The following is a 57,671-nucleotide window of genomic DNA, read 5'->3' as shown; positions in this document are numbered from 1 at the left end:
CGTTTGATCGCTAGGCTGCGGCGGCTCAAACCACAGCAAATACACTCTGAGCAGGCGGCGGGATTCGGCGTCGGCCGCATCGGGCCACAGCATCACGCTGCGGCGCTTGCCGGCCACCTTGAGGTTCAACACCGTCAGGGCCGGCGTGACGAAGCAGTCGTCCAACACCTCCGCCTCATGCCGCAAACCGCACTGGCACAGAAACAGCCGGCCGCGCGGATCGATTTCCAGCCGCTGCGGCGCGGCGCCCCGCCACCAGCCGTTGGCGCGCGCCGCGCGCCAGGCCAGCCAGGCCGCGAGCGGCACGCTGAACAGATAACGCGCCGGCAGATACAAAGCCAGCAGCAAGACGTAGCCGGCCAAGGCGCCCAGCACCAGGCTCAGCCACAACCGGGACGGCCGCAGCGCCACAGCGAATGGCTGCAACAACGGCCGGTCCCGGCGCATCGAAATTACAGCTCGCTGGCCGGGCTGTTGGTGATGTCGGCGTCGACGCTGTCCAGCACCATGGAATGGATCTCAACATCGAACCACTCCCAGAACGCCTTCAGCGACAGATCCTGCGGCCAGTGGCTCTCGTCCTCGTCCCAGGACGCCAGCTCCATCTTGAACAGCTGCTCGCAGATCTCGTCGATGTGGGCGACGCCCTCTTCCGGCTCGATGAACTCCGGCAGCAGCACGGCGGTGCAGTCGCTGCGCAGGCTGTCCAGCGACAGATCCACCATATCGGTATCCGGCAGCTGGTTCAGCCAATCCAGAAACGGTTGCTTCGGTTTGATGACGGCAACGGCGCGGTCGACGAAATACATGATGCGGCCTTTCTGGCAATGATGATTCGGCGCGCATTGTATCAGTCCGGCCGCGGCTAGGCGACCCATCCGCCAATAGGGGCTACGTGGTAAACTCCCCGGTATTTTCCTCATTCCGCAAGACACACAGAATATGGCCCTGATTACCGTCGAGAAAGCCTGCCTGGCTTTCGGACACCACGCGCTGCTGGACAACGTAGACTTCGCTCTGGAGCCGGGCGAGGCGGTCGGCCTGATCGGCCGCAACGGCGCGGGCAAATCCTCCCTGCTCAAGGGCATCGCCGGCGCGGTGGCGCTGGACGATGGCCGCGTCAACATCAAGGGCGACGTCAAGGTGGCCTATGTGCCGCAAGAACCGGAATTCAACCCCGAGCACAGCGTGTTCGAGGCCGTGGCCGAAGGCCTGGGCGATCTGAAAGCGCTGCTGACTGAATACCACCAGCTTACCCAGCATCTGACGCAAGCCAATGCCGGCCACGAAGAAGCGCTGGCCCGGATGGAAACCATCCAGCACGAACTGGAGGCCCGCGGCGGCTGGCAGTTCGACGCGCTGATCTCGTCCACGCTGAGCCACCTGGGGCTGAACCCGGATGTGCGCATCGGCGAGCTGTCCGGCGGCTGGAAAAAGCGCGTGGCCCTGGCCCGCGCGCTGGCCTCCAAGCCCGACGTGCTGTTGCTGGACGAGCCGACCAACCACCTGGACGTCTCCGCCATCGAATGGCTGGAAGGCCTGATCAAGAACTTCCCCGGCAGCGTGCTGCTGATCACCCACGACCGCCGCTTCTTGGACAACGTCGCCAGCCGCATCGTGGAGCTGGACCGCGGCATCCTGCGCAGCTATCCGGGCAGCTTCTCCGCCTACCAGACGCGCAAAGCGGAAGAGCTGGCCATAGAAGAAGAGCAAAACCGCATTTTCGACAAATTCCACGCCCAGGAAGAAGTGTGGATACGCAAAGGCATCGAGGCGCGCCGCACCCGAAACGAAGGCCGGGTGCGCCGGCTGGAAGCCATCCGCCGCGAGCGCAACTCGCGCCGCGAACGCGTCGGCCAGGTGAACTTCCAGCTGGACGCCGGCGAGCGCTCCGGCAAGCTGGTGGCGGAGCTGGAGCATGTCAGCAAGGGCTTTGAAGGCCGCACGCTGATCCGCGACTTCACCACCCGCATCCTGCGCGGCGACAAGATCGGCCTCATCGGGCCGAACGGCGCCGGCAAAACCACCCTGCTGAAGCTGATCCTGGGAGAGCTGCAGCCGGACGCCGGCACGGTGAAGCAAGGCACCAAGCTGGAAATCGCCTACTTCGACCAGTTCCGCGAGCAGCTGGACGAGGAAACCAGCGTGGCCGACATCATCAGCCAGGGCAACGACTTCGTCGAAATCGGCGGCGTGAAGAAACACGTGATGAGCTATCTGGAAGACTTCCTGTTCTCGCCGCAGCGCGCGCGCAGCCCGGTGAAGTCCTTGTCCGGCGGCGAACGCAACCGCTTGCTGCTGGCCCGGCTGTTCACCCGCCCGGCCAATGTGCTGGTGCTGGACGAGCCGACCAACGATCTGGACATCGACACGCTGGAGTTGCTGGAGGATGTGATCGCCCAGTATTCCGGCACCGTGTTCCTGGTCAGCCACGACCGAGCCTTCCTCGACAATGTGGTGACCCAGGTCATCGCTTTCGAAGGAGACGGCCGGCTGGAAGAATATCCGGGCGGCTATCAGGACTGGCTGGACGCCAGGCGGCGCATGGCGGAACTGGCGCCGACCGAAAAAGCCAAGGATGCCCCCCCGGCCGCGGCGACAGCGCGCCAGGACAAGCCCAAAGCCGCGCGCAGCAAGCTGTCCTACAACGAAACCCGCGAGCTGGCCGCCCTGCCGGACCAGATCAGCGCGCTGGAGGCGGAACAGGCCGATCTGAACCAGCGGCTGTTGGACCCCAACTGCTACCGCGATACGCCGAAGGAAGCGGTGGCCTGGCAGCAACGCATCGAGGAAATCGACGAACTGCTGCTGGAAAAGCTGGCGCGCTGGGAAGAGCTGGAAGCCGCTCAGCAACGCGCCCGCTAGGCCGGCCCGCCACCAAGCAGAAACGCCCTGCCGGCTCATGCCGTCAGGGCGTTTTTTTATTCGATTGATGCGTCAATCGTCTCTGGCTGGGCTCCAAGCAGGCTCGGTAGTGAAGTGGTTTTCGCCTTAGCGCCTGTTCACGATCTTTGTTTTTGGGGCCTAGCTTGTGGAGAACACGTTTTCAATGCGCTCCCGTCCCTTCAAGCCTGCCGTCGGGTGGCAGGCCCGTGGTTTTAAGCGGCTGCATGTTTGAGCGATTTGACGTTAGCAAATCGCGAGTTCAGCCGCGTCTCGGGCCTGGCGGAACCCGGCGGGAAGCCGCAGGCCAGGCTTGCAGGGTGGCCTTGTGGAGGGGATATTTGGCCAAGCAAATATCCCCTCCCTGCGCGCCGGGCAGACCCGGCAAGGAAAACGGTTATCCGCGAAGCGGATGCAAAGCCCCAAAGATCGTGAACACGTTCTCAGATGTCTTTATTCTTGCGGGCGGCCGCTTTGTCTTCCGGCGGCAGCTCAAAGCCAAACAGGCTGGCGGTGCGGCCCATCTGCGACTGGCAGGCGATCAGCAACGCGCGGTTGATCGCTTCCTTCTTGCTGACGCCCCACCACTCTATCATCTTGTCCAAGGACTTCTGGGCCTCGCGGCTCAGCTCCACCGTCACCGACAGCTCCTGCAGCCGGTTGCGCCTAAGCTCCCGGCTGCGCCGCTTGCGTTCCGCAACCGTCATCGCGCGCTCGCCCAGAGGCTTGCGGCCAGGTTTCTTCTGGACGCCGCCAATCAGGTCGAAAGTGTAATGATCGCAAGGGTCTTTCATTGATGGGTGACGGGTCACGGCTGAGCAAGGCGCGCAAGAATACCATAAAGACGGCGTTTGCGCAGGCGCGCGGCCCAGCGCGCAATCCGCCGTAATTTTTACGCCAAGGTCGTAGCGGCCATGCAACAGTGCATGTACACAACATCTTGTGCCGCCCGAATCTGTAGCACCCTCAGCTAGCCAACCGCCATCTTTCTGCAATTTCCTGACACCCTCATCAGACGCCGATTTTTTGCAGAAAAATTTCGATGGCCCGCAAAGCCAATAACGGCGCGGTTTTCCGTCTTTCGGCACAAAGTCAAGACTTGAACTACGTCAGTCCCACCACTAGAATTTGGGCAGTCCTAGCGCTGCTGACGGTATATATTGTGTTTACCCACAGCTCGCACACAGCTTTTCAACAGATTTGTCCACAAGCCGACCTGCCCGCCAAGAAGCAGCGCGGCCGGACTTAAACTTCTCTTTATCGAGGGATACATGCAACTGACCACCTTTGAAGGGCAAACCGCCGCAGAACTCGGCCGCGCCGCCGCGCCGCAAGCCGATTTCAGCCTTTACAAGACCATCCGTCGCAATGGCGCGGTGGTGCCGTTCGAACCCGTCAAAATCTCCATCGCCATGACCAAGGCCTTCCTGGCCGTCATGGGCCAACAGGGCGCCACGTCGGCCAGCATCCGCGACAAAGTGGCGCAATTGACGGAACAGGTGGTCAACGCCCTGATGCGCCGCAAGCCGGAAGGCGGCGCCATCCATATCGAAGACATCCAGGACCAGGTTGAACTGTCCCTGATGCGCTTTGGCGAGCACGACGTGGCCCGCGCCTACGTGCTGTACCGCGAACAGCGCACGCAAGAGCGCGCCGCCCGCGGCGAGGCGCTGACCAGCGTGCAGATCAACGTGCTGCGCAAGGACGGCCGCAAGCTGCCGCTGGACGTGGCCCGCCTGCGCGCCAATATCGAAGCCGCCAGCAAGAACCTGGTCGGCATCGACGTGGACGCCATCCTGGCCGAAACCCTGAAGAACATTTACGACGGCGTGCCGGAAGAAGAAGTGGGCAAGTCCGCCATCCTGGCCGCCCGCTCCATGATCGAGCAAGACCCGGCCTACGACTACGTCACCGCCCGCCTGCTGATGGGCAACATCCGCCTGGAAATTCTGGGCGAAGCCGTCAGCCAGGACGAAATGGGCGCGCAATACCCGGCCTACTTCGCCGACTTCATCAAGAAGGGCATCGCCGCCGAACTGCTGGACGAAAAGCTGGCCGAGTTCGACCTGAAAAAACTGGGCGCCGCGCTGGACGCCGAGCGCGACCTGCAATTCGGCTACCTGGGCCTGCAAACCCTGTACGACCGCTACTTCCTGCACGTGGACGGCACCCGCATCGAAATGCCGCAGGCCTTCTACATGCGCGTGGCCATGGGCCTGGCGCTGAACGAAGTGCACCGCGAAGACCGCGCCATCGAGTTCTACAACGTGCTGTCCAGCTTCGACTTCATGTCGTCCACGCCCACGCTCTTCAACTCGGGCACCCGCCGCAGCCAGCTGTCCAGCTGCTACCTGACCACCATCGCCGATGACCTGGACGGCATCTACGAAGGCATCAAGGAAAACGCCCTGCTGTCCAAGTTCGCCGGCGGCCTGGGCAACGACTGGACCCCGGTGCGCGCCATGGGCAGCCACATCAAGGGCACCAACGGCAAATCGCAAGGCGTGGTGCCGTTCCTGAAAGTGGTCAACGACACCGCCGTGGCGGTGAACCAGGGGGGCAAGCGCAAGGGCGCCGTCTGCGCCTACCTGGAAACCTGGCACGCCGACATCGAAGAATTCCTCGAGCTGCGCAAGAACACCGGCGACGACCGCCGCCGCACCCACGACATGAACACCGCCAACTGGATTCCGGACCTGTTCATGAAGCGCGTGATGGAAGGCGGCGAGTGGAGCCTGTTCTCCCCGTCGGAAACCCCGGACCTGCACGACCTGTACGGCCAAGCCTTTGAAAAGGCCTACACCGCTTACGAAGCCAAGGGCGAGCGCGGCGAACTCAAGGTCTACAAGCGCATCCCGGCCCTGAGCCTGTGGCGCAAGATGCTGACCATGCTGTTTGAAACCGGCCACCCGTGGATCACCTTCAAAGACCCGTGCAACATCCGCAGCCCGCAGCAGCACCTGGGCGTGGTGCACAGCTCCAACCTGTGCACTGAGATCACGCTGAACACCAACGACGACGAAATCGCCGTCTGCAACCTGGGTTCGGTCAACCTGGCCGCGCACCTGCAAGCCGATGGCAGCCTGGACAGCGAAAAGCTGCAGCGCACCATCCGCATCGCCCTGCGCATGCTGGACAACGTGATCGACATCAACTTCTACCCGGTGAAGAAGGCGCGCAACTCCAACCTGAAGCACCGCCCGGTAGGCATGGGCGTGATGGGCTTCCAGGACTGCCTGCACATCAAGCGCGTTCCGTACGCCTCCAACGCCGCGGTGGAATTTGCCGACGAATCCATGGAAATGGTGGCCTACTACGCTTACCTGGCCTCCACCGAGCTGGCGGAAGAACGCGGCCGCTACCCGTCGTACAGCGGCAGCCTGTGGGACCGCGGCGTGCTGCCGCACGACAGCATCAACCTGCTGGCGGCGGAGCGCGGCGGCTACCTGGAAGTGGACCGCACCGAGCGCATGGACTGGAACAAGCTGCGCGAGCGCATCAAGCAGTTTGGCATGCGCAACAGCAACTGCCTGGCCATCGCCCCGACCGCGACCATCGCCAACATCATCGGCGTGTCTGCCTCCATCGAGCCGACGTACCAGAACCTGTTCGTCAAGTCCAACCTGTCCGGCGAATTCACCGTCACCAACGAATACCTGGTGCGCGACCTGAAAGCCGCCGGCCTGTGGGACGAAGTGATGGTGGCCGACCTGAAGTACTTCGACGGCAGCCTGGGCCAGATCGACCGCGTGCCGGCCGAGCTGAAAGCCATCTACGCCACCGCCTTTGAGCTGGACCCGCGCTGGCTGGTGGAAGCGGCCTCCCGCCGCCAGAAGTGGATCGACCAGGCCCAGTCGCTGAACCTGTACCTGGCCGGTGCTTCCGGCAAGAAACTGGACGAGCTGTACAAGCACGCCTGGTTGCGTGGCCTGAAGACCACCTACTACCTGCGTACCCTGGCCGCCACCAGCGCCGAGAAATCCACCGGCCGCGGCGGCGAGCTGAACGCCGTATCCAGCCAGATGCAGGCCGCGCCGGCCGCCGCGGTGGACACCACCCCGGCCACCGACGCCAAGTTCTGCAGCATCGACAACCCTGATTGCGAATCCTGCCAATAAGGCAGATTTCGTAGGGCGGAAGCCCCCTTGGGGGCGTTCCGCCTAGTCGGAGCATCAGGCGGAAGCCTCCCAAAGAGGCGTTCCGCCAACCGGCGGACCCATCCTCAAGCCGCTTGCCAGCAGGCGGTTTCTGGATGTGAAAGCAAGACGGTAACCCGCAGCAAAAGCAGCAGACCCATACACGCGACGAGAACGCCTATGAGCCTGGAAGCCTTTTTCAAGCACTACCGCAACAGCTATTCCCGCCTGGACGCGGCCGGCATCGCCAGCCACTTCACGGTGCCGTTCACCGCCATCCACCAGGGCGAGCTGACCGGCTGGCAGGACATGCCGTCCTTGCTCGACACCACCGCCGCCCTGCTGGAGTGGTATCGCAGCCAGGGGTTTGAAAGCGCCAGCCATCGGCTGGTCAATGTGATGGCCATGGGCCCCGGCGTGGCCACCGCGCTGGTGGCCTGGACCGTGCAGCGCACGCAGGGCCGCCCGCCCTGGCGCTACCACACCGGCTACCACCTGAAGCAGGTGAACGGCGTCTGGAAGATATACGGCCTGGTGCAGTACGACACCGAGCCGGAGCAGCAAACCTTAGCGACGAAGGCTCCGTCGCCCGCGCACAGCGCCGGATAGCGCTGGCAGTCACAAGCCGTGGCAGCGGCACAGCAACAGGCAGCGCCTGAGGAGAGACAGATGCAGACATTTGAAAACATCGGCATTACCGGACTTTGCGAAGACAAATCGCACAACCCGGACAAGCAGTTCCTGTTGTTCAACATGTATCTGCAGCTGAGCCACACGCCGCCGCACGAATGGAAAGACTACTTTGCCGAATCCCGCCGCCTGCCGCGCGCCGCCGTCTGGCGCAAGGTATGGGTGGAAGGCGATTGCCTGGTGGTGTATTGCCAGCCGGAAGAATTGCAGCAGGAAATCGAAACGCTGAAGGAAGACATCGCCTTCGCCAACCGGCAATACCGCCAGCTGCAGCAGCTGCGCGACCTGCGCCGGCAGCAGGAACAGATGGAACAGGAAGAAGCCAGCGACCGCCGCATCATCCGCCAGCTGGCGGAACAACTGCGCTTCTAAACCGGGAGACCCCATGAGTGCCACTGCCTACTGCCTGCTGCGCCAAAGCGCCGGCGGCCGCCGCATCGCCGTCCAAGACGTCGGCTCCGCCGCCTGTTTCGTCCAGGCCCAGCCCGCGCCGGACACCCCGCTGCAGCCGGGCCAGGCCAGCGTCGTCGCCGTCAGCCAGCTGCGCCAGCCGCAGGCTGCCCCGCAACGCCCCCAATACGCAGTGAAAACCGCATAAAACCAAGCGCCGCGCACCGCGCGGCAAGAAACCAGAAATCAGGAGCACCCATGTTGAATTTCGAAGACACCCTCCCCACCCCGGCCGCCGCCCCCTCCTCCATGGACGCCCATGGCACCGGCCGCGTCAACGTGGTGGACAAGAAGGTGATCAACGGCACGACCGACGTCAACCAGCTGGTACCGTTCAAGCACAAATGGGCTTGGGAAAAGTACCTGGCGCAGTGCGCCAACCACTGGATGCCGCAGGAAGTGAACATGCAGCGCGACATCGAACAGTGGAAAACCGGCCAGCTGACCGAAGACGAAATGCGCATCGTCAAGCGCAACCTGGGTTTCTTCGTCACCGCCGACTCCCTGGCCGCCAACAACATCGTGCTGGGCACCTATCGCCAGATCACCAGCCCGGAATGCCGCCAGTTCCTGCTGCGCCAGGCCTTTGACGAAGCCATCCACACCCACGCCTACCAGTACATCGTGGAAAGCCTGGGCCTGGACGAAGGCGAAGTGTTCAACGCCTACCACGAGATCAAATCCATCCGCGACAAGGACGAATTCCTGATCCCGTTCATCGACGTGCTGTGCAACCCGGAATTCAAGACCGGCACCGTGGAAAACGACCAGAAGCTGCTCAAGTCCCTGATCGTGTTCGCCTGCATCATGGAAGGCCTGTTCTTCTACGTCGGCTTCGTGCAAATCCTGGCGTTGGGCCGCCAGAACAAGATGACCGGCGCCGCCGAGCAGTACCAGTACATCCTGCGCGACGAGTCCATGCACTGCAATTTCGGCATTGACCTGATCAACACCATCAAGCTGGAAAACCCGCTGCTGTGGACCGACAGCTTCAAGGCGGAAGTGACCGAGCTGTTCAAGCAAGCCGTGGAGCTGGAATACGCCTACGCCGAAGACACCATGCCGCGCGGCGTGCTGGGCCTGAACGCCAGCATGTTCAAGGAATACCTGCGCTTCATCGCCAACCGCCGCATGCAGCAGATTGGTCTGGATCAGCTGTTCCCGGGGGTGAACAACCCCTTCCCGTGGATGAGCGAGATGATCGACTTGAAGAAGGAGAAGAACTTCTTTGAGACTCGCGTCACCGAGTATCAGACTGGCGGGGCGTTGAGCTGGGATTAAACAAAAAGCCCACATAAGTGGGCTTTTTTTGAACATTGCAAAATGCCAATTGATTATTTTAAGGATGAGAATGAAGAAAAATCACTTCCAAATCATGCTGATTCTATGTTTTATTGCCTATATTGCATTTCCAAGAATTTTCAATTCTTTAATGAATGAATTTCCAATCAAATTCATTTCAACCACCATTGAAGTAAAAAAGCAATTGCATGATCAAAATCAAGTAACCATTGATAACATGGGGCAACTTGGCAGTTCGTTTGGCGGACTCAATACTTTTCTCACTGCAATTTCCCTATTCATTCTTGGCGTATCCTTAATATATCAAACATGGCAATATAGCGAACAACAAAAAGCCAATAACATAAGGGATGTGGAGAATAATTTCTTCAAATTGGTCGATCACATAAGAAATACAGTCCACTCTATTGACATAACCCAGCCGAATGGGAATAAATTCTACGGAAGTGAAGCCTTTTCTAAAATGGTCGATGCAATGCGACTAGTAGATAGAGAGATACGAAAGAAATCACCTTCTGGCTACAAAAGCAGCATTGAAAAAAAAATTACCGAATACCGGAAAAAAAATCAGCCATGCCAAGGCACCTATCGTTTACTAACAAGCCTGGACAAGGCATTAAAGAAATTAAAACTGGAGGATAGTCAAAGACAAAGCTTATTCATAAATTGCCATAAAATATCTTTTCTTACCGTATATTTTAAATATGAGCACGACCTCGCCCATTATTTCAGATTAATATATCGAACGATCTACTATATCGATTCAAAAGAAATTAATTACGAAATAAAACTAGAACTAATATCACTACTTCGAGCATCTCTTTCTGCCAGCGAATTGATATTATTCTTCTACAATGTGCTATCCCCTTCTGGGTTAAAGTTTGTAAAATTTGCAGAGAAGTATGCTTTTTTTGATAATTTGGATCCTGACGACCTAATGGCAAGTGATCACAAAAAACTCCTTCCAGAAGAAGCATTTTCAACTGATTTAGCCATGAAGAAATTTAATGAATTAAATAGCATTAAAAATAAAATATTAAACTACAGACACGATATGGGAGGTTAAAATTTTTAATTCATCGCATTGTCGAAATTTATCTGTAGAATTTCTACCGCGTACACCGGATATCGTTCATTGCGCATCTGCACCTGTCGCGTAGGGCGGAAGCCCCGGCCCTTTCGGGGCGTTCCGCCAAACATGCTAAGTGCTACCAAGCCCACGCAGCAAGCACGCAGATTCAGCTAGTGCCATTGAAAAGCGAAACTTCGCGGGTCTCGCCCCGCCGGCGAGGTTCTTTCTTTTGCTTCGCCAAAAGAAAGAACCCAAAGAAAAGGCGACCCGGGGCGCTTCGAAACCCCGTTCAAAATGACGCGCCCCAGGCGCTGCCGAACTCGCGCCGCGCTAACGTCGCGTCGCTCGAACAGGCGGCAGCTTAAAACCTGAGGCGCATCATTTTGAACGGCTCGCGCCACGGTATATCGGCGCATCACATTTAATCTAATCATTTTAGAAGTTCTACTATCGGAAAGGTGGCAACACCAAACCCTGACCATTCGATCAGCTCGTCCACCAGACGCCTATATCCGAGAAATAAAATCAAAAGCTGGTGCTCAACACACCTCCGTTAGCGGTGGCCCACGCCCGAAAGCCGTGGTTGTTCAACACGCCCTTGCATTGCATCCCACACGCGCGCTTGCGCTCGCAATGCTTGGTCGGGCAAAGCCGTTTGGAGACATCGCTATGGAGGCTCGTCTTGTCGTTTCTCTCTCCCCTCCCCTTATTCCCCCTCCCCGTCACTTGCCGCACGCCTGCTTACGACTACGCGCCGCGTATCGCTTTGCATTTTTGGCAACGCAGTTTACGCGTTTGCTTGGGGAGGTTCGGCCATGAATGCGGCTATCGATCAGCAGGTGAACACGCCGCTGCGACTGGATTTCGCCAAGGGTTTGGCCATGCGGGTGGTGCGGCGGCCGGAGGGGTTTTGGCTGGTGGCGGCGGAGGTGGCCGCGTGCATGAAGCTGGAGGTGAAGGATTTGCTGAAGGCGCTGGGCGAACCGCTGGGCCGGCCCTTGCGGCTGGGGGACGAGGCGGAGCCTGTGCTGGGCCTGTCCGAGGGCGAGCTGGACGAGGTGTTCCGCCGCATCAAGAAACCCGGCTCGCGGCGGCTGCGGCGCTGGTGGCTGGAGGAAACCCGCCCGGCCTTGCTGCATGAGGCCGGCGCGGCCAGCACGGCGGAAACCCTGCACATGGCGCTCGCCCTCGCCGCGGAGGCGGCGCAGCAGGTCAGCCGCGCGGTGATGGAGGCGGTGCTGCGCGAACCCGGCACCTGGCAGCATTCGCGCTGGGTGGTGGCGCTGGATTACGCGCCCAACAACAAGCAGCGCTGGCCGCACGGCAGGCTGATCGGCCTCAATAGCAACGTCTCCACGCTCAGCGCCATGGCGGAGCTGATCGCCCCGCCCGGCAAGATGCCCGCCACCAGCGCGGAGCTGCTCAAGCTGGCCACGGCTTGCCAGCTGCGCTTGGCGGAGCGGATTGACAAATTCGTCAGCTGACTGCGCATCGCAAAAAACACCGCTTCAGCATTGCGAAGCGGTGTTTTTGTTTCTTGCCGGAAGCCTGCGCAGCCGGCGGCGCAGCGATGGACGACACCGCTTTATTTTCATGGGTGTCGTTTACTGCTTGGGACGGCAAACACGCTCACTGCGCCCATTCGAGCACCGACATATCACACGAATAGCGGTTCTCAACATAGACCTAAATACCAGTAAAACAACGTCATTAACAGGCTAAGCTGTAAGCGCTGGAATCACTCCAGTTTATTCACTCTTAACAAGGAGTTACGCTCATGTCTTACGTAGTGAATATCTCGGCAGCAGCTCGCAACGACGACAACTGGCGCGCCTCGCTCCCTCCTGGCGCAGGCTGGAATGTGGTGGCTAACAAAAATGGCAGCGCCCAGGATTTCAACCAAGGTTCCGGTGGCAAGTTCATCTACATTTACTACCAAACCGCCGAAAGCGGAAAAGGCGTTTCCGCCATTCGCTTCATTACCGGCAAAGAAGCAGTCCCCCCGGCTGGTTGGCAAAAAATCAATGTTGATCTGAACGATGGCGCAGGCGGCCTTTATATTTATCTCTGCTTCCAAAACAGCGCAGAATCCGACTACATCGGCACCTTGCAATCCGGATACGGTGATTCAAAAGAAAGCGCGTTTAGCGACTTTGGCGAGTTTGCCGTAGTGATGGCTCAAGACATCAATCAGGGCGCAGGCGGCAAGTTCATCTATCTCGGCTACTACTACAACGGCTAAACCAGCCTTGGCCGGGAGCGCCCACTCCCGGCCGATTGATATGCAGGGTGGCCAAAGCAGGCAAACATCCCCGCCGGGTATTGGCTCAATAAAATGCCAATAGATTATTGACGCCATTTTTCAATCGCTAAACCTATCCAGAACCATCCGTTGGTACAGCAGGCTGCGGGAAACCAAATCCTAGAGTAAACATGGCCGCCTGTGCCTGAAATTTTCATACCAAAGGAAACTCAATGAGAACATCCTCTCGGTATCGCCACTGTTGGCCGATCCTCGCCTTGTCCCTGGCCGCGCCTGCCATTCAAGCCGCTACGCCCGCCCCAGGCGGCAGCTATACCCAGTCCTGTAGGGCGATTCAGGTGGTCGGCGATACGCTGCACGCCAGTTGCCAAACGCTGAAAGACACTTGGCAGAACACCTCCATGCCGGCGCTCAACGTCTGCCTGAACTCCATCACCCGCAATGGCGATATCGCCAATATCGACGGTAATCTGTTATGCATGCCGGACTTGCCCAAGGTGCATGGCGCGGCCAGTTTCCCGATGCCGGAAACTCAGTTGAACGAGTGGATTTACAGCAGCCGCAACAGCGAGCTGTATCGTCATAGCTGGGATATCTGGGCTGGGCTCAACCATGTGGTGGGCACGGTCAACAAGGTGCCGGTCCGAGCGTTTGAAACCTGGTCCACGCCCACGCTGATGCTCTACCAGATCAACAGCGGCAAGATGCTGCAAGCCAACGCCAGCACAGCCAAACATTCAACGGTGGGAGCCTTGCCGGCGCTGGAGCTGCAGCAGCCCCACCAATTCCTGAATATCACCCCTCGCTTGAAGGCAGCCGCGCCGGACCAAGCCAATGTAGGCGATACCAAGATCTTTGTTTCTGTTGCCTATAACCCACCGGCCGCCCAGCATGCCGTCAACAACAAGCTGTTCTTGCAAAAAACGCTGGATCAGTATGTGAAGAACGGCTACACCGAGGTACCTAACTTCCCCAGCAATGCCATCACCATCAAGCCTGTTTACAAGCATATTTCCGCGCAGAAGTACGCCAACAAGCTCTATGTGATGCCCGGCTGGCCAGGCACCCCAAGCCCGGCCAAAGCATTTCTGGAGCAGGACTGGGGGAGCTGCGTGTACATCAACATTAAAGGTTCGGGCCAGGGTGGCAACAGCATAGACCAAGGCTGCAAAGGGCCTAATACAAGCAATACCTTCTATCTGAACAATTTTATCCACCACCAGTTGACTGCCGAAGAAGCCAAGGTGGTGCAGAAACAGATCACTGGCAGAGAAGTAGTTTCCGGCGACTACATCATTTTGGTGGGCATGCATGTGACCACGCGCGAGATCAAGCGCTGGGCCTGGCAAACCTACTGGTGGTCGGCCAATTCCGACCAGCCCTACTTGCCCAGCAACGCGGAAATCGCGGCCTTCCGTAAACAAAGCCCGTTGGATCCAGCGGCCAATCACTATGCCATGGCCGTAGCCTATCAAATGGTGCAGCCTGCGCAGCCGATCACCGGTGGACAAAACACCGGTAGCTCGCTCATTGCCTACAACCCGCATCTGGAAGCAGGCTTCGATCCCGGTGTTTTTCAATCCTGCGCATCCGTGGGCGGGGCCTATGCCGCGCCATCCGACACCAACTGCAACAAGCCGGACCCCAGCATCAACCGCTATGGCGTGCAGAGCAATTGCATGACTTGCCATAATATGGCGATGTACAACCCTAAAACCAATTACAAAGACAAGGCAAATCGTCAAAAACCTTACGCTACGGACTTCTACATGAGCCTGCAGGACAAGGCTTTTGATGGCTCGCTCAAGCTGGATTTCGCCTGGTCCCTGCTGGGCTACATGCAGGATGACAGCAAATAGCCAGAACAAGGCGACACCAAAACAAAACGGGCGCAATTTGCGCCCGTTTTTTCATGCCGGCCAGGAAGCAAGGAAACACCCCAGATCTTGGTTCACCGACTTTCTTGTGATGCTTTTTGGCGAATCGATCAATCTTCCGGACATATATATAGGGCAGAACGGCCTCTCAGCACTGATAATTTTCATCAATACTTTCGCATTCCGAATAATCAAATAATGCACTTACCGCGCTAGGCTATATTGCAAAAGAAAAACATCAAAAACAATCTATCAACAAAAAACCATCGTCATGAATAAAAATGCTAGTCATCCATGGCATTTTCACAAAATAAAGCCATATTTATTTCGCAAATTTTCTTTAATCATTTCGTAAAGCAAGCTGCCGTTTTATTTGCAAAGAAGGCCTGGCTCGTGCAAATACATATAAATAGATCAGGACTCACCTGTACGACATGACAGGTTCTTATTCAATCGTCACGACGGTATCATTTTTCAAGCAGATGCTACTAACGAATGATAACTTTACTGCAACAATCCAATTAAAACCAAACCAGCAAGAAATAGCGATTTACTTTGCGCAAGGGGGAAATAAGTTGCAAAGCCATTCAACAATGACGGAAGCTATTTTGTCTGTTCTGAACGATTCGGACGCAAATAGTGATCAATGCATTTCCATAATGGAAGAAAGCGGCGAAGAGAAGCGAATCTCCCATTTCGAGCTGGCGCAACGCGCATTAGCCATGGCGGCAGGCTTGCGCGATATGGGCGCCGCTCGCGGCGATCTCGTCATACTGGCTCTGCCGGCATCCATCGATCATCTGCTGCTGCAAACCGGCTGCACCTTATTGGGCGCCCTTCCTTGCACCGTTCCACTGCCGGGACGGACGCAGGCTGACGCCTCGCGCTCTCAAATCCACATCGCCAGCCGCTTGTTTTCCCCCCGGCTGCTGATCGCCAAGCCAGCCCATGCCGAGGGCTTGCGGATTCAGTTAGCAGGCCAGCCCGTGCGGGTGATCACCACCGAAGAAGTGGAACAAGCGGCCGCTGCCGCCAACCCGCTTCAGCTATTTTATCCCTCGCCCGACGATGCCCATCATGTGCAGCTGACTTCTGGCTCGACCGGCCATCCGAAAGCGGCGGTATTGAGTCACCGCAACGTCGTCGATAACGTGCGCGGCATAGGCGGCGCAGTGGGCTATGACCCGGCACGCGGCGACGCCACCGCCTCCTGGCTCCCCTTGTATCATGACATGGGCCTGGTCACCTTACTCTCCAATCTGTACTACCAAGCTCCGCTCTTGCTGATGCAACCGGCTGGATTCATCCGCAACCCTCTGGGCTGGCTCAAGCGCATCGCCGCTTTCGGCGCCACCACCACAGCTACCCCAACCTTCGGCCTGCAATACTGCGTGCGCCGCTATCGCGCAGCCTCCATGGAAGGGGTCGATCTGAGCGGACTGCGCAATATTTTCATCGGCGCGGAGCGCGTCGATCAGGCTTGCCTCCTAGAATTCGCCCGCGTCTTCGAGCCGCATGGCTTGTCGCGCTCGGCCCTGCAGCCCTGTTACGGCATGGCGGAAACCACGCTGGCCGCGACCATGCACGATGCAACCATCCATTACGACCGCGAGGCTTTCTCGTATCTGATCGCGGACCGAATCGATTCCAATATGCTCACCCATTTCTCCACGGCCCATCCCGCCAACGAGCATACCCATGCCGCGGACACGATCCTGGCCATGGGCCAACCGATACCGGGCATGGAGCTGCGCGTGATCGCCTCATCGGGCAACGAAGCCATCGAGCGGCAGGTTGGCGAAATCCAGCTTCGCGGCAGCTCGCTGATGTCGCGCTATTTGCCGGCGGAGGGCCAAGAGGTGCCTTACCAGCCTGGCGAGTGGTTCGCCACCGGCGACCTCGGCTACCTGGCAGGCGGCCAACTATTCGTGCTGGGCCGGCAGAAGGAAATCATCATCATCCGCGGCAGCAACTATTTCCCGCACGAAATAGAAGACGCGCTGGCTTGTCATCCGCTGCTGGCCGCTGGCGGCGCGATTGCGGCCACCGGTATTTACGACGAGACCCAGGCTACTGAAAACCTGGTCGTGCTGATCGAGTTCGAACGCGAGGAGGCCAAGGACAAGTTGCGCGCCGAGCTACAGATCATGCTGCGAGAACGCTTTGGCTTTGGCGCGCATGCCATCGTCTTCGTCGCCAATGGCAGCTTGCCGCGCACCACTAGCGGCAAGCTGCAAAGGCTGAAGTGCCGGAACATTTACATCGAGCATGCCCTGCGCGACAGAGACGAAGAACCGGCAATAGCCTGACCGCGCGCCTCCTGCGCGCCCCTATTCCTCCTACACAACCGGACGGAAGCTCCATGCACACTCATTCCACTATCGTGGACGGCGCGCCCATGCCCGCCGCCCAAGCCCTCGGCTTGCCTGAACTGGCCGCCCAACCGGTGCTGCACCGGCTGCAATGCTACGGCGAGCTGCCTTCCGGCCTGGCCGCCATGCTGGCCCGCGCGTCGGCGCGGCTGCTGGATTCGGACATGTTGATTCGCCAGACCGCGCAGCCTTTCGCCGCGCCGGAGGCCAGCGCGCACGCGCCGATGCCGCTGGAACATCATGAACACGCGCTCAGCGAAAGCATACTCGGGCAGATCCGCCTTGAAGGACTGGCGCCGCACTACAAGCCCTTCATGCGCACCTTCGCCCGCATCCTGTTCTCGCTGTTCCTGACGCCGGATCAATACGACCGCGCCTGTGCCTGCATAGACAGCGGCAACAATCTGCGCTTCCTGATGAGCGACGCCGGAGGGCCGACGCTGGGCAGCTGGCGCACGGTGGCGGAGCCTAAAGACGACGGATTCAAGCTGCGCATCGACAAGGTATGGGGCATGTACGCCAATCTGGACGGCATGGCCATCATCGCGGCGCGCACGCCCGGCAGCTTCTTTCCCTCCGCCTTTTTGGTGTGGCCGGAGCAGTACGCCACGCTGCAGCGGAGCCTGTGCGGAGACAGCTTTCTGGACGGCGTGGTGCAGCTAGGCAATGTGCGCGGCGAAGTCAGCGTGGCCCCGGCAGACCGGCTGAAGGCAGGCGGCCCCGCCGCCCTGAACAAATACCTGACCACCGTGCGCCCTTTTCTGGTTCGCGCGCTGATGGCGCATGTGGAATGGCTGCACGACCAGGGCCGCTTGCGACTGGGGCCAGACGAGCGCGCAGCGCGCGATTTCATCGCCGACGCCGCCCGCGCCAAGACCCAGACCGGCACCTACGCCAACGAGGACGTGCATAAGGTGCTGGCGCTGAAGTTCGCGTCCAACGAGCTGCTGCTGCACCTGGTGGCCAGCGGCGCCGTTGAGCGCTACGCAGACCAGCGCGACCTGTTGGCCTTCACCAAGATGGAAGGCAGCTCATATCGCTGCTACCACGAGCTGCGCGCCGCCGCGCGGTTCGTCCAAAACTGATTCCCACCACTCTCTAAAAGGAGAAAACACCATGTCCGAAACCCTCAACACCCTGGAAACCCTGCGCAAGGAAACCGCGAAGATCCTGAACGTAGAGACCGTGGACACCAATGTCGGCCTGGGCGAACTGGGCATCGATTCGCTCAACGTCGTCGAGCTGATCGTGTTCTGCGAACAGCTGTACGGCTCCATCGACCCGGAGCAGCTGAACATCACCCAATACACCACGCTGGAACAGCTGGACACCCAGCTGCAAGAGCAGCAACAGACCGCCTGATCCGATGACGCCGACTCCGGGGAACGCCATGACCGAACCGCGCACGCAGCCGGCCTTTCAGGTCGCCGTCATCGCCTACCGCCAGACGGAAACGCCTTTCGTCGCGGCCGGGGCGTCCCTGGCCGAGGCCGCAGCGGAACTTGGACGCAGGGCCGGCGCGGAGGCCGCCCGCCACGCGGCCGACGGCGGCGTCGACGACTATGTCCTCACTTCCACCGTTCTCTCGCCATTCCTGACCGACGACACCGTCGAAGCGGAAGCATTCCGTCACGGCATGCGCAAGGGCTTTGGCCGCGAGCCTGACTGGATCACCAATGCTTACGAATGCACAGGCTGGGGCTACATCCTGCGCCACGCGTTGCGAAAGGCCAGGCTGAGCGGCCCGCGCCGGCTGCTGCTGCAGATCGTGGATGTGGACATCCATAACTTCGCTTTCTGGCGGCTCACCAGCCGCTGGGGACACTCCGGCTTCGGCATCGCCACGCTGCTGCTGGACATTTTCCCGGACGGCGACGATGAAGCCCTGCTGCTAGGCACCGCGCCGCAAACCCACGCGCTGACCATGATGGGACGGGCGCTGCGCCAGTTTACCGAGCCTCGCCCCGGCATGGCCGTGGCGCTGCCGTTTTTCCCGGAAGCCACGCGCCGCGCGCTGTTCAAGAGCTTCGACGCCGCTGCCGCTCACCCCGACCGCTATTCGCGTTTCGGCCATGCCTTCGGCAGCGACCCATGGCTGTCGATGCTGGCCGAGATCGAAGCCGGCGCCGACTACGCAGGCGGACGCTGCGTGCTGGCCTCGCTGGCGCTGAACGGCTATTTCGCCATCGCGGAGCTGGCTTTCGCGCCGGATCTGCGCCACGCGCTGGAGGCCGCATGACGCCGAGACAAACGCTGGCGCTGCGCCTGACCCGCAATCCAGACCATAGCCGCGTCCAGCCTTGCGCCAGCATCAACCTGCCGCTGTTGGAGGAGCAGGACTACGCCCGCCGCCAGGCCCATAGCCACGACAATGCCGCGCCAGTCCTCGTCAACCATCGCCAGTACTACGCGCTGCTGGAACGGCTGGTCCGCCAGTCCTGGTCGGCGCTGGGCGAGGACTGCCGCGTCTTCGTTCAGCTGCGCCAGCCGGCCAAGGACTTGGCGCTGCCGGCCGCGCTGTTCGACCCCCGCGTCCTGCTGGGAGCTGGCCTCCGGCGCGAAGCCGAATGTTGCGCCGGACTGAGTCCGGCGCCCGTGGCCTGGATCGCCGCCGAGCGCATACGCCGCGATTTGCTGGACAGCGGCGACAACATCCTGCGTCTCGCTTTCTGGAATACCCCCCAATCGGCCCCGGCCGCCCTACTGCTGCCCGCGCTGGATGCGATGGCGCCGCAAGTTACCGATACGGCCGAGCACGGCCAGACCGCAACGCGATAGAGGAATCGATATGCAAGCCACGCTAGAACCGCCCAAGGACCCGACTCAGCCATACAAGTGGAACTTCGCGCTGGATGCCTTCATGTCGGAAAGCTACGACTTCGGCGATGACAGCCTGAACGCCATCTACCAAAAGGCCAAGGCCAACCAGTGGGACGTCAATACCGACCTGGACTGGAGCTGCGAGCTGAACGCGGACAATCCGCTGGGCATGCCGGACGGCACGCTGCTGATCTACGGCACGGATGTCTGGAACAAGCTGGACGCCAAGGGCCGCGCCGAAGTGCGCCACCACTCGCAAGGCTGGACCATGTCGCAGGTACTGCACGGCGAGCAGGCCGCGCTGATCTGCGCCTCCAAACTGGCCGTGGCCGAGGAAAGCCTGTCGGCCCGCTTATGCGCGGCCGGCCAGATCATGGACGAAGCCCGCCACATCGAGGCTTTCGGCCGACTGGTCAACGACAAGCTGCCCATCCGCTACCCGATGAGCCAATCGCTGAAGAGCCTGCTGGGCGACACCATCACCAGCAAGGAGCTGGACATCACCAACCTGGGGATGCAGGTGCTGGTGGAAGGCATCGCGCTGTCGCTGTTCCAGAGCATCGTCGCCTATACCCAAGACCCGTTCATCCGCGACATGGTCACCCGCATCCAGCGCGACGAGGCCCGCCACTTCGCCATCGGCCGCATCACGCTGTGCCGCGTCTATCAGGACATGACCGCCACCGAGCGCAAGGAGCGCGAAGAGTTTGTCGCAGAAGGCGCCCACACGCTGCACGAACACCTGTGCGCGGACGATATTTGGGAGCCCATGGGCCTGTCGAAGAAAGAATGCGGACACCTGGTGCGCAACTCGCCGGTCACCAGCTCCATGCGTCGCTCCATCTTCCGCCGCCTGGTGCCCACCATACGCGAAATGGGCCTGCTCAGCCCGCGGGTGCAACGCGTGTTCGAACAGTTGCAGGTGATGGATTACGCCGCCATGCCGCTACCGGCCTGACCCGCCAGACGAGGAAATCCAGCATGATCAGCAATGCTAGCAAACCTGCCGCGCATGCCCCCGCCTGGATAGGCATCGAGGCCGCCGCCTACCACTTTCCAGGCGAGCTGCAGGACATCGAGGCCTGGGCTCTGCGGCACAACCTGCCGGAAGCCCGCGTGCAGGCCATCATCCGCTCCGGCTGCCGCCACTTCCACGCCGCGCCGGACATGGACGAGGTGGAACTGGCCTGCCGGGCGGCGGCGCGGCTGTTCGACGAGCATGGCCTGCACCCATCCGACATCGGCGCGGTGATCCATGTGCACACCCAATTATTCAGCGTGCCGGCGGCTCCGCGCAGCCTGCCGCTGGAACTGGTGTCCCGCTTTGGCATCCGCCCTTTCTGGGCGGGCTCAGTCAATCAGCTTAACTGCTCGTCCAACGCCGCCGCCATCGGCCTGGCTGAAACCTTGATGGCCAGTCACGCCGGGCTGCACCATGTCCTCATCGTATCGGCTGACCGCGTCTATGGCGAACGCTTCCGCCTGCGCCAGATGTCGGGCATCCAGAGCGACGGCGCCGCCTGCCTGCTGGTCAGCCGCAACTGCAGCCGCAACCGCATCGGCGCGCTGGCCCTACGCAACTATGGCAAGTGGCACCAGGGTTCGGACACCAACGCGGCGGTGGAGCGCGAGATGATCAATCTGGAGTGGCACTATACCCGCAAGGTCATGCAACAGGCGGTTGCCGACAGCGGCGTGCCGCTGCAGGACTACGGCTGCCTGCTGCCGCACAACTCCGACCACAAGGGCTGGAAGTCCATCTGCAACGCGATGGGGATTCCGCAAGACATCCTGCGCGCGGACAACATCCTGCAAAAAGGGCATGCCTGCTGTTCCGACCTGGCGGTGAATCTGGCGGACATCGGCTTGGCCGAGGTGGATGCCGGCCGCCATCTGATCAGCGTAACCCAGTCCAACAGCGGCGCCTTCTCCGCCCTCACCCTGCACCCGGTGGATCGCCATGACGCGCATTGACCCCCTTTCTATTCCGCTGCCGGAAGACGACTCCGCCCTGCAATGGCTGTGGGAAGTGAAGACGCCCGGCTATGTATTCGATCCCGCCATCGTCCTGGCGCGCTTCCAACGGCTGCGCGCATGGCTGGATAGCCGGCTGATCGTCTCGCTGAAAGCCAATTCCAACCTGGAGCTGCTGATCCGCTGCGGCCACGGCTTTGTCGATGGCGTGGAGCTGGCCAGCCTGGGCGAGCTCGATCTCGCCGTCGGCCGCATATCCGCCGTCAAGTACGTCAACAACCCGTCCATGGACGAGACCTTCATGCGCGCCGCGCTGGCTTCGCGTTGCGTCTTCATCATTGACAGCCTGTGCCAGGCCGAGCGGCTGACCGCCGTGCTGGGCAAGCAGCATGCGCCGCAGACCATCTTGCGGCTGAACGCGGCCGAACTGACGCCGGGCAAACGCCGGGAAGCGGCCGACCACTTCGGCATGGCCCCGCGCGAAGCCATGCTGGCCGCTGCGGCGCTTACGCGCGCAGACGTGCCGGTGATCGGCCTGCACAGTTTTGCGGGTTCGCACCAGTTCCGCGTGGATGAAAGCGGCGGAGATTCGGCCGACCTCGCTCACGCGCTGGCCGCCTTCGCCGCCGACATCGCCCGCGCTACCGGCGCACCGATGGAAATGCTCAACTGCGGCGGCGGCTTTGGCGAGCGTTTTCATGAAAACGAAGACCTGTTCGCCGCCTACCGGCAACGGCTGGCGCCGCTGCGCCAGACCTTCCAGCTGGCGCACGAGTCCGGCCGCGGCATCTTTGCCGGCGCCGGACTGTTCGCCACCCGGATACGGGCGGTAAAAACGCTGGACGGCCACTGCGTGGCCGTATGCGACGGCGGACTCAGCCACAACTTCCTGCTGGCGCGCACCGAGTCGGCAATCAAGAAATACGCCCGCCCGCGCCTGCTGCGCCGCCAACCCGCCACCGATGGCGCGCCCATGCTGCCGGTGAAATACGTCGGCAGCACCTGCAGCCGAGCGGACGTCATCGGCTGGCAGCCGGCCCCCGTCGCCGCGCCGTCTGTCGGCGACATGGTGATTTTTGAACAATGCGGCGCCTACCACCCTAGCTACAGCGTCAGCGGCTTTCTGTCGCTGGGCGCGGCCGGCGCCTTCATCCATCAGTCGGGAGAGTCCTCATGAATCGCGCCCGCATCAGCCTCTACCACCTGCTGCAACTGAGCGCGCTGCGCCACGGCGAACGCCCCGCTTTCGCCCAGAACGCCATCCGCGCCACTTACACCCAGCTGCTGAGCGACACAAGCCTCCACGCCGCTCGGCTCGCCGCCGCCGACATCCAGCCGGGCGACCGGGTCGCCATATATGCCGGCAAGCAATATGACAGCGTAGCCATGATGCTGGCGGTCAACGCCCGCGGCGCCATTCTGGTGCCGGTCAACCCGCAACTGAAGCCTGCCCAGCTGCGCCACATTCTTACTGACAGCGGCGCCCGGCTTCTGATCAGCACCGGCGCCAGGCTGAAACGGCTGGGCGAAGCGCTGGATGGGCTGCCGCTGGATGCCTGGCAGCTGGAAGCGTTGCCCGACACCATCCTGGATGCCCCCGCGCCGGAGGTGACGGATAACGACCCGGCCGCCATCCTCTATACCTCCGGTTCTACCGGCCGGCCCAAGGGCGTGGTGCTGTCGCAGCGCAATCTGGTGTCCGGCGCCGACAGCGTATCGGCCTACCTGGGCCTGGATGAGCGCGATGTGATCCTCGGCATTCTGCCGCTGAGCTTCGATGCCGGCCTCAGCCAGCTGACCACCGCGCTGGCGAGCGCCGCCTGCTACGCCCCGCTGGACTTCCTGCAGGCAAGCGAAGTGCCGGCCTTCTGCGAAAGCCATGGCGTCACCACCATCACTGGGGTGCCGCCGCTGTGGATGCAGCTGATGGCCGCCAGCTGGCCGCCGGCCACCGGCGCGCGCGTACGCCGCTTCGCCAACACCGGCGGCCACATGCCCGGTCCGCTGCTGGACAAGCTGCGGCTGGCCTTTCCGCAGGCCAGGCCTTATTTGATGTACGGCCTGACCGAGGCCTTCCGCTCCACCTATCTGCAACCGGAAGACGCCGCCGCCCGCCCCGGCTCCATCGGCAAGGCGGTGCCCAATGCCGACATCCGCGTGCTGCGGCCTGATGGCAGCGAATGCGCGCCGGGCGAGCCGGGCGAGCTGGTGCACCGCGGCGCCTTCGTCACGCTGGGCTACTGGAACGACCCGGAACTGACCGCCCACCGTTTTCGGCCTTGGCCGGGCGTGCATGGCCAGATTCCGCGGCAGGAAACCGCCGTGTGGTCCGGCGACATCGTCTACCGCGACGACGAGGGCTATCTGTACTTCGTGGCGCGCGGCGACGACATGATCAAGACCTCCGGCTATCGCGTCAGTCCCACTGAGGTAGAGGAAATCCTGTTCGCCTTGGACGGCGTCCATGAAGCCGCCGCCTACGGCGTGCCGCACCCCATGCTGGGCGAGGCGGTGGTGGTCAGCCTGCACGGCGCGGCCGGCGTAGCCGAGGGCGAGTTGATCCGGCTATGCCGAGAGCGCTTGCCCGGCTATATGGTGCCGCATCATCTGTCCTTCCATTCAGAGCCGCTGCCGCGCAACCCCAACGGCAAGATAGACCGCAAGCAACTGAAGCAGCAGTTCTCCGGCCTGTTCGCCTCTCCTTCCACCATAAAAGGGTGACGCCATGCTCAGAATCCGCGCCATCGCCTCCTCTGTGCCGGATCGCGCCGCCTTTCACGGCGTGCAGGCCGCAGAGCGCAATCTTGGCTACGGCCACCTGCTGTTCCCGTCCGCCGCCTACGCCCTGCCGCGCGGCAAGGGCAAGCTGGACGAAGCGGAAACCCTGCGGCTGATGCCGGACTCGCCGGCTTCGCTGCCGGTAGCCAGCGCCCAGCTTAGCCACGCCGACCTGGCGCTGCAGGCGGTAGCCAGCCTGCGCGAGCAGGTCCCCGCCGAAGATCTGGCCGCCGTCACCCACATCGTCGTCGCCAATGCCTCGCTGAACCAACGCATCAACGAATCGGTGGCGGGACGCATCCAGCACGCGCTGGGGCTGGACGAGGCGCTCCCCTTCGCCGTCGGCCAGTCCGGCACCGCTGGCGTCTACAACGCGCTGACGCTGGTGGAAGCGCTTTGCCATCAGGACGCCAGCGTGTTGCTGGTGGCCACCGACAAATGGCTCTATCCGTTCTTCCGCGCCTGGGGCGACCTGGTGGCCTACGGCGACGGCGCCGCGGCCATGCTGCTGGATAGTCGCGACGGCGAGGGCTGGGGACGCATCTACGCCCATGCCGTCGACTATGGCGAGGCCATTGCCAACCCATGGGCGCTCACGCCCAACGACTTGGCCGACCGGCTGCTGCCGCAAGCCATCCTGGCGGCGCGCGCGGCGCTGGACAAGGCGCGCATGCGGCCGGCCGACATCGAGTGGATGCTGCCCGCCGGTTTCGGCGAAGGCTTCGCCAACCGCGTCGGCGACGAATTGGGCATCTCCCCGGCGCGCCGCATGGCGCGGGAAGGCTGCCATTTTTCCAGCGCCGATCCACTGCTGGCGATGCAACGGCTGCGCGCCTCGCTGCAACCCGGTCAACAGGCCACCGCCTTGCTATGGGATGCCGCGCTGTGCGGCATGTCAGGCGCCATGGTGGCGCAGATTTCCGCCGCGGCCTGAAGCTGCGGCGCCATTTTCAATAACGGGAACCGATATGTCCGCTTACAAAGTCAGCCTGCGCGAGCTGCGCTTCTTCCTGTGGGAACAAAACCGGACGGAACGCCAATTCCTGTCGCGGCCGCCATTCAACGATAAGGACCGCCCCCATTACGACCGCCTGCTGGACCAGGCCCGCGAATTCGCGCTGGAGCTGGGACGCGCCTACCAAGCCTCCGACCGGCAGGAATGCCGTCTGCTGGCCAATGGCGAGGTTGTGATTCCCAAGGAATTCCATGCGCTGTGGCAGCGTTACAAACAGGAATGGGTGCCGGTGCTGGGCAATTCAGGCGACATCCACCGCCCGGCGCTGCCGCCCATCATCCGCCAGGCCATCCAGGAAATGTTCATGGGCGCCAATCCTGCCTTCATGACCTACGGCGGCTTCAACCTGCCCGCGATCAAGCTGTTCCGTCTGCATGGCACGCCGGAGCAGAAAGCCACCTATCTGGATAAGCTGCAGCACCATGAGTGGGACGCCTGCTTCTGCGCCACCGAAGCGCAGGCCGGCAGCGATCTGACCGCCGTCAAAACCCAGGCCGAACCGCTGGAGCAGGAAGGCGTGTACGCGGTGACCGGCGAGAAGGTATTCATTTCCGCCGGCATGCACAGCCTCACCGACAACACCGTGTACTTCGTGCTCGGCCGCCTGGGCAATAGCAGCAGCGGCTCCTACTCCTTGTCCTGCCTGCTGGTGCCGCGCTATTGGCCCAACCCGGAAACCGGCGAGCTGGAGGAGAATTTCGTCGAGTGCGCCGAACTGCCGGTCAAAATGGGTCTGAAAGGCTGCGCCAACACCCGTTTGGTCTTCGGCCGCAAAGGCGTCACGCGCGCCGTGCTGCTGGGCAACCGCAAGAACGCCGGCCTGCTGCAGCTGATTCCGTTGATGAACCAGGCCCGCATCAGCACAGCAGTCATCGGCCTGGGCCTCGCCTCCTCAGCCTACCTGCACTCGGTCGAATTTGCCGGCAAACGCCGCCAGGGCCGCGCCATTGAGCGCACCTCGGACCATACCGCGCCCAGCCTGCCTATCGCCGAGCATGGCGACATCCAGCGCATGCTGCTGGAAATGAAAGCCAGGGTGGAGGGCTGCCGCGGCCTCCTCGGCAAGCTCACCGCCGCCTCCACCGAAGCCTTCGCGCTGGAGGCCGAAGCCGCGCCGGACGACATGCGGGTGGAGAAGCAACGCAAACTGGTCCAGCTGCTCACGCCGGTATGCAAAGCCTTCGTCTCCGACCAGGCGTGGAAGATATGCGAGCTGGCCATCCAGGTGCATGGCGGCATCGGCTATACCGACGCCTATCCGGTGGAGCAGAACGCGCGCGACGTGAAAATCCTGTCGATCTGGGAGGGCACCAACTACATCCAGGCGCAGGATCTGGTGCGCGACAAGCTGGGCTTCGGACGCAATTCCAGGCTGATCAAATACCTGCGCGAGGAGCTGGACGCCTTCCTTGCCAGCGGCAACGCCGATCCCTCGCTCGCCTTGCTGCTGTTGCAGCTGGACGCGGCCATGTCTGCGGTCGAGCAATCGCTGTCCCGTTTGGGCGAGGCCGTCAGCGAGGGCCGCATGCAGGAAAGCAGCCAGTTTTACACCCGCTTTCTTGAGATGCTCGGCTACACCGTCTGCGGCTGGACCTTGCTGGAAAGCGCCGCGCTGGCCTCCCAGGCGCTTGCGCGCGGCCAGGATGAGCGCGAGGCTGCCTTCTACCACGGCAAGCTCAAGACTGCGCGCTACTTCTTCGCCAACATCCTGCCCACGGTGCATCAGCACAAGCAGGTGATCGCCAACCTGCCGGAAGCTGCTGTCGCCGTCTCCCTAGCCGAACTCGCCCAGGAGGAAAGCCATGACGCAAACCGTCTCGCCGCCGTCTGAGGCAACGCCGCAATCGCTGTTCGGCGGCCCGCGCACGCTGTACCGCGGGACGGATATCGATGGCGCCACCATAGAACCGAACGAAGGCTTGTGGGTGCGCGGCAGCAATCTGAACGAACTGATAGGCAGCATCGATTTCTCCCGCGCGCTGTGGCGGGTGTGGTTCGGCGACATGCCCAAGCCAGAGGCGGCCCTCGCGGTGGACGCGACTTTAGCCGCCGCCACCGCCGCGCTCCCAGGCCACGCGGTATTGAACGGCATTCGCGCCGTGGCGGACTGCGGCGCCGGCATGGTGCAGGCCGCCGCCTGCGGATTCCTTGCCGACCTTTCCGCGCTGGAGCGGGTCGTCCGCGCCGAGGCAGCCTCACATGGCCTGCCGGATGCGGATGACTTCATCCAAGGGCTGGTGTGCATCGCTTGCGCGCCGGTTTTCCTGGAGACCGCGCTCGGCGGCGGCGCCGGCCCCGCCTGCGGCGAGAGCCACGCCGAACGGGTGTTGTCGGCAATGGGCACCGCCCACCGCGATCCGGCCGCGCTGCGCGCCATCGATGCGCTGCTGGTGGCCTGGCACGCCGGCTTCGGCTACATCACGCCGACCGTGCTGGTGCCGCGGACCGCCATCGGCACTGGCGTCACCCTGCCGCAGGCGGTGGCGGCCGGCTTCATGGCCAGCGGCCCCAAACATGTGGGCGCGGCCGAGGAGGCGCTGGCCTGGCTGAAGGACATAGGCCCGGACGCTAGCGACGACGCCGTGTTCGCGGCGGTAGACCGCGCGCTGGATTCGCCCGGCCAGCTGTTGTTCGGCTTTGGCCACCCGCTGTTCGTCGAAGATCCGCGCCCGCCGCACATCCGGGCCCTGTACACGCAATGGGGATTCGGCGGCGCCTACATCCGGCTGTTCGATCTCGCATGCCGCCGCGCGCTGGAGCGCAAAGGGTTGCGGCCCAACATCGACTTCATCACCGCCGCCAGCCTGCTTGACCTTGGAGTGACGGAGCCGCGCTGGGGCGTGGGCCTGGGCTTGTGCGCCCGCGTGGCCGCGATGGTAGCGCACGCGATAGAGCGCCGCGACCGCCCGGCTTTTGGCGTCAACAGCAAGGCCGCACGAAAGCTGCTGGCTACCGTTCCGGTGGGTTGGCTGTAAAAAATCGTGACCAGGGAAAGGCCTGATGCCGCGTGGCGCAATCGGACTGTCCGCGACGGCGCGCCTTGCCTCAGTCCTTGCTCCAGCCTCTCGCCATCCTGCTTTTACTTTTATGGAGAAACGCAATGCTACTGAAAAACCTTCGCCCAGCGGACGAATACGACCGTTTCGCCTCCCAGGCGCTGGAACCGTGGGATGTGCTGTTCGTCACCCGCATCCGCCAGTTGGCCCGGGACATGGCGCCCGGCGCGCTGGTGGACATCGGCACCGCCACCGCCGTGGTGCCGGTGCGCCTGGCGGCCGACCCGGTATTCAAGAACTGGCGCTTCATCGGCCTGGACCTGGATGAAACCATGCTGGAGGGCGGCCGGCCGCGCATCGCCGATCTGGGCCTGGACCGCGTCATCGAACTGAAAGTGGGCGACGCGCAAAACCTGCCTTTCGCCGACGCCAGCCTGGCGATGGCGGTCAGCCGCGCCACGCTGCACCACCTGCCCGACAAGATCAAGAGCCTGACCGAAATGTACCGCGTGCTGCAGCCAGGCGGCGTCGGCTTGGTCCACGACATGCGCCGCGATGTCTCCCCGGCATTGCTGGAGAAGTTCACACAGATGCGCGCCGCGGTCGGCTACCCGCCCACCCACGTCGAGGAAAAGGTCACGCTGGACGAGGCGCGCGCCTTGGTGGCGGCGGCCGGCTTGGCCGACTGCTGCGCCGTGACCAGTCCAAGCGCCGGCATGGGCGCGCTCGGCTTCGAAATCCTGATCCGCAAACCGCTGGCGGTCTAAAAACCGAGGAGATGACGATGGAACACGCCGCCGATCAGGCGCTGCGCTTTCAACACGCGCTGGGCAACGCCAGGGTGGCCTGCCGTCCGCTGTCGCCGTGGCGCATGCCGCTGTTGATCACGCCGCTGGACGAGACCTTGCGTTCCAACGCGGCGGCATTCGCCGACTGGTACCGCAACCGGCTGCCCGTGCTGGACCAGGCGCTGCTCGCTTTCGGCAGCGTGCTGCTGCGCGGCTTCGCGCTGAGGGACACCGCTGACTTCCAAGCTATCGCCCAGCTGTATCCGGAGCATGCCTTCGGCTACATCGGCGGCGCCACGCCGCGCCGCAATATCGACGGCAAGGTGTATGAGTCCACACGGATTCCCGCCTCGCTGAAGATAGGGCTGCACCAGGAAAAGGCCTATATGGCGCAGTATCCGCGCAAACTGGCCTTCTTCTGCAAACAACCGTCGGAAAGCGGCGGCGAAACCATCATTTGCGACATGCGCGCGGTCACGCGGCGGCTGCCGCCGGCGCTGATCGAGCGCTTCCGCCAAAGCGGCATCCAGTATCTGCGTAATTTTCGCCGCCCCAGCCAGGACGGCGAGCTAAAGAACTCCACCATGCGCGAATACCACCGCCCCTGGGACGATGTGTTCCAGAGCGATGACCCGGCGCGGGTGGAACAGCTGTGCCGCGAGACCAATCTGAGCTTCCGCTGGCTGGACGACGGCAGCCTGACCGTGTCGCACACGGGCGGCGCCACCGCGCGACACCCGGAAACCGGCGAGGACATCTGGTTCAACCAGCTAAGCACCCAGCACAACAACGCCCGTTCGATGGGCGCGGCCGGCTACGAATATATCCGTCTGCTGTACCGCGACCGGCCCGCGCGACCGTATGAGGTCAGGCTGGGCGACGGCACCCCGATCACGCTGGATGAGATCGCGCCGATCTACGACGCGCTGGATGCCGAGGAAATCGCCTTTCCCTGGCAGCGCGGCGACTTGCTGCTGCTGGACAACATCGCGGTCGCCCATGGCCGCAACCCGTTCAAGGGCAGCCGCGACATCCAGGTGGCGCTGTTCGACTGAGCGTTTCCGCCCGCGCCGCAGCCCGGCGCGAGCGTCCATGCATAGCCATACGAGGAAATCAGCATGTCCATCACCACGCTGGGACGCTCCTATCTCGCCCATGCGGCGGCCTTCGTGCCTGCCATCTGCTTTCTGATGTGGGGGCGTTTTGGTCCCGGCGCCGCCGGCATCCGCTGGCAGGATGCCTATCTGGCCGGCGGCGCGCTGGCGCTGCCGCATATGATCTGGTTGTTGAAGCGGCGGGCCGGCAGCTGGATTGCCTTAGGCATTGATCTCTACCTGGCGATCGGCGCGCTGCTGGCGCTGGTTTCGGCCGACGCGGTCGATCTGTGGGGGCGCGGTTTCGGCGCCGCGCCGGCGCTGGCCTCGGTGTTTGCCATCGGCCTCGCCGCGACGCTGTTCTCTTCGCAAGGTTTTATTGGGGAGCCGCACCCGGACCCGGAACGGGTACGCCGCGTATCGGCGCAACTGTTGCTGGCGGCCGGCATCGCCGTCGCCATCGCGCTTTGGCTTCGCCACAGCCCGATGCTGGGAGGCGTGGCGCCCATGCTGGCTGTGCTGCTGATCCGCGGCCGGCTGGCGCGGCAACTGGCGCTGGCGAGGCAAACCCGATGAACGCCACCATACTTGCTCCCATCGCCGGACTCGATGCCTTTTTGGCCGATGCTGCCAAGCTGCTGCCGACGGGCGCCCTGCTGCGCGGCGAGGCTTGCCAACCATACGAGGCAGACGCCTCCAGCTGCCGCGGCCAGGCAGCCGCCGTGCTGCTGCCGGACGATACCGCAACGGTCAGCGCGCTGATGCGCGCCGCGGTGCGCCACCGTGTTCGGCTGGTGCCCCAGGGCAATCGCACGGGTCTGGTCGGCGGCGCGGTGCCGGACGGTTCCGGCCGCCAAGTCGTGTTGTCCTTGGCGCGAATGCGCCGTCTGCGCGCCTTTGACCCGCTCAATCGCAGCGCAGTGGCAGAGGCCGGCATGGCCTTGTCCGAGCTGAACCGACTGCTGGAACCGCATGGCCTGTGGCTGCCGATAGACGTGGGCAGCGACCCGGCCATCGGCGGCCTGATAGGCGCGAACACCGGCGGCAGCCGGCTGCTGCGCCACGGAGACGTCCGCCGCAATCTGCTGGGCCTGGAGATCGTGCTGGCCGACGAACAGGGCAGCGTGCTGGACCTGCTCGCCCCGCTGCGCAAGCGCAACGCCGGGATCGATCTGAAACAACTGTTTGTCGGCAGCGGCGGCGCGCTCGGCGTGGTCACCGCGGCAGCCTGGGACTTGAAACGACGCGACGCCTCCGTGCTGACGCTGCTCGCGGCGCTGCCCAGCCGGGCGGCGGCGCTCGATGTTCTGGACGCCTGCGAGCAGCGCTTCGGCGAGATGCTGTCCGCTTTCGAGGTGATGGGCGAATCGGCGTTGATGGCCACGCTGCGCCACTTCCCTGCCTTGCGCCATCCCTTGGCCGAGTCCGCGGCCGGCTGCTACGCGCTGGTGGAAATCGCCAGCGCGATGCCGGGTCTGGACAGCATGTTGCAGGAGCAGGCAGAAACATTGCTGGCCACCCTGCTGCAACGCGGCCTGCTGATCGACGCCGCCTTCGGCCGGCCGGACAGCTTATGGGCTTTGCGCGACAGTCTGCCGCTGGCCTTGGCGGCGGAAGGCCTGCCGTTGTCGTTCGATGTCGGCCTGCCGCGCTCCCGCCTGCCCGCCTTCCATGCCGCCGCCGAGCGCTGGCTGGCCGATGAACACCCGGCGCTGCGCTTGTACGACTTCGGCCACTTCGGCGATGGCGGCTGCCACCTGATCGTGTTGTTGCCACGAGAATGCGCCGCAGGCTATAGCCCGGCGCGGCTGGCCATGCTGAAAAGCGCGCTATACCGGCTGGTGGCGGATCACGGCGGCGCGTTCAGCGCCGAGCACGGCGTCGGCCCGCTCAATGCGGCGTTTTACCGCAAACACACTAGCGATGCCGCGCAAGAACTTGCCGCGGGACTGCAACGGCTATTAGACCCGGCAGCGGCGCTGGGACGCCACCGCTACGACTAGAAGCCGCAACCAAAACCTCGCACAAACCCTGAGCCAAAACATGCCGATGCAGACAATCAGTCGTGCGGCAAGGAAACACAGCGCAGGATCAGGAGGTTTGTCTGCGGCGCAAACAGCAATCGGCTCCACCCCACCAAGACAAGGTGCCATATGAACGTAACTGAACGCCTCAATACTCCGGTCTCGCATCAGAATACCGATGACGGGCAACAGATGTACGACTTCGTCAAGGCGCGCGAATCCTCCGCCCGCACCTACGCCAACGCCATCGACACGGTCATCGAGCGTGGTCACCTGGCCCAGGTCTTTGACACCTCGGGCCGCGAATACCTGGACTGCCTGTCCTGCGCCGGGACGCTGGCCACGGGCCACAATCATCCGCAGGTGCAACAGAAAGTGATCGAATTCCTGCAATCCGGCCATGTGGCCCAGGCGCTAGACATCACCACGCCGACCAAATACCGCTTCCTGCAAAAATTGCTGGAATGCCTGCCGCCTGACTTCGCCCGCCACGTCCGCTTCCAGAGCTGCGGCCCCAGCGGCGCGGACGCGGTGGAGGCGGCGCTGAAACTGTTCAAAACCGCCACCGGCCGCCGCACAGTGTTGGCCTTCCACGGCGCTTATCACGGCATGACCGCCGGCACCTTGGCGCTTACCGGCAACCTCACCGCCAAGCGGCATGTCGCCTCCCTGATGCCGGATGTGCATTTCCTGCCTTATCCCTACGCCTACCGCTGCCCATTCGGCGTGGGCGGCGAGCGCGCCGAAGATATCTCGCTGGCCTATATCGAGCGGATGCTGAGCGATCCGGAAAGCGGCATCACCCAGCCTGCGGCAATGATCGTCGAGGCGGTCCAGGGCGAAGGCGGCGTGATCCCGGCCTCCGCCCGCTGGCTGCGTGGTCTGCGCGACATTACCGCGCGGCTGGACATCCCCTTGATCATCGACGAAATCCAGACCGGGTTCGGCCGCACCGGCGACATGTTCGCCTTTGAGCACGCAGGCATCGAGCCGGACGCCATCGTGATTTCCAAGGCGGTGGGCGGCGGCTACCCGCTATCCCTGCTGCTGTACCACGAGAAATATGACACTTGGCAGGCGGGCGCCCACGCCGGCACCTTCCGCGGCAATCAGATCGCCATGGTGGCCGGCGCCGCCGCGCTGGAAGTGATCCAGTCCGAACAGCTGGTGGCCCGCGCCCGCGCTCATGGCGAAAAGCTGGGCGCGGCGCTGCGCGGGCTGGCGGAACGTCAACCGGTGATAGGCGATGTGCGCGGCCGCGGCCTGATGTGGGGCGTGGAGATCGTCCGCCCGGGCGCGGCCGCAGATGCGCTGGGCAGCCGCCCGGCTGACGGCGGGCTGGCGCGCGCCATCAAGAAGCGCTGCCTGGCCAACGGCCTGATCATCGAAACCGGCGGCCGCCATTCCGCCGTGCTGCGGCTGCTGCCTCCGTTGGTGATCACGGAAGCCCAACTGGACGAGGCGATGGACAAGCTGGAACGCTCCATCCGAGAGGCGCTGCAGTCATGATGGAAATTCGTGGGGAAATGCTGATAGGACGGGCCTCGGTATATGGCCAGTCTGGCACGCTGCGCGCCATCGACCCCGCCAGCGGGGAAAAACTGGAGCCGGCGTTCGGCTGCGGCGGAGCCTCGGAAGTGGAGCGGGCCTGCCGGCTCGCGCGCGAGGCCGCTACCGCCTTTCGCGCCAGTTCCGGCGAAACGCGAGCGCGGCTGTTGGAGGCCATCGCAGCCGGACTCCAGGCGCAAGGCGGCGCGCTGCAGGAACGCGCCGCCCGCGAAACTGGCCTATCTCCGGCGCGCCTCATCATGGAGCGCGGCCGCGCCGCCGGCCAACTGCGCCAGTTCGCCCTGGCCGCCCGGCAAGGACTGGACGCCGGGCCGCGCTTGGAGCCGGGCCAGCCCGGCCGCTTGCCGCCCAAGCCAGACTTGCGAGCGCGCCACATCGCCATAGGCCCGGTAGCCGTATTCGGCGCCAGCAATTTCCCGCTGGCGTTCTCGGTGGCCGGCGGCGATACCGCCGCCGCGCTGGCAGCAGGATGCCCTGTGGTGGTAAAAGCCCATCCGGCGCACCCTGGCGTTTCCGAGCTGACCGGCCGCATCATTCAGCAAGCGGTTGCCGAGTGCGGTCTGCCTGAAGGCGTGTTCTCGCTGCTGATCGGGGATGGCAACGACATCGGCCTGAAACTGGCCGCACACCCGGCCATAGAAGCCGTAGCCTTCACCGGATCGCGCGCGGGCGGATTGGCGCTGCTGCGCGCCGCCGCGCAACGCCCCAAACCCATACCCGTTTTCGCAGAGATGGGCAGCATCAACCCTGTGCTGCTCTTGCCGCATGCCTTGGCGGACCGCGCGGAGGACATCGCCGCTGGCTGGGTGGACGCAGTAGCCTTGAACGCAGGCCAGTTCTGCACCCGCCCGTCGCTGCTACTGGCGCTGAAGGGCGAATCCCTGACGCGGCTTCAACGTTCCGCCGCGCTGAAAGCGGCGTCCAAGCCAGCCGAAACCATGTTGACGCCAGGCATGCACAGCAATTACCACCAGGCCTTGCAACGGCTGCGCAGCCTTCCCGGCGTCGCGGAATTGGCCACAGGTCTGCCCAGCCCAGGGCCGCACGCAGCGCAGCTGACGCTGTTCGAGACCGATGGCGCGACCTTTCTCGCCGCGCCCGAGCTAGCGGAAGAGGTGTTCGGTCCCTGCGGATTGATCGTCGCCTGCCGCGATTTGGCAGAACTATTTGAAATCGTGGCCAGCCTGGACGGCCAGCTCACCGCCACGCTGCAACTCGACGAGGCCGATCTGCCGCTGGCGCGAGAACTGCTGCCGCTGCTGGAGGCCCGCGCAGGCCGCATTCTCGCTAACAGCTTTCCAAACTGGGTGGAAGTCTCACCCGCCATGGTGCATGGCGGACCATTCCCGGCATGCACCGATAGCCGCAGCACTTCCGTTGGCATCGGCGCGATGACGCGCTTCTTACGGCCCGTGTGCTACCAGAACATGCCCGCTCCGCTGCTTCCGCCGGCGCTGCAAGATGCATGATTCGGGATGGCTTAGACGTCGCTGGCAGAACAGATCACGCTACGATGTAGATCGCTCTGGCACGGAGGGCGGGCTTGCGGATAGATAGCTGCCAGATTTTGTAACGTTGATGCCCTCAGGCATAAGCATCCAGCCTGGCGGACGGCGTAAGCGGCATGCTCGGCTGGGTGGCTGGATTCAGCTTGCGCCATGCCTGGTAGTCTTTCCAGGCCGATTCCAGACGGGCGCTGGGGCCGGGGTTGCCCTGCAGCGGCGTCAATGCCACGCCCATGCGCTGCAGCACGCGGAGAATGCCTTCCGCCTGGTCCTTGCTGCTGAACTCCGGCACGACATCTTCGGGGCGATTGACGGGGTTCTGCTCAACCTGGGTCCAACGTTGGAAGGCGGCCAAATCCTCGGCCTGGCGCAGACCGTCTCCGGAGATGGCTTGCACCCGGTCATCAAACTGCAATTGCTGGTGCAATTGACTCATGCGGCCGATCAGCGTCAAGGCTTGTTTGTCGTTGGCGCTTCGGTTCATTTGGCGCGCCAGGGCCTGCGGGTTGTTCAGCTCCGGGTCGCGCGACTCGATGGACTCTTGCACCTGCTGCGAGGCATCCGCCAGATCATCGTGAAAATACCTGGCAGGGCTTCCCTCGCCGCTCCGGATAAACGGCGTCAGCGCATCCACATCATCCTGGCTGATCACCCCGTAATCGCGCAGCAAACCCGCGTACTGCTTGAGCTGTTGGGCGGAAACCTTGTTGAAGTCCACGCTCTTGATCAACTGCAGCATGGCGATGGGCATGCCGTAATGCGCTTGGACCATTAAATTGGCCTTTTCTTGGCGCGCGTCCTGCGCGCGTGCCTGAATATCCTCCTGCGGCAGCGGCGCGGAAGAAGGCTGCGCGTTGGCGGTTTTGACCGATGGATCGTCGGGTTTGTCTGCTTGCAATTCGATGGCGAGGGTTTCACCGGGATGCTGCTCGCGCCATTTGCGGTAGCCATCGCGCGCCCGCTCCAGCGTGGCGGAGGGCGTCAGATCCTCATGCGACGGATTGACGGCTATGCCCAAGGCATCCATCGTCTCGGTGATGGAAAAATAGGTGTCCTTGCTGGCGGGGGGCAAAGGCAGGCCCTGTTGCTGGTTTCGATCTGCGCTGGCCATCCAGCGATCCAGCCGCATCAGATTGGCGGCCTGGCGGGCCCCGCCCTCCGCAGCGGTTTCCACGCGCGCATCTTTCTGCAGCGCGTCATGCAAGCCGGCCAACTGCTTGAACAAACCCAGCAGCTTATCCTGATAACGCAGATTGGGATCGGCAAAGCGCGGAAGTTGCTTGCCGGATTTGACGTCCGCCACCACGGCATCGCGGGCATCGTCATACGTTTGCAGCGCATTGCGTTCTGCGCCGGTTTTCCAGCCGTTGGAGTCGATATTGCCGCGTATGTCGGCCGCCAGTTCCGGGTCGATATCATGATTGGCCGCCAATACGTCCATCAGGTCATACAAGTCGCGCCCGGAGATATTGCGCACATCGTAGGCCTTGAGCAGCTGCAGGCTTTGCCGGCTCATGCCGAAGCGGGACTCGGGCGACCCCACTTGCAAGCCCTTGCTGTCAAGCAAGAGGGGCGCTTCGGCGCGGGGAGCATTTGTATCGCCTAGCTTGGGGGAGAAAGAGATGGCGCGCAGCCGGCCAAGACCGTTTTGCGCGCCAAAGAGTGGGGATAGGTTCATCACGGTTTTCTTTTGTCATGATGAACCATATCGGCAATTTCATTGGAATATTGAGCATGGCGCCGCAATCTGCGCGGCCGTACAGAAAAGACCAGCAAACATCCGGTGCCATGCCTGCCGTTCAGCATCAGCGCAGGCGGATTTCCGCTACGTTGTCGCCCGGCCCGCTGCCATCCTCGCCAAACGAATCCGGATCGAACCCCACTTCCACAAAGCCCAGCTTCTGATAAAAAGCGCGCAATTCCGGCTTGTCCGAGTGGTAACAGATGGTGATGCGTTCGGCGCGGGGAAAGTCGGCCGGCAAACGCTCGATCAGCTGGCACAGCGCGCGCGTGCCTATGCCCTGGCCTTGGTAGCGCTTATCCACCATGAAGCGGTAGATCGCCAGCTCCTGCGGGTCCTGCAGTTCTGGCAACACCGCATGCATGATGAAGCCGACCGGCTCTTCCTCAAGGTAAATGCCGTAACCGATAAAATTATCGTAATACGCCATCTGGGCCACGGAGTAAGCATTGCTTGCCAGATTGCCTTCCTGCTCCGGATGAAGTTCCAGATCCATGATGTCTTCAAAGTTGTCTTCATTGACGGACTGGAAACGGATGTCGTGTTGCATCTTGGTCTTCTCTGTATTGTTTAAAGAACGAATGGGAGCCACCTTGCATGGCTCCCGGGCTTCGATGGACCCTTGCGCTGCAAAAGAGTTCACTTTGCCGCCGCACAAGCCGGCCCGGCATGCAAGCAGGAAGATATAATCGCCCCATCCGCCCAGGCGACATGCCGGGCATCGCACCGGGAGATCCCTCATGACACACTTGCCACGCCGCTTCGTTTTCGCCCTGCTGACACTGCTCATGGCAGTCCAAGTCCAGGCTGCCAGCCAGCAAGCCATAGACGGCACCGCCAGCGGCAAGGTCCAACAGGTTGGCTTTCGCGCCATGATCCTGAAGCAGGCGATCCAGTACAATTTGGCCGGAACCGCGCGCAATACGGAAGAGCAGACCGTACAGTTCAGCCTGCAAGGCAAGGACAAGCGGCTTCAGGACGCGCTGGCGCGCATCCGACGCGGCACGGACAAATCGGCTGACGTGAAGATCTCCACTCGGGATGGGATATTCGATCCGGCGCTGCGCACCTTTACCGTGACGGGCTGGACCTCTACCAGCCGCCACATCACCAAGCCGTACAATCTCGTATTCACGCTGCGCCAGGACGACAAGAAAATCTCCAAGAAAGAGGCGAAACAGGAATACTGCGCCATTCTCAAAAACACGCTGGACCCGGACGACTGGAAAAAAGCGGAACCTGGCTGCCAGGCTCGCTAAGCGTCGGCTCCGCAGGAAAGAAACCCTGTGAAACCCACTTATCGCAAAATGCTGTATGGCGCCGCCCTGCTGGCGCTGATCTGGATAGGCTGGCAGGTGGCGCAGCGGCTAGTGATCCTTCAGCCCTCGCGCCAGGTCAGCGTCAATCCCAAAAATTTTGGCGTGCCCTATGCCGAAGAGTGGCTGGACGCGCCGGCAGGCGGCGGCACGCGGGCCGGCCGCGTGCATGTATGGTGGTTGCCGGCGGACAAGCCCAACGCGCCGGCCGTGCTGTATTTGCATGGCAATGAAAGCACGCTGTCCACCGATATCGGGCTGATGCTCAGCCTGCGCCAGGCCGGCTTTGCGGTGATGGCAATAGACTATCGCGGCTATGGCGAAAGCGCCCTGCGCCTGCCCAGCGAAACCTCGGTCTATACCGATGCCCGGCTGGCTTGGGCGCGTTTTCTGGAGCGGACGCCGCAGGCGACTCGGCGTTTGCTATACGGCCACTCCATGGGCAGCGCCGTCGCTATCGACCTGGCCGGCCATGCGCAGCGCTTGGACGGGCTGGTGGTCGACGGCGCCTTCACCTCGGCCGCGGACGTCGGCCGCGCCTGGACAGCGGATTGGCTGCCGCTTCCCAAGCTGCTGCGGCAGAAATTCCTGTCCAAGGAAAAGATAGAAGATTTGAAAATGCCGCAGCTGTTCATCCATTGCACGGCCGATGAGGTCATTCCGGTAGAGCTGGGCCAGCGCCTGTACGGCCTGAGCACCGGGCCCAAGCAGCAACTGCTGATCGAAGGCGGCGATCACGACCATTGCTACCAGGCCGCGCCGGAACGCTGGCGGCATGCGCTCCGCCAAATGGCCGGCCTGGCATAGCCGGCCGGGGATGGCGGATGAGCGCAAGGGCGGCGGCCCTTGCCTCAGCCGCAGGCTTATTTCAGCGCCAGCTTGGAGTACGCGATAGGCTTGCTGGCGCCGGTTTGCAGAATGTGGCTGATATCCTGCTGATCATTCGGGCGGTAGAAATAGAAGCAGTCCTCGCCATCCGGCGTTTGTTTGTACATCAACTGGATGCCCACGCCGTTCAGCAGGATGCTGGACTCCAGCAATACTTTTCGCGCGTCGTCCACATTGTCGCACTTGAAAAACGTATCCACGCGCTTGCTCAGTTCCAGCAGCACATGAGTGAAATCGCGGTTGTCGCCATACTGGCGGAAATCCGATGTCGAGGCATGGATCGCTTTGCCGCCGGAAACGGCCAGATCGACGATGGGCTCGCGCAAATCCCACAAGATGCCGTCGTATCCCTGAAAGCCATTGCCCTCTACCAGGTCGCGCAAATTATCCATCGCCAAGGCGTGATAGCCCGCCTTCGGGTCTTTCAAGGAAAAATCCGGATTCATATTGTCCTTGCCGAACAAGTCCGCCGTCTTGATGCCGGGCGCGATGTTCACGCCGCCCATGCCCCGCTCCGCCGCCTGGTGTTTTAGCTCTTTCAGCGCCTCGTGCTTGAACGAGCAGAACACGATGTTGTTCAGCGGCGTGGCCTGCGCCGCATCCTGCAACAGATTCAACAGCTCATTGACCGCCGTTTCGTCTTTCAGCTCGATGTTCAGGATGATGGGGTTCTTGCCGTATTGCGTCAGCGTCTGGTTGGCGTCGTTCACCAGCGTCATCACCTCGGCCAAGGTGGGCATGGTTTCGCCGTTGCGCCCAATCGGGATGGCTTTCAGCTCTTCCACGCTTTTTTGGCCAACCAGATAGGACGCCTTGCTTTCCCCATCGGGCAGCGTCGCGCCGCTGCGGTCCGCCTGAAACGCATTGCGCCAGATCTCATCATCGTGCGTCACCATCACCTGGCCATCGCGCGACTTGAAAATATCGATTTCGATCGCGTCCGCGCCTTGCAAAATGGCCGCCTTGATTGCCTCCAGGCTGTTTTCCGGCAAATAGCGCTCCGGAAACGTCGAGCCGAACACGCTGGTGGGGCCGGTTCCGCGATGGGCGGTCAACAACAAATGGTGACCAGTGCGCTCCTTGAGCATTTCGCTGTAGCCGCGCGATTGCAGCATGGTTTGCTTGTCGCTTTCATCCAGCTGCGTCAGCGATGGCTTGTCTTGCCCGGCGGTGACGCCGGCGCTGTGGATCATGGATGTCGAATGGAGAGAAACGGGAACGTTAAGCATATGGGGCGGTCCTTGCATGATTTTGCGTGATTGCTGGGTGAGACTTCAGCGCCAGGCCTGTCAGCCATCCAACCACCATGGCTGCGCATGACATTTGGCTTTCCGTTCATCGCCCGGCATGTCGATTGAGGCCGCATTCTCTGCCAGAGCGAAAGCCGCCACTTTGGAAAAACGCCGGGAATTATCGGTTTCCTGTTCCCTGCCCCATGCCGCACGCTGCGCAAGGCCGGCCGCTTCCATCGCGGAATTCGTTGATTCGAAAAAACTTTCGGATTTCTGCAGCCCCTCTCCCGATTCAGGTCAATACCTGAGCCGCCCGCCCGCGCGTGCTTCATAGAATCGCCTCATGTTCCGCGGCATCCGCTCGGACAGACGCAATCAACACGCCATCGCCAGAGGGAGACCATCCATGCTTGCATCCTTGCCCCTGAACCCTTCTCAGGCCCTGGCCCCAAGCGAAGGCCAGAGCCATCGCGCCAGCCACGTCGGCCCGCCTGACGGCTTTCAACAGCTGTTCCCGGACGAACAGCTGCAAGCGGCAGAAACCCTGCACCAGGCCATCGTCCATCACGGCGACAACAGCGCCGCCGCCCTGGAGGCCATGGCGGCGCTGCGCCAACTGGCCAGGCAGGAACACCAGGACAAACTCCGCATCGACTACCATGCCGAGTCGCAATGCTTCATTTGCCGGATAGGCGACCAGGCCGTCAGCAGCCATGCCTGCGGCCCCACCCTGGCGCAATTGAACCTGCGCGAGACGCCGCTGTTGAAACCGCAAAACCTCAGCGCCTTCGCCCATCCGCTGGCGGCTGTCTGCCGGATGAAAACCGATGCGCCGCCGCATCAGGCCGACGCGCTGGCATGCCAGCTCCAGCAGGATGAGGCGCATGGACCGCAACTGGCGCTGTTTGCCGGCAATCAGCTCCTGCTGCGCCTGCCAATGCAAGATATCAGCGACGCCGACTGGCAAACCGCGCGCGCGGCGTTCGCCGACCTGCCATCCCGCAAACCGTCTGCCAGCCAGCCGGGGCCTATGCTGGTGCCGGCGCGTCTGCTGATCGAGCAGCCCGCCGCCTCGCCATGGCAGAACATCAAGCTGGCCCCCTTGCTGCCGCCGCCGCTGGACATCGGCAAGCTGCCGCAAATGGAGCGTTACCATTTCAACTGGCTGGGCCGCGCCAAGGATATGCTGGTAGGCGGCTTGCCGGACCCCGCGTATAAAACGCTGGCGGAGATCGCTTCCCGTTTGAATGCCGCGCTGAGCGCGCTACCCGGCTTGTTTGCCCAGGCGCAGGACCGTTCTTGCTCGCTGGATGCGTCCGCCGCGGAAATGCAGGACAGCGTCAAACAGGCGGAGAACGCGCTGTCTGAAGCGGCAAGCATGCTGGGAGCGCTGCGCCAAGAATGCGCGTCCCTCGACGGCCAGCCTGCAGGCCAAGAGGCGGTACAGGAGCTGGCGGGCAGCGCCCGCCACATGGAAACGCAATTGGCCGAGCTCCGCGCCAGCCTGCAGGAGCTGGGCCAGGCAGAAGCGCCAGAGGGCGCGCGCGGCAACTGGCGCATGCGGATGGAAGCGGCGGCCGAGCAGATCGCATCCAAATCCACGCTATCCGGCAAAACCTTCAGCGCGCAGGACAAGCTCTGGCTGGCTCAGTTGCAAAACGCGCTTGGCGAGCGGCAGCCGGTCACCCCGCACAGCTTGCGCGATGCGCTGGCCAAACTGATGCTGAACGGCGCGCCGCCGCCCAAGCTGGACACGGCGCTGCTTCTGCTGGACGCTTTTTATCCCGACCTGAGCCAGACGCGGCCAGACCCGGCGCCGCTGCCGCAGGCGGAAGGTTTTGTCATCGATCTCGGCAGCTACGCGCAACTGGGCGAGCAACGCGCCAAACTGCTGCAAACTCGGGATGACAAGCTGTGCTTCCTTCATCTGCTGAATGACGCCGGCAAAGCGGCCGCGCAGTCTCTGCGCAAGGAGCAAGAGGCGATCACGGCGTCCGGCGAATACAAAACCGCAGCCGCTCAGCGCAATATCCAGGTGACAGCGCTGGAGCGGTTCTGCCTGATGCGCTGGCGCGATCCTGCCGCTTCTGCGCAAAGGCATGCGGAGAAGGCGCGCAGCGGGCTGGAAGCCTCCATCGACATCAGCGGGCTGGACGACCTGGCCATGGTGGACGACAGTGAAACCACCCTCGATGGCGTACTGTTCCTGCTGGCGCGCAGCGGCGTCGCCACCGTCGGCCACGATGGCCTGCAGCTGAATTCCGAAGACTTTGTCGCCGAGGACACCCAGGTCGGCGCAGAAGCCTTGCAGGCTTATGCCACCTTGGACAGCGCGACGCGCGGCCAACTGCAAGCGGCGGCGCGGCAATGCCTGCAACTGCAACACCAGCTTGAGCATCAAGCCGCGCATCGCGGCCTGCCCCAACTGACTTTTCACGCCGCGGTCGAGCAACAAAAGCTGTTGCAGCAGTTCAAGGCGCATCCCGATGAACATCTGGCGTTTTTCAAGCAGCGCGCCCAATTGCTGCAGGCCTATGAGGGCAAACTGGCGCAACTGGCGCAACTGGCGCAACTGGCTCAATTGCCAAGCGGCCTGCCCGACGACGGCGACGACAGCATCCCGTCGACGCTGGCCAAGGCGCTGGAGGACGTCCGCGCGGAAAGCCAGATGCTGGAGGCGGTATTGGACGCCTCCGCGCCGCTGGCGGATGTGGATAGGCTGCAGCGCGCCAGCCAGCTGCAAAAAAGCGAGTCGCTCAAGTGGGAAAGCCGGCTGGCGGCGGAAACCCAGCCTTTTGCCGGAGAGCTGGCCGGCATCAATCTGAAAATTTATCAGCTGCGCAGCCAGGCCATCAAAGACACTATCCAGGCCACCGCCAACCTGACCCGCTTGCGCGCCAATTTACAGCAGGATCTGGATGAGGCGGCCAGCATCTTGCATGACGCGTATGATCCCCAAGGCGGCAAGCGCATCCAGGACATCATCCAGGAAAAACCGAAAGCGGCCGCCGCCATCAAATACCAGAACCTGCAGCAAAAGCTGGACAGCGCGCAGCGGGAAATCACCCACCGCGGCGCGCAGTTCCGGCTGGCCCTGCTCAGCTTGCAGCAGGAGGAGCGACGCGCCAACAGCGCGGGAGGCGGCGGCTATCCCAAGGATGTGTACTGGAGCAGCTGGCTGGCCTCGATGATGGGGGATAGCGTGGCCAGCCTGGCGGGCGAGCAATTGGACAAGCCGCGCGATTTGCTACTACAACATCAGTTGGCGCTGACCGGCAAAAGCATGTCCGAAGCCAGACAGGACATGCTCAACTGCCTGGCGAAGTTGGCGAGCGACCCCAAGCAAGCCTTGGAGGAACTGGGCTTTACCCCTCGCCAGCTGCTGGCCTGGGCCAGCGCCTATCCGCAAGAACTGGCCCATCTATCCAGCAACCTCAATCACGTCTATCACGCGCTGACCGCCACCGGCAAGGCGGCCTTCCTGGGCGACATGTTCAACACCGCCTGGCAGCGCGGAACGATGGACAGCGTGATGCAGGACGCCCTGTTCGGCAAGCGCGAGGCTTTGGTCGGCATAGAGGAAGGCCAGACTCTGCCGCCGGCGCTGATCGCCCTGCTCAGCATGGCCGACTGGGCGCCGTATGCCGTGGGCGGCGTCAAGGGCGTGTTGAGCCAGAACATCGGCGGCGTGCTGGCCGGCGGCGTGGGCGCTACCTTGCTTGGCGCCGGCACCGGCGCAGGCATCGCCACCGCGATGCTGCAATTCATGGGCGGCGCCGCGCAAACCCAGGTGGAAAAAGGCATCGCAGACAAGGTGGTGGAGCACCGGAATATCAACGTCGCCGTCAACGCGGTGCTAAACGGCATGGGGTTGGGGTCGGAGGCCAGCATCGGCGATCGCCTCAAGTCTATGGCCAGCTATGCCCTGCAACGCGAAGCGCTCCGCAACGCTGGCACCATTGGCCGGGACATCGCCCAGGCCGGCAAACTGGGGCCGATGGAGCGGGCGCTGAAGGAGGTATCGCTAACCTGGAAACATGCCAGCATCGGCCAAAAAGCGCTGCTGGTGGCGGCCGCGGTGGCGGCGCCGCTCGCCGCCGGCGCCCTGCTGGGGCTGCTGGCGGCCGGACCGCTGGGCTGGGCGGCAGCCGGCATCATCGCAGCCTGCGCGATGGCGGCGTCTGCCGCGCTCGGCACGCATAGCCTGTGGTCAACGCTGACATCGTGGCTGATGCCTGGCCTTGACAGGGCCGTGCAGAAGGAACTGAACGACGAGATTCTCGACCAAGCCTTGCAAAAAGCGCGCGACACGCTCGCCCGCCGCGTCAAAGAACAGCAGGTGTCCATCAGCCAGCGCCAGGATATTCAGACCGAAGCGCTGCAGTCTCTGGCGCAGCAGGCGCTGGACGCCAGGCTCGCTCGCCTGGCGCAGGGCCTGCAGGCCGAGCCGGGGTTCGCGGACTGCACGGAGGCGGAGATTGGCCTGCGATTCGATCAGGCCTTGCTTCATGCCGCGCCCGATGATGCGCCGGCGTTCAAGCTGGACGCCGATTCAGAAGCGTTCCTCCAGGCCGGAGTGGACAAGGCCTTGGCTATGCAGATACGCGAGAAGGTTGAGCAATCGTTGAAAAACGCCGTGCGCTTCCAGCCTGCGGCATCGATGTAGCCGGACAGCGACGGCCTCGATTGGGGCCGTCGCGTCTTTCGTCAGGCAAGCGCTGACTTGCAGCCTTCAGCCGGCGCCAACCGGCTCAAGCCATCTCGATCAGCCCCAGCCAAACCCCGCACCCCATCAGCACCAGCGAGAACGACCACATCGTCAGCAGCGAATAGCGGATGTGCCGCCCCATATCCAGCCCGGCCAGGCCCAATCCCAACCACAGCGCGGGCGAAAACGGACTGACGAAAGTGCCGATCACATTGCCGATCTGCAGCGCATAGACGGCGGTGGTGGCTTCCACGCCATAGGCGGAGACGATTTCCAGAATCACCGGCAACAGCGCAAAATAATAGGCATCGGTGCTCAATACCAGATCCAGCGGCAAGCCAAACACGCCCAGAATCAGGTGCAGATGCGGCGCGGCGCCGTCCGGCAGCACGCGCACCAGGTCAGCCGCAATCGCTTTTAGCATGCCGCTGCCGTTCAGCACGCCCAGAAAGGACCCAGCCCCCAGAATGATGGCGCCCATCAGCAGCGCGTTGGGCGCGTGGGCGCGGATGCGCTCAAGCTGTTCGTCCACATTCGGATAATTGATCAACAGCGCCACGCCCAGGCCAATCATGAATACATAGCCCGACGGCAGGATGCCGGAGATCAGCGTGCCGATCACGGTCAGAAACAGCGCGACATTGATCATGAAACGCTGCGGCGCATGCGGCGTATCGATGGCTTCCACCTGCGGGTCCATGTCGAGGCTGGCCTGTACGCCTTGTTTGCGCAGGCGGCGCGCCTCCAGCATGCCCAGCGCAAAAGCCAGCGACACCAGCAACGCCGCGCCTATCAATTGCAGCGGGATCAGGGGCTGCCACAGCTTGGCCGGGTCCAAATCCGTCACCGCGGCCGCGCGGCCCAGCGGACCGGCCCAGGGCATCATATTGAGAATGCCGGCGCCAAGCGCCAGCAATAGCATCATCAAATAGGGATTCATGCCCAGGCGACGGTAAAGCGGCAGCAAGGTGGGCACCGTCAACAGGAAGGTGGTCGCGCCCACCCCGTCCAGATGCGCCAGCATGCCCACCACGGCAGTGCAGACTGCCACGGCTACGGGATTGCCGCGCGACAGCCGCACCATGCCATTGACGATGGGGCGAAATACGCCAGTGTCCTGCATCACGCCAAAAAAAGTGATGGCGAAGATGAACATCGTCGCCACCTGGGCAACCGAGCTCAGCCCCGCGCCATAAAACTTGCCGATATCCGAAAAGCCAAAGCCGGCCAGCAAGGCACCAAGAAACGGCACCAGCGTCAAGCAGACCACGGGGGCCAGCTTGCGGAAGATCAACAGCGATACAACGGTAATGATGATGGCCAGTCCTGCTAGGGTAAGCATGTTCTCCTCCGAGGGGTGCATGCCTGAGCCAAGGCGCGCCGACGCACAGCGTACCCGTCGTACGGCAAGGAGGCGAACCTAGGATCAGGGGATTGATTAGCGGCGTTGAGGCTCTTTTTGTATCTGAAACGGCGTCATTGATAATGGACGCCTTTCTTTCTGGCCGCCCATTTCGAAGCCTGAAACAACAAGACTACATGTGGGAAAAAGTCATTGTCCATAAGCGGATGGATTGCTGATTGTCCGCCAAGACGGCCCGTTTTCTTCATCGTTTTTATCCCGGGAAAAGCGAAATTGCTTTTCTCTCTTTGTCATGCATTTACCCGAACGCAAGAGTTTGTAAACGACAAGCGCATGCGCAAACGATGTCATTCCGGCTCGCTGATCCCGCCTGGAAATCCAATTAGAACAAACGCTCTAAGCGCATGAATGGGCTTTGCGTCGACACGCCGATGCGCTTCGAATCCGCCTGCCTTGTAAACAAAAAAACCTGCCGTCAAACACCTTAATGACCATTTACTTAGCATTTCCTCTGGCTGAAATAGAATGGCGCCGCTCATGAATAACCACTCAATGCCGATCAAAAATGCCATTGGGTTTTCATTTTCCGTCTTATTTCAACGACACATCGCATCAAGCCCGGCAGCGCCGGGGGAAAGCCATGCCATGCCTAAAGTCTTAGCCTTATTCCTTGCATTGAGTCTTGCCGCGCCATTTGCGCTGGCCGCCGGCGACAAGTACTGCGCTGTGCAAATCAAGACCGTCGAACACCAAGTAGTCAAGAATGGCCACAAGGAGACTGTGAACAAGCAGGCGGAGGAGCATGACGCCGAGCATTTCCGCCGCATGCTGGAACGTTGCAGCGACAACGCCAGCCAGTCCGTGCGCAATGTCTGGACGGCGGCGCTGGCGCAGGTGAATGGCAAGTTGAAAAAATAAACCCAGCCCAAAGGGCTGGCGCCAGAGGATGGAAGCCCTAAGCCCGCCATGTCTCAGCCGGCAGCCCCCAGACTGCCGGCGTTTTTACGCCCCTTGTCTTCCGGCTGAAAACCAGCCTGCCGCTCATCCCTTGCCGAAACCGGCCAACTCGGAACCTGGAATTTTGCGTTTGTCACTTCGCATGTCCTGTTTGCAGCGCGCCACGCAAATATTTGACTTTGTCATATGTTGATCAATACAATTATTGACATAGTCAACATTGGAAACCTATGCTGAATTTTCTTGGCCATGCGCTGGCGCATATCGTCAACCTTAAACGGCGTTTGCTGGACAGCCGGCTGCAGGGCACAGGCATCACCCGCTCGCAGCGACAGATCCTGCTGATGCTGCATCAATCCGGCGACTGCACGCAGAAAAACCTGCTCGGCCAACTGGACATGGACCCAGGCCAGTTGGCCAGGACGCTGGAGGGCCTGGAAAAAGACGGCTATATCCGACGCCGTCCCTGGGCAGCCAACCGCCGCTGCATGTTCGTCGAGATGACCGAACACTGCCGCGACAAACTGATGCCGGGGCTGCTCGCCGCGGTGGATAGCGTGGATCAACAACTGTTCCAGGGGTTCAGCCCGGAAGAGCAACAAAAAATGCAGACCATGCTGCAAAGAATGCAAACCAATCTGTCGCAAAGCCAGGAAGACAAAGACCATGACAAATGACGCTCACGCCATACCGCCCAAACAACTGCGCCGGCTGCTGGCCGTGTTGCTGCTGCTGATGCCGCTGTTCGGCATGGCGGTGGATTTGGTCTCGCCATCGCTGCCGGCCATGGCGACGATGCTGGGAGAGTCGGACGGCGCCATCAAGAATCTGATCAGCTTGTATCTACTGGGATATGCGCTGGGTAATTTCTTTTCCGGATTCCTGACCGATGCCTGGGGGCGGCGCAAGCTGCTGCTGGGCGGCCTGGCCGGTTTCGTGCTGATCAGCTTGTTGCCTTTGTGGCTGCCTACCTTGCCTGCGCTGCTGGCTACCCGCTTGGTGCAAGGCTTGATGGTGGGCACGATTTCCGTGGTGGCGCGCTCGGTGTATCCGGACGTGCTGGCGCCGCAGGAACTGGTGAAGATGGGCGTGATCAGCGGCAGCATGTTCGGCCTTGGTCCTATCATTGGTCCGGTGCTGGGCGCTTATCTGCAAGTTTACGCCGGCTGGCAGGCCTGCTTCGTGTTCTTCGCCGGATCGATGGCGCTGATGTGGCTGCTGGTGGCCTGCTTCGTGCCGGAAACACACTTCCGCCGCCATCCGCTGAATGTGCCCACCATACGCCGCAACCTGGGCGAAGTGATGCGCCACCGCCAGTTCATCGGCATGGTGGTGCTGATGGGCGCGATCTACTCGATGAGCATCGCCTTCAACACTGTGGGGCCGTTCATCATCCAGTCAGGCTGGCACTACTCTCCCCTCGTCTTCGGCCATATCGCGTTTGGCTTGGGTTGCGTGTTTCTGCTGGCCACTTTTGTCTGCCGCTACCTGGTTGGACGCTATCCGGTAGCCCGCCTGCAACAAAGGATGACGCAGCTGCTGCTGGCCGTGACGCTGCTCGGGGCGGTGTTGTCCCATATCTGGCCGGACAGCCTGCCGCTGCTGTGCGCCATCAGCGCGCTGATGTTCTTCAGCCAGGGCATGCTATTTCCGATGTCGATGGGGCGCGGACTTTCCTTGTTCCGCCATATCGCCGGCACCGCTACCGCGCTGATGTTCCTGATCAATATCCTGATGACCAGCGCCACCTCCTTCCTGCTGAGCCTGCTGTCTGTCCACACCGCGCCGGCATTGTTGGGCGTCTACTTGATTCTGGCGCTGATCTGCTTCTTCGCCAATCGGCTGCTGATCCAGCCTGCGGAAGCCATGCAAGAGGCAACCGCCCGCGCCTGATCTGTCACAAGCGTCTCACCCGCTCCGCTTCGGCGGAGCGGGTTCTCTCTTAATCGCGCCGCATCGCCGCAGGCGCGCGAAACCCACCCGTTTATCCTCATCTTGCGGTACTCTACGCGGCTTGAATCATTGCGCGCGGAGATATCCACGCGCGCGGCAACCGTATCCAAAGCAGCGCATGCGTATCCAAGAATTCCATCAAGCTCTCGCCGCTATCGGCGCCCGCTCGTGCCACATCGGCCGCATCAACCGCGCCTGGCTCAAGGGCCAGCCGCTTGATGCCGGCACTCGCCACCAGAAGAGCGAGGACTATTTCCCCTTGTCCGTCCGCAACGGCCTGCCGCCCATTGCCGCTCAGTTGGAAGGTTTGGCGCGCATCCGCTCGCAGCACACGGCGGAAGATGGATCGTTGCGGCTCTTGGTGGAATTGAACGACGGCCAAATGGTGGAGAGCGTCTTGCTGCCGCGCGACGGCTTGTGCGTGTCCAGCCAGGTGGGGTGCGCGGTAGGCTGCACCTTCTGCATGACCGGCAAAAGCGGGCTGTTGCGCCAGCTGGGCAGCGCGGAGATCGCCGCCCAGGTCGCCCTCGCCCGCCGCATCCGTCCCGTGAAAAAAGTGGTATTCATGGGCATGGGCGAGCCGGCGCACAATCTGGACAATGTGCTGGAGGCCATCCAGTGGCTGGGCACCGATGGCAATATCGGCCACAAAAACCTAGTGTTCTCCACCGTGGGCGATCCGCGCGTCTTCGAACGCTTGCCGCAGCTGCCGGTCAAGCCGGCGCTGGCGCTGTCCCTGCACACCACCCGCGCCGATTTGCGCCAGCAATTGCTGCCGCGCGCGCCGCGCATCGCGCCGGCGGAGTTGGTCGAGCTCGGCGAAGCCTACGCCCGCCAGGTGGGCTATCCCATTCAGTATCAGTGGACGCTGCTGGCCGGCGTAAACGACAGTCAGGAAGAATTGGACGCGGCGGCGCGCCTGCTGAAGGGCAAGTACGGCGTGCTCAACATCATTCCCTACAACAGCGTGGAGGGCGACAGCTTCCAGCGCCCGTCCAGCGAACGCGTGCAGGCGATCAAACGCTATCTGCACGATAACGGCGTGCTGACCAAAGTGCGGGACTCCGCCGGCCAGGATGTGGATGGCGGCTGCGGCCAGTTGCGCGCGCGGGCCGCTGGGATCATCGATGTCAGCCGCCTGCGGCGCCAAACCGGGCGGCCGCAGACCAAAGACGCGCGCTGAGCCAAAAAAAACCCCGGCCAGATGGCCGGGGCAGATTCAACCGACCGCCCTGAGGCCGATTGAAACTTGTGCTGTATTCAGCATAGCCGGTTCGTCGCAAGCTGCACTGTTTTTACTCGGAGCGGCTCGCGAAATACCCGCTCCGGCACGCGCCTCGGAGCGCTGGCCCGCTTTGACGCGCGTGCCGCCCGAAACCGTTCAGCCCTGGCCAAACTGCCGCCGCAGTTCGGCGATATCGTCCCGCCGCACTCGCACCGGCACCAGAGCGCGGCGTATGGGTTGCAGCTTGCCCAGCACCACCTCTTCCAGCATCAGATCGGTGGCGCCTTCATCATCGCCCTCCACCTTGATGCCCATGCGATTGAGCCGCAGCGTCACGGTCTGCACACAGAAATAATCCTCCGGCCGCTCCAGCACTTGGCGCACCACATCCAGCGTGCCTTCCAGGCCGGCATGGCTGCGCAGCTCCGCCAGCTGCGGCTTCAGTTCGGCGAGCCGCGCATCGACTCCGGCCACGGAGTCCGGCAGATCGTCGTCAGCCTGCCCATCCACCACGGTGCAACCTTCTGACTGCAGCGCCAACCGGCGCAGTTGCAGCCGGGCCTGTTCCGATTCCAGCAGCTGCCGGCTTTGTTCCATCAGGCTCAAGCGGCGCGCGATCACCGCGCTCAGCACATCCAGCGCGTGGGCGCCGGAGCGCTGCAGGAACGCCTCCTGGCTGGGGCTGGGCACCATCAGCCGGTGGCCATCGAAACTGACGACCACTTGCGCCACATCGCTGCGCAGCTCGCCGTTTTCCATGGACACGCCAAAACGCCCGGTCTCGCTGCGCTGCATGGCCAGCAAGGCCCAGGCTTCGTCGCCATTGGACGCCGACAGGAAAAACTCGCGCAAGGTCTCGCTGCTCTCCAATAGCTCCAGCAGGCTGGCCGGGCCGGAGAACAACAGACCCAGCCGCGGATCGCGCGAGAAGCTGGGCAGCGACAGCTCCAATACCGGCGGCAGCTGCGACATCAGCGATGACAAATACGTCTGCGAGATGCGCATGCCTGGCGCCAGCGCGTCCTGATAGCCGGGCAGCAGGCGCAGGCGCCGGTCGCAGGTATCGATCAACTGCTCGATCAGGGCTGCCTGCTCGCGAGCGCGCTGTCGGCTTTGCGGGTCCAGGCCCAGTTTGCGCAACCACCGTTCGAACATGCCGCCTCTCCGTTTATTCGCCTGATTATCGGTATCAGAACTGCTCGTCGTCGCGCAGGTAGCGCCACTGCCCGGTAGGCAGGTTGCCCAGCTTCACCTTGCCGATGGCGATGCGCTTCAAACCCACCACGCGCAAGCCCACCAGCTCGCACATGCGGCGGATCTGCCGCTTCTTGCCTTCGCGCAGCACGAAACGCAGCTGATCTTCGTTCTGCCAGCTCACCTTGGCCGGCAACAGCTTCTTGCCGTCCAGCTCCAGGCCATGGTTCAGCAGGGCCAGGCCGTTGGGGATCAGTTCCCCCTCCACCCGCACCAGATATTCTTTCTCTACCTCGGAGTGCTCGCCGATCAGGTGCTTGGCGACACGGCCATCCTGCGTCAATACCAACAGCCCCACCGAGTCGATATCCAGCCGGCCGGCCGGCGCCAGACCGCGCAAATGCGAGGGCTGGAAGCGCTTGCGGCTGCTATCTTCCGACCATTGGTTTTCCGGCTTCACCAGTACCACGGCCGGCTCGTAACCGTCCTCGGCCTGGCCGGACACATAGCCTACCGGCTTGTTCAGCAGAATGGTGACGCGGGCGGACTGCGCATCCTGAGCCTTCTTGTCGACTTCGATCCGGTTGTGCGGCAGCACCTTCTGGCCCAGGATGGCCACTTCGCCATCCACCTTGACCCAGCCTTGCTCGATATAGCTGTCTGCCTCCCGGCGCGAGCACAGCCCCAGTTCGGCCATGCGTTTTGACAGGCGTACAGGTTCCATTTGTCTTTCCGTAATGAAAAAGCGGCTCCGGTCGCATTGCGCTGCGGAGGCCGCTATTGAGTCGATGCACATTGTAGGGGATTGCGCCGCAACTGGCCATGATGCGGCGCAATGGGCGCGCAATCAGCCCATCTGTGAACGCAGCCAGGCGCGGGCCGATTCCGGCTCCCGCGGCAACTCGCCCGCCAGCAAAACCGCGCAGACACGCTCCAGCCACTGCTCAGGCAGCAGCGACTGCCGCTCCTGCAGCCGCGCGTGCTCCTCAGCCAGCTGTCGCAAGCGCCGCTCTGCGGCTTCCGCGGCTTCGCGCGACTGCTGCCATTGCTGCCTGGCCTCTTCGGCCTGCTGTTGCTGCATGTCGAGCCGGGCCTGCAAGCCGCCGTTTTCGCGCTCGCGCTCCAGCACCCGCTCGCGCCACAGCCCCTCGATCTTGGCCGCATCCTGCCGGGCCTGCTGCAACACGCTTTCCAGCTTTTGCAATTGTTGCTTCATGTCTTTGCGCTCGTCCTCCACCTGCTGATACAGCCTGACGCGCAGGCCTTCCAGCCGGTCATAGGCCAGCGCTTCTTTCCGCTCGGACTCCTCGCGCGCTTCGCGCAGTTGCTGCTCATGCTTTTCTTGCAGCTCAGCCTCGCGGGCATCGGCCTGTTTGCGGAGGGTCGACAGCTCCTGCCGCAAGGACTCCTGCGCGCTCAGCAGTTGCTGGCGTTCTTCCTGTAGCTTCTCCGCGCGCTGGCGCTCCTGACGCAATTCACCATCCAGCTCCACTTGCCTGGCTGCGCGCAATTCCAGCTCATGACGCAGCGATTGCAGCTCCGCCTCCGCCTGTTCCTGCTTTTGCAGCAAGCCATCGCGCTCGGCGCGCAGCGCCGCGGCCTCTTCCGCCACCTCTTGGCGCACCGTTTCCAACTGCTGATCAGCCTCGTCGCAAGCTTTTTGCCACACCTGCTCAAAAGCCTCCGCCAGACTCGGCGGCCAGTCCGGCCGACGCGACGAAACCGCCACCCGGGACAAAAACTCCTGCCGCCATTCCTTCAAGGCGTTGTTGATAGTGGTGTTGGAGCCGCTGCCCAAGCGGGCCCGCACGTCGGCCACCGTAGGCCAGGCTCCCTCGCCCACCAGCTCAAACGCCGCCTGGCGAATGCGTGCATAGATATCCGCAGCCATGTGCTGTTTACCTGTTTGATGTCTCCCTCAAAGTGTAGCAAATGTAATGAATAAAATATATTACGTATATCATTATTTATTTAATCATATCTACAATATTTTTCCGATAATTATACTTATCGGAAGTTTCAGGCATGGAATGCCTGCCAACAAACCAACCAAATGCGGCCCAGCCCACCTGTCCTTAATGCCAAAACACGTCTTGCTCCGCCTGCTAAACCGGTAAGCACTGGCAAGCCTTGACCCGGCCCATCACGCCAGCCCTCCCTCACCCTCTATCAAGGAAGACGACATGAGCGAATCGACCAACCTGTCCGCGCCGCCCTACGGCACCGCTCTACAACAGGCGCAAGGCACTGCCGGCCGCACCCAGGATGCCCTATTCCCTGTCAGCTATATCATCACCACTGGCGCCGCCGGAGCGCAGACCCTGAAGCTGACCTTGCTGGTGAATACCGTGGCGGACACGGTAGTGGGTTTTGCCAAAATCACCCAGGCCGTCGCCACGCAAAATCCGTCCGCCACAGCCTATGACGTGTGGGGACAATACACCTACCTCACCGTGATGCCGCCATCGGACGGCCGCATCCTGATCACCGCCCAAGGCAACCATGGAGGCCCGCACGCCAATTCTCCCATCGGCTTCAAGATCGAGCTGCTGCTTGACCGCACTTGGGCGGAGGGTGTCGCCAACTACAGCTACGACGATGGCCAGACCTGGATCAATGTGGAAAATGCACCAGCCCATCTGAACCGCTCGCTGGAACGCCTGCCGGTCAACCCCTACCCGGATCCAGTCTATACCCCGCTGTACGCGGTTTCCGTCCAAAACGCCGTCGCCAAGAACGACGCCGCCGAAATCAGCCGGCTGCGCGAATCGGCAACCAATCAGCGCGACAGCCTGCTGGCGGCGGCCAATCTCCTCAAAGAGAAGCTGCAGCGCTAAGCCCCAAACTTTGCGAACACCTTGATCCAACCCTATTTCGGGAGCCTTCCCCATGTCCGAAGAACTGTTCCTCGTTCGCCTCGCCACCGCCACCTCGGCTTACGGCGCGCCAATACTGAATCTGAATCTGGTGGTCGATACCGCCAACAAGAAGGTCGCCGGCACGGCGAGCGTGTTCCAGAGCACCAATCCGCCAGTGGACTTCAAGGCCAATGTCTGGGGCTATTTTTCCGTCCTGGGCGACCAAGTGATCCTAGTGCTGGACGGCAGCCCCACCAGCCCGATCAGCAAAGTAGCGGAAACCTTCCATCTGCGCGGACACCTGTCCGCAGACTGGCAAAACGGCACCGTCAGCTACAAGTACTTCTATAACGGCGAGTGGCATAACGTCGTCAATCAGCATTTGGCCGCCACCTCCACCGTGGCGGAAGATATCTCCAATACCAGCGCCAATGCCGGCTCCCACTTCCACACGCTCTACGCTTCGGCGCTGACGGAAGCCAGCCGGGCCGATGTCGGCGAGACCAAGGCGCGGCAACTGCTTGCCGCAGCGGAGGCGCAGATCCGTAGCCTGAACGAAGCCCTGGAAAAACTGGGCAGCCGCTGACCCGCCGCAGCCGCCCCGGCGAGGGCGGTGAACCGCCAGACAGTCCGGGCGCCATGCCCGGACTTCCCGCCAAGGAACGCCCATGTCCGACAGCCAAGAAAAACGCCCTGCCCGCTATCTCAGCCGCGAAGACTTCGAACGCTACAATCCCGTTCACGTGGTCTGGGAGATCACCCTGGCCTGCGACCTCAAGTGCCTGCATTGCGGCTCCCGCGCCGGCCATCGCCGTCCCAGCGAGCTTTCCACGGCGGAATGCCTGCAGGTGATAGACGCGCTGGCCAAGCTGGGCACGCGCGAAATCACGCTGATCGGCGGAGAAGCCTATCTGCGCAAGGATTGGACTCAACTGATCCGCGCCATCCGGGGCCATGGCATTTATTGCGCCACCCAAACCGGCGGCCGCAATCTAACCCCGGCCAAGCTGCAGGAGGCGGTAGACGCCGGCCTCAATGGCGTGGGCGTTTCGCTGGACGGGCTGGCGCCGCTGCACGACAAATTGCGCAATGTGCCGGGCTCATTCGACAAAGCCAGCGACACCTTGCGGCGCGCCAAGGCAGCCGGCTTGGCAGTCAGCGTCAACACCCAGATCGGCGCGGCCACCATGCCGGATTTGCCCGCGCTGATGGACCACATCATCGAACTCGGCGCCACGCATTGGCAGATTCAATTGACCGTGGCCATGGGCAACGCAGTGGACAACGATGAAGTCTTGCTGCAGCCATACCGCGTGCTGGAGTTGATGCCGCTGCTCGCCCGCCTGTACCAGGAAGGATTGGAACGCGGCCTCTTGATGACCATAGGCAACAACATCGGCTATTACGGCCCTTACGAACACATCTGGCGCGGCTTTGGCGATGACCGCGTGCACTGGGCCGGCTGCGGCGCGGGGCAAACGGTGATGGCGCTGGAAGCGGACGGCACCGTCAAGGGCTGTCCATCGCTGGCCACCGTGGGATTTGCCGGCGGCAATGTCCGCGACATGGCCTTGGAAGACATCTGGCGGCACAGCGAAGGCATCCACTTCGGCCGGCTGCGTTCGGTGGACGATTTGTGGGGCTACTGCCGCGGCTGCTATTACAACGATGTCTGTCGCGGCGGCTGCACCTGGACGTCCCACTCGCTGCTGGGCAAACCCGGCAACAACCCGTACTGCCACTACCGGGCGCTGGACTTGCAACAGCGCGGCCTGCGCGAGCGCATCGTCAAACTGCAAGATGCCGCCCAGGATTCGTTCGCCGTCGGCCGTTTCGACCTGATTACCGAAGACATCGCCAGCGGCAAGGTGGTGAGCCAGATCAGCCGCAGCGGCCAAGTCATAGAACTCAGCTGGAAAAACCGCGGCAAGAAAGCGCCGGAAACCGGCCATCCGCCGGCAAGGCTGGCGCTATGCCGCAATTGCAAGCAATACATCCATCAACACGAAACCACCTGTCCGCACTGCAAGGGCGACGTCATCGCCGCGGAACGCTTGCACCGCCAGAAAATGGCAGAGCGCGATGAAGCCATCCAGCGGCTGCGCAGTCTGCTGGGAGAAGTTTCCTGACGCCATGGCCGGGCGGCGCCCCGCCCGGCGGGCGCCAGCCTCTCCGCCACGGCTTGCATTTTCCGGCCGATGCCCTACCATGGCTCGCCATGCTTCCCGACACGTTTCATCCTCCCGCCCCCGGCCCGGCGCAACTGATCCAGGCCCAATCCGACACCCAGGCCGTGCTGACCTGGCTGGCCGAGCACGCTGACAAGCCCGCCACGCTGGCTGGCTATCGCAAGGAGGCGGAACGCCTGCTGCTCTGGCTGGACAGCCGGCGGCAAACGCTGGCCCAGATGAAACGGGAGGACGTGCAGGACTACCGGCGCTTTTTAGCCTCTCCGCATCCGGCCGAGCAATGGATAGGCCCGGCCCGGCCGCGCAGCCATCCCCAATGGAAGCCGTTCACCAAGCCGCTGTCGCCGCAGAGCATCAACCACAGCCTGACCGTGCTGGGCGCGCTGTTTTCCTACCTCAACGACGCCGGCTACCTCAACGGCAATCCGTTCAAGCTGCT

Annotated in this window: 49 protein-coding genes and 1 pseudogene (1 of these 50 cut by a window edge); 39 read left to right on the top strand and 11 right to left on the bottom strand. The window is 62.5% G+C overall.

The features are described from left to right. Positions 1-426 carry the 5' portion of a protein YgfX gene (locus C2134_RS19110; protein WP_146042224.1) on the bottom strand. It extends 15 nt beyond the left edge of the window, so the window shows 426 of its 441 coding nt (coding positions 1-426); its start codon is at positions 424-426; its stop codon lies beyond the left edge, outside the window. A 26-nt stretch (positions 427-452) separates the two neighbouring features. Further along, complete coding sequence (locus C2134_RS19105) at positions 453-809, bottom strand: hypothetical protein (protein ID WP_103321700.1); 357 nt, start codon at positions 807-809, stop codon at positions 453-455. A 133-nt stretch (positions 810-942) separates the two neighbouring features. On the opposite strand from C2134_RS19105, the gene C2134_RS19100 reads away from it, so the two are divergent. Then, the gene (locus C2134_RS19100) at positions 943-2,865 is read left to right on the top strand and encodes an ATP-binding cassette domain-containing protein (protein WP_103321671.1); all 1,923 of its coding nucleotides are present in this window, start codon (positions 943-945) and stop codon (positions 2,863-2,865) included. A gap of 461 nt (positions 2,866-3,326) precedes the next feature. On the opposite strand, the gene C2134_RS19095 is transcribed toward C2134_RS19100, so the two are convergent. After that, entirely contained in the window at positions 3,327-3,677 is a 351-nt protein-coding gene (locus C2134_RS19095) for a hypothetical protein (RefSeq protein WP_103321670.1), read from the bottom strand. Between the two features lie 477 nt (positions 3,678-4,154). Here C2134_RS19095 and C2134_RS19090 point away from each other — a divergent pair, with 477 nt between their 5' ends. From C2134_RS19090 to C2134_RS18960, 27 genes are all read left to right on the top strand, one after another. Continuing rightward, positions 4,155-7,001 (top strand): ribonucleoside-diphosphate reductase subunit alpha, encoded by a 2,847-nt coding sequence (locus C2134_RS19090; protein WP_103321669.1) that lies wholly within the window; start codon positions 4,155-4,157, stop codon positions 6,999-7,001. A gap of 198 nt (positions 7,002-7,199) precedes the next feature. Continuing rightward, complete coding sequence (locus C2134_RS19085; protein WP_103321668.1) at positions 7,200-7,628, top strand: DUF6841 family protein; 429 nt, start codon at positions 7,200-7,202, stop codon at positions 7,626-7,628. Between the two features lie 60 nt (positions 7,629-7,688). Next, entirely contained in the window at positions 7,689-8,081 is a 393-nt protein-coding gene (locus C2134_RS19080; protein ID WP_103321667.1) for a hypothetical protein, read from the top strand. Positions 8,082-8,094: 13 nt separating this feature from the next. Continuing rightward, the gene (locus C2134_RS19075; RefSeq protein ID WP_103321666.1) at positions 8,095-8,307 is read left to right on the top strand and encodes a hypothetical protein; all 213 of its coding nucleotides are present in this window, start codon (positions 8,095-8,097) and stop codon (positions 8,305-8,307) included. 50 nt (positions 8,308-8,357) lie between these two features. After that, positions 8,358-9,440, top strand: coding sequence for a ribonucleotide-diphosphate reductase subunit beta (locus C2134_RS19070; protein WP_103321665.1), 1,083 nt, complete (start codon positions 8,358-8,360; stop codon positions 9,438-9,440). Positions 9,441-9,510: 70 nt separating this feature from the next. After that, the gene (locus C2134_RS19065) at positions 9,511-10,527 is read left to right on the top strand and encodes a putative phage abortive infection protein (RefSeq protein ID WP_158248826.1); all 1,017 of its coding nucleotides are present in this window, start codon (positions 9,511-9,513) and stop codon (positions 10,525-10,527) included. A gap of 821 nt (positions 10,528-11,348) precedes the next feature. Beyond that, a complete protein-coding gene (locus tag C2134_RS19060; protein ID WP_103321663.1) occupies positions 11,349-12,017 on the top strand; it encodes a hypothetical protein in 669 nt (222 codons plus the stop codon). A 293-nt stretch (positions 12,018-12,310) separates the two neighbouring features. Next, on the top strand, positions 12,311-12,775 hold the full coding sequence (locus C2134_RS19055) for a hypothetical protein (protein WP_103321662.1): 465 nt from the start codon (positions 12,311-12,313) through the stop codon (positions 12,773-12,775). A gap of 500 nt (positions 12,776-13,275) precedes the next feature. Beyond that, positions 13,276-14,655: a hypothetical protein gene (locus C2134_RS19050; protein WP_146042222.1), complete on the top strand. Its 1,380-nt coding sequence runs from the start codon at positions 13,276-13,278 to the stop codon at positions 14,653-14,655. A 452-nt stretch (positions 14,656-15,107) separates the two neighbouring features. Further along, positions 15,108-16,982 carry an AMP-binding protein gene (locus C2134_RS19045; RefSeq protein ID WP_199179997.1) on the top strand — a complete coding sequence of 625 codons (1,875 nt, stop codon included), beginning with the start codon at positions 15,108-15,110 and terminating at the stop codon, positions 16,980-16,982. 53 nt (positions 16,983-17,035) lie between these two features. After that, positions 17,036-18,130: a hypothetical protein gene (locus C2134_RS19040; RefSeq protein WP_103321659.1), complete on the top strand. Its 1,095-nt coding sequence runs from the start codon at positions 17,036-17,038 to the stop codon at positions 18,128-18,130. Positions 18,131-18,161: 31 nt separating this feature from the next. Then, positions 18,162-18,407, top strand: a complete 246-nt coding sequence (locus tag C2134_RS19035; protein ID WP_103321658.1) for an acyl carrier protein — start codon at positions 18,162-18,164, stop codon at positions 18,405-18,407. 28 nt (positions 18,408-18,435) lie between these two features. Then, positions 18,436-19,284: a hypothetical protein gene (locus C2134_RS21775; protein WP_199179996.1), complete on the top strand. Its 849-nt coding sequence runs from the start codon at positions 18,436-18,438 to the stop codon at positions 19,282-19,284. Beyond that, positions 19,281-19,823: a hypothetical protein gene (locus tag C2134_RS19025; RefSeq protein ID WP_103321657.1), complete on the top strand. Its 543-nt coding sequence runs from the start codon at positions 19,281-19,283 to the stop codon at positions 19,821-19,823. Before C2134_RS21775 ends, C2134_RS19025 begins: the two co-directional genes overlap by 4 nt. 10 nt (positions 19,824-19,833) lie before the next feature. Continuing rightward, a complete protein-coding gene (locus C2134_RS19020) occupies positions 19,834-20,823 on the top strand; it encodes a ferritin-like domain-containing protein (RefSeq protein WP_103321656.1) in 990 nt (329 codons plus the stop codon). A gap of 23 nt (positions 20,824-20,846) precedes the next feature. Beyond that, positions 20,847-21,839 carry a beta-ketoacyl-[acyl-carrier-protein] synthase family protein gene (locus C2134_RS19015; protein WP_103321655.1) on the top strand — a complete coding sequence of 331 codons (993 nt, stop codon included), beginning with the start codon at positions 20,847-20,849 and terminating at the stop codon, positions 21,837-21,839. Then, positions 21,826-23,016, top strand: a complete 1,191-nt coding sequence (locus tag C2134_RS19010) for a type III PLP-dependent enzyme domain-containing protein (protein ID WP_103321654.1) — start codon at positions 21,826-21,828, stop codon at positions 23,014-23,016. The genes C2134_RS19015 and C2134_RS19010 overlap by 14 nt, the downstream gene beginning before the upstream one ends. Continuing rightward, positions 23,013-24,560 carry an acyl-CoA ligase (AMP-forming), exosortase A system-associated gene (locus tag C2134_RS19005; protein ID WP_103321653.1) on the top strand — a complete coding sequence of 516 codons (1,548 nt, stop codon included), beginning with the start codon at positions 23,013-23,015 and terminating at the stop codon, positions 24,558-24,560. The genes C2134_RS19010 and C2134_RS19005 overlap by 4 nt, the downstream gene beginning before the upstream one ends. 4 nt (positions 24,561-24,564) lie before the next feature. Further along, a complete protein-coding gene (locus C2134_RS19000) occupies positions 24,565-25,551 on the top strand; it encodes a hypothetical protein (protein ID WP_103321652.1) in 987 nt (328 codons plus the stop codon). 34 nt (positions 25,552-25,585) lie between these two features. Continuing rightward, positions 25,586-27,463 (top strand): acyl-CoA dehydrogenase family protein, encoded by a 1,878-nt coding sequence (locus C2134_RS18995; RefSeq protein WP_103321651.1) that lies wholly within the window; start codon positions 25,586-25,588, stop codon positions 27,461-27,463. Continuing rightward, positions 27,435-28,607: a citrate/2-methylcitrate synthase gene (locus C2134_RS18990; RefSeq protein WP_103321650.1), complete on the top strand. Its 1,173-nt coding sequence runs from the start codon at positions 27,435-27,437 to the stop codon at positions 28,605-28,607. The genes C2134_RS18995 and C2134_RS18990 overlap by 29 nt, the downstream gene beginning before the upstream one ends. 125 nt (positions 28,608-28,732) lie before the next feature. Further along, positions 28,733-29,395 (top strand): class I SAM-dependent methyltransferase, encoded by a 663-nt coding sequence (locus C2134_RS18985; protein WP_103321649.1) that lies wholly within the window; start codon positions 28,733-28,735, stop codon positions 29,393-29,395. A gap of 17 nt (positions 29,396-29,412) precedes the next feature. After that, the gene (locus C2134_RS18980) at positions 29,413-30,471 is read left to right on the top strand and encodes a TauD/TfdA family dioxygenase (RefSeq protein ID WP_103321648.1); all 1,059 of its coding nucleotides are present in this window, start codon (positions 29,413-29,415) and stop codon (positions 30,469-30,471) included. Between the two features lie 63 nt (positions 30,472-30,534). Further along, a complete protein-coding gene (locus C2134_RS18975) occupies positions 30,535-31,086 on the top strand; it encodes a permease (protein ID WP_103321647.1) in 552 nt (183 codons plus the stop codon). Further along, the gene (locus C2134_RS18970; RefSeq protein WP_103321646.1) at positions 31,083-32,513 is read left to right on the top strand and encodes an FAD-binding oxidoreductase; all 1,431 of its coding nucleotides are present in this window, start codon (positions 31,083-31,085) and stop codon (positions 32,511-32,513) included. The genes C2134_RS18975 and C2134_RS18970 overlap by 4 nt, the downstream gene beginning before the upstream one ends. Positions 32,514-32,663: 150 nt before the next feature. Continuing rightward, positions 32,664-34,043 carry a diaminobutyrate--2-oxoglutarate transaminase family protein gene (locus tag C2134_RS18965; protein WP_199179995.1) on the top strand — a complete coding sequence of 460 codons (1,380 nt, stop codon included), beginning with the start codon at positions 32,664-32,666 and terminating at the stop codon, positions 34,041-34,043. After that, positions 34,040-35,572 carry an aldehyde dehydrogenase (NADP(+)) gene (locus C2134_RS18960; protein WP_233196514.1) on the top strand — a complete coding sequence of 511 codons (1,533 nt, stop codon included), beginning with the start codon at positions 34,040-34,042 and terminating at the stop codon, positions 35,570-35,572. Before C2134_RS18965 ends, C2134_RS18960 begins: the two co-directional genes overlap by 4 nt. Positions 35,573-35,687: 115 nt before the next feature. On the opposite strand, the gene C2134_RS18955 is transcribed toward C2134_RS18960, so the two are convergent. Continuing rightward, positions 35,688-37,286, bottom strand: a complete 1,599-nt coding sequence (locus tag C2134_RS18955) for a hypothetical protein (RefSeq protein ID WP_146042221.1) — start codon at positions 37,284-37,286, stop codon at positions 35,688-35,690. Positions 37,287-37,413: 127 nt separating this feature from the next. Continuing rightward, complete coding sequence (locus C2134_RS21640; RefSeq protein WP_158248825.1) at positions 37,414-37,899, bottom strand: GNAT family N-acetyltransferase; 486 nt, start codon at positions 37,897-37,899, stop codon at positions 37,414-37,416. 190 nt (positions 37,900-38,089) lie between these two features. On the opposite strand from C2134_RS21640, the gene C2134_RS18945 reads away from it, so the two are divergent. Together C2134_RS18945 and C2134_RS18940 are read left to right on the top strand one after the other, a co-directional pair. Further along, complete coding sequence (locus tag C2134_RS18945) at positions 38,090-38,608, top strand: acylphosphatase (protein WP_103321642.1); 519 nt, start codon at positions 38,090-38,092, stop codon at positions 38,606-38,608. Between the two features lie 27 nt (positions 38,609-38,635). Next, complete coding sequence (locus C2134_RS18940; RefSeq protein WP_146042220.1) at positions 38,636-39,472, top strand: alpha/beta hydrolase; 837 nt, start codon at positions 38,636-38,638, stop codon at positions 39,470-39,472. Positions 39,473-39,528: 56 nt separating this feature from the next. Here the strand turns inward: C2134_RS18940 and C2134_RS18935 are convergent, their stop codons facing one another. Both C2134_RS18935 and C2134_RS21405 read right to left on the bottom strand, forming a co-directional pair. Further along, positions 39,529-40,746 (bottom strand): glycerophosphodiester phosphodiesterase, encoded by a 1,218-nt coding sequence (locus C2134_RS18935; RefSeq protein WP_158248824.1) that lies wholly within the window; start codon positions 40,744-40,746, stop codon positions 39,529-39,531. A gap of 96 nt (positions 40,747-40,842) precedes the next feature. Continuing rightward, a complete protein-coding gene (locus tag C2134_RS21405) occupies positions 40,843-41,022 on the bottom strand; it encodes a hypothetical protein (RefSeq protein WP_146042219.1) in 180 nt (59 codons plus the stop codon). Between the two features lie 169 nt (positions 41,023-41,191). On the opposite strand from C2134_RS21405, the gene C2134_RS18930 reads away from it, so the two are divergent. Next, on the top strand, positions 41,192-45,451 hold the full coding sequence (locus C2134_RS18930) for a TTSS effector protein (RefSeq protein ID WP_103321639.1): 4,260 nt from the start codon (positions 41,192-41,194) through the stop codon (positions 45,449-45,451). Positions 45,452-45,536: 85 nt separating this feature from the next. Here the strand turns inward: C2134_RS18930 and C2134_RS18925 are convergent, their stop codons facing one another. After that, positions 45,537-46,835, bottom strand: a complete 1,299-nt coding sequence (locus C2134_RS18925; protein WP_103321638.1) for a CitMHS family transporter — start codon at positions 46,833-46,835, stop codon at positions 45,537-45,539. A gap of 558 nt (positions 46,836-47,393) precedes the next feature. Here C2134_RS18925 and C2134_RS21400 point away from each other — a divergent pair. From C2134_RS21400 to C2134_RS18900, 4 genes are all read left to right on the top strand, one after another. Further along, positions 47,394-47,774, top strand: coding sequence for a hypothetical protein (locus C2134_RS21400; RefSeq protein WP_146042218.1), 381 nt, complete (start codon positions 47,394-47,396; stop codon positions 47,772-47,774). 269 nt (positions 47,775-48,043) lie between these two features. Beyond that, complete coding sequence (locus C2134_RS18910) at positions 48,044-48,490, top strand: MarR family winged helix-turn-helix transcriptional regulator (protein WP_071108560.1); 447 nt, start codon at positions 48,044-48,046, stop codon at positions 48,488-48,490. Then, complete coding sequence (locus C2134_RS18905) at positions 48,480-49,706, top strand: MFS transporter (RefSeq protein WP_103321635.1); 1,227 nt, start codon at positions 48,480-48,482, stop codon at positions 49,704-49,706. The genes C2134_RS18910 and C2134_RS18905 overlap by 11 nt, the downstream gene beginning before the upstream one ends. 178 nt (positions 49,707-49,884) lie before the next feature. Next, positions 49,885-50,949, top strand: coding sequence for an RNA methyltransferase (locus tag C2134_RS18900; RefSeq protein WP_103321634.1), 1,065 nt, complete (start codon positions 49,885-49,887; stop codon positions 50,947-50,949). Positions 50,950-51,147: 198 nt separating this feature from the next. On the opposite strand, the gene C2134_RS18895 is transcribed toward C2134_RS18900, so the two are convergent. The 3 genes from C2134_RS18895 to C2134_RS18885 all read right to left on the bottom strand — a co-directional run bounded on the left by C2134_RS18895 (position 51,148) and on the right by C2134_RS18885 (position 54,076). Beyond that, the gene (locus C2134_RS18895) at positions 51,148-52,146 is read right to left on the bottom strand and encodes a hypothetical protein (RefSeq protein ID WP_103321633.1); all 999 of its coding nucleotides are present in this window, start codon (positions 52,144-52,146) and stop codon (positions 51,148-51,150) included. Positions 52,147-52,180: 34 nt separating this feature from the next. Continuing rightward, on the bottom strand, positions 52,181-52,909 hold the full coding sequence (locus tag C2134_RS18890; protein WP_071108556.1) for a pseudouridine synthase: 729 nt from the start codon (positions 52,907-52,909) through the stop codon (positions 52,181-52,183). A 123-nt stretch (positions 52,910-53,032) separates the two neighbouring features. After that, positions 53,033-54,076 (bottom strand): DNA-binding protein, encoded by a 1,044-nt coding sequence (locus tag C2134_RS18885; protein ID WP_103321632.1) that lies wholly within the window; start codon positions 54,074-54,076, stop codon positions 53,033-53,035. Positions 54,077-54,368: 292 nt separating this feature from the next. Here C2134_RS18885 and C2134_RS18880 point away from each other — a divergent pair, with 292 nt between their 5' ends. From C2134_RS18880 to C2134_RS21635, 4 genes and pseudogenes are all read left to right on the top strand, one after another. Continuing rightward, on the top strand, positions 54,369-55,022 hold the full coding sequence (locus C2134_RS18880; protein ID WP_103321631.1) for a DUF1842 domain-containing protein: 654 nt from the start codon (positions 54,369-54,371) through the stop codon (positions 55,020-55,022). Positions 55,023-55,074: 52 nt separating this feature from the next. Then, positions 55,075-55,629 carry a DUF1842 domain-containing protein gene (locus C2134_RS18875; protein WP_071108554.1) on the top strand — a complete coding sequence of 185 codons (555 nt, stop codon included), beginning with the start codon at positions 55,075-55,077 and terminating at the stop codon, positions 55,627-55,629. A gap of 82 nt (positions 55,630-55,711) precedes the next feature. Beyond that, on the top strand, positions 55,712-57,172 hold the full coding sequence (locus tag C2134_RS18870) for a GDL motif peptide-associated radical SAM/SPASM maturase (RefSeq protein WP_103321630.1): 1,461 nt from the start codon (positions 55,712-55,714) through the stop codon (positions 57,170-57,172). Positions 57,173-57,261: 89 nt separating this feature from the next. Beyond that, positions 57,262-57,671: pseudogene (locus C2134_RS21635) on the top strand (site-specific integrase); the annotation flags it as partial.

It is taken from the genome of Chromobacterium sinusclupearum (genome assembly GCF_002902845.1).
GTDB classification, from domain to species: domain Bacteria; phylum Pseudomonadota; class Gammaproteobacteria; order Burkholderiales; family Chromobacteriaceae; genus Chromobacterium; species Chromobacterium sinusclupearum.
The sequence above is the reverse complement of the archived record's forward strand: the minus strand, read 5'-3'. Positions and strand labels throughout refer to the sequence as shown.

What these genes read in the sequence shown, in the direction of transcription:
- C2134_RS19105 (WP_103321700.1), bottom strand. Translation starts at nt 809, where the DNA reads ATGTATTTCGTCGACCGCGCCGTTGCCGTCATCAAACCGAAGCAACCG.
- C2134_RS19100 (WP_103321671.1), top strand. Translation starts at nt 943, where the DNA reads ATGGCCCTGATTACCGTCGAGAAAGCCTGCCTGGCTTTCGGACACCAC.
- C2134_RS19095 (WP_103321670.1), bottom strand. Translation starts at nt 3,677, where the DNA reads ATGAAAGACCCTTGCGATCATTACACTTTCGACCTGATTGGCGGCGTC.
- C2134_RS19090 (WP_103321669.1), top strand. Translation starts at nt 4,155, where the DNA reads ATGCAACTGACCACCTTTGAAGGGCAAACCGCCGCAGAACTCGGCCGC.
- C2134_RS19085 (WP_103321668.1), top strand. Translation starts at nt 7,200, where the DNA reads ATGAGCCTGGAAGCCTTTTTCAAGCACTACCGCAACAGCTATTCCCGC.
- C2134_RS19080 (WP_103321667.1), top strand. Translation starts at nt 7,689, where the DNA reads ATGCAGACATTTGAAAACATCGGCATTACCGGACTTTGCGAAGACAAA.
- C2134_RS19075 (WP_103321666.1), top strand. Translation starts at nt 8,095, where the DNA reads ATGAGTGCCACTGCCTACTGCCTGCTGCGCCAAAGCGCCGGCGGCCGC.
- C2134_RS19070 (WP_103321665.1), top strand. Translation starts at nt 8,358, where the DNA reads ATGTTGAATTTCGAAGACACCCTCCCCACCCCGGCCGCCGCCCCCTCC.
- C2134_RS19065 (WP_158248826.1), top strand. Translation starts at nt 9,511, where the DNA reads ATGAAGAAAAATCACTTCCAAATCATGCTGATTCTATGTTTTATTGCC.
- C2134_RS19060 (WP_103321663.1), top strand. Translation starts at nt 11,349, where the DNA reads ATGAATGCGGCTATCGATCAGCAGGTGAACACGCCGCTGCGACTGGAT.
- C2134_RS19055 (WP_103321662.1), top strand. Translation starts at nt 12,311, where the DNA reads ATGTCTTACGTAGTGAATATCTCGGCAGCAGCTCGCAACGACGACAAC.
- C2134_RS19050 (WP_146042222.1), top strand. Translation starts at nt 13,276, where the DNA reads ATGCCGGACTTGCCCAAGGTGCATGGCGCGGCCAGTTTCCCGATGCCG.
- C2134_RS19045 (WP_199179997.1), top strand. Translation starts at nt 15,108, where the DNA reads ATGACAGGTTCTTATTCAATCGTCACGACGGTATCATTTTTCAAGCAG.
- C2134_RS19040 (WP_103321659.1), top strand. Translation starts at nt 17,036, where the DNA reads ATGCACACTCATTCCACTATCGTGGACGGCGCGCCCATGCCCGCCGCC.
- C2134_RS19035 (WP_103321658.1), top strand. Translation starts at nt 18,162, where the DNA reads ATGTCCGAAACCCTCAACACCCTGGAAACCCTGCGCAAGGAAACCGCG.
- C2134_RS21775 (WP_199179996.1), top strand. Translation starts at nt 18,436, where the DNA reads ATGACCGAACCGCGCACGCAGCCGGCCTTTCAGGTCGCCGTCATCGCC.
- C2134_RS19025 (WP_103321657.1), top strand. Translation starts at nt 19,281, where the DNA reads ATGACGCCGAGACAAACGCTGGCGCTGCGCCTGACCCGCAATCCAGAC.
- C2134_RS19020 (WP_103321656.1), top strand. Translation starts at nt 19,834, where the DNA reads ATGCAAGCCACGCTAGAACCGCCCAAGGACCCGACTCAGCCATACAAG.
- C2134_RS19015 (WP_103321655.1), top strand. Translation starts at nt 20,847, where the DNA reads ATGATCAGCAATGCTAGCAAACCTGCCGCGCATGCCCCCGCCTGGATA.
- C2134_RS19010 (WP_103321654.1), top strand. Translation starts at nt 21,826, where the DNA reads ATGACGCGCATTGACCCCCTTTCTATTCCGCTGCCGGAAGACGACTCC.
- C2134_RS19005 (WP_103321653.1), top strand. Translation starts at nt 23,013, where the DNA reads ATGAATCGCGCCCGCATCAGCCTCTACCACCTGCTGCAACTGAGCGCG.
- C2134_RS19000 (WP_103321652.1), top strand. Translation starts at nt 24,565, where the DNA reads ATGCTCAGAATCCGCGCCATCGCCTCCTCTGTGCCGGATCGCGCCGCC.
- C2134_RS18995 (WP_103321651.1), top strand. Translation starts at nt 25,586, where the DNA reads ATGTCCGCTTACAAAGTCAGCCTGCGCGAGCTGCGCTTCTTCCTGTGG.
- C2134_RS18990 (WP_103321650.1), top strand. Translation starts at nt 27,435, where the DNA reads ATGACGCAAACCGTCTCGCCGCCGTCTGAGGCAACGCCGCAATCGCTG.
- C2134_RS18985 (WP_103321649.1), top strand. Translation starts at nt 28,733, where the DNA reads ATGCTACTGAAAAACCTTCGCCCAGCGGACGAATACGACCGTTTCGCC.
- C2134_RS18980 (WP_103321648.1), top strand. Translation starts at nt 29,413, where the DNA reads ATGGAACACGCCGCCGATCAGGCGCTGCGCTTTCAACACGCGCTGGGC.
- C2134_RS18975 (WP_103321647.1), top strand. Translation starts at nt 30,535, where the DNA reads ATGTCCATCACCACGCTGGGACGCTCCTATCTCGCCCATGCGGCGGCC.
- C2134_RS18970 (WP_103321646.1), top strand. Translation starts at nt 31,083, where the DNA reads ATGAACGCCACCATACTTGCTCCCATCGCCGGACTCGATGCCTTTTTG.
- C2134_RS18965 (WP_199179995.1), top strand. Translation starts at nt 32,664, where the DNA reads ATGAACGTAACTGAACGCCTCAATACTCCGGTCTCGCATCAGAATACC.
- C2134_RS18960 (WP_233196514.1), top strand. Translation starts at nt 34,040, where the DNA reads ATGATGGAAATTCGTGGGGAAATGCTGATAGGACGGGCCTCGGTATAT.
- C2134_RS18955 (WP_146042221.1), bottom strand. Translation starts at nt 37,286, where the DNA reads ATGAACCTATCCCCACTCTTTGGCGCGCAAAACGGTCTTGGCCGGCTG.
- C2134_RS21640 (WP_158248825.1), bottom strand. Translation starts at nt 37,899, where the DNA reads ATGCAACACGACATCCGTTTCCAGTCCGTCAATGAAGACAACTTTGAA.
- C2134_RS18945 (WP_103321642.1), top strand. Translation starts at nt 38,090, where the DNA reads ATGACACACTTGCCACGCCGCTTCGTTTTCGCCCTGCTGACACTGCTC.
- C2134_RS18935 (WP_158248824.1), bottom strand. Translation starts at nt 40,746, where the DNA reads ATGATCCACAGCGCCGGCGTCACCGCCGGGCAAGACAAGCCATCGCTG.
- C2134_RS21405 (WP_146042219.1), bottom strand. Translation starts at nt 41,022, where the DNA reads ATGGAAGCGGCCGGCCTTGCGCAGCGTGCGGCATGGGGCAGGGAACAG.
- C2134_RS18930 (WP_103321639.1), top strand. Translation starts at nt 41,192, where the DNA reads ATGCTTGCATCCTTGCCCCTGAACCCTTCTCAGGCCCTGGCCCCAAGC.
- C2134_RS18925 (WP_103321638.1), bottom strand. Translation starts at nt 46,835, where the DNA reads ATGCTTACCCTAGCAGGACTGGCCATCATCATTACCGTTGTATCGCTG.
- C2134_RS21400 (WP_146042218.1), top strand. Translation starts at nt 47,394, where the DNA reads ATGAATAACCACTCAATGCCGATCAAAAATGCCATTGGGTTTTCATTT.
- C2134_RS18910 (WP_071108560.1), top strand. Translation starts at nt 48,044, where the DNA reads ATGCTGAATTTTCTTGGCCATGCGCTGGCGCATATCGTCAACCTTAAA.
- C2134_RS18905 (WP_103321635.1), top strand. Translation starts at nt 48,480, where the DNA reads ATGACAAATGACGCTCACGCCATACCGCCCAAACAACTGCGCCGGCTG.
- C2134_RS18900 (WP_103321634.1), top strand. Translation starts at nt 49,885, where the DNA reads ATGCGTATCCAAGAATTCCATCAAGCTCTCGCCGCTATCGGCGCCCGC.
- C2134_RS18895 (WP_103321633.1), bottom strand. Translation starts at nt 52,146, where the DNA reads ATGTTCGAACGGTGGTTGCGCAAACTGGGCCTGGACCCGCAAAGCCGA.
- C2134_RS18890 (WP_071108556.1), bottom strand. Translation starts at nt 52,909, where the DNA reads ATGGAACCTGTACGCCTGTCAAAACGCATGGCCGAACTGGGGCTGTGC.
- C2134_RS18885 (WP_103321632.1), bottom strand. Translation starts at nt 54,076, where the DNA reads ATGGCTGCGGATATCTATGCACGCATTCGCCAGGCGGCGTTTGAGCTG.
- C2134_RS18880 (WP_103321631.1), top strand. Translation starts at nt 54,369, where the DNA reads ATGAGCGAATCGACCAACCTGTCCGCGCCGCCCTACGGCACCGCTCTA.
- C2134_RS18875 (WP_071108554.1), top strand. Translation starts at nt 55,075, where the DNA reads ATGTCCGAAGAACTGTTCCTCGTTCGCCTCGCCACCGCCACCTCGGCT.
- C2134_RS18870 (WP_103321630.1), top strand. Translation starts at nt 55,712, where the DNA reads ATGTCCGACAGCCAAGAAAAACGCCCTGCCCGCTATCTCAGCCGCGAA.